The sequence below is a fragment of the Bifidobacterium choloepi genome, from assembly GCF_010667615.1.
Classification (GTDB): Bacteria; Actinomycetota; Actinomycetes; order Actinomycetales; family Bifidobacteriaceae; genus Bifidobacterium; species Bifidobacterium choloepi.
The window spans coordinates 1-57,671 of the sequence record NZ_VYSG01000003.1; the positions used below are offsets into that span (position 1 = coordinate 1).

General features: G+C 64.6%; 47 protein-coding genes, 1 tRNA gene and 1 pseudogene (1 of these 49 running past the window's edge). 39 read left to right on the plus strand and 10 right to left on the minus strand.

Annotated elements, in window-relative coordinates:
- The first annotated feature begins 238 nt into the window (after nucleotides 1-238).
- Nucleotides 239-490, plus strand: coding sequence for a hypothetical protein (locus tag F6S87_RS06585; protein ID WP_163228054.1), 252 nt, complete (start codon nucleotides 239-241; stop codon nucleotides 488-490).
- A gap of 80 nt (nucleotides 491-570) precedes the next feature.
- Here F6S87_RS06585 and F6S87_RS06590 read toward each other — a convergent pair whose 3' ends face one another.
- Nucleotides 571-1,116, minus strand: coding sequence for a hypothetical protein (locus F6S87_RS06590; protein WP_163227873.1), 546 nt, complete (start codon nucleotides 1,114-1,116; stop codon nucleotides 571-573).
- 493 nt (nucleotides 1,117-1,609) lie between these two features.
- Between F6S87_RS06590 and F6S87_RS06595 the strand changes: the two genes are divergently transcribed.
- From F6S87_RS06595 to F6S87_RS06685, 19 genes are all read left to right on the plus strand, one after another.
- Nucleotides 1,610-2,893, plus strand: a complete 1,284-nt coding sequence (locus tag F6S87_RS06595) for a LacI family DNA-binding transcriptional regulator (RefSeq protein WP_163227874.1) — start codon at nucleotides 1,610-1,612, stop codon at nucleotides 2,891-2,893.
- Between the two features lie 395 nt (nucleotides 2,894-3,288).
- Nucleotides 3,289-4,245: a nucleoside hydrolase gene (locus tag F6S87_RS06600; protein WP_163227875.1), complete on the plus strand. Its 957-nt coding sequence runs from the start codon at nucleotides 3,289-3,291 to the stop codon at nucleotides 4,243-4,245.
- A 354-nt stretch (nucleotides 4,246-4,599) separates the two neighbouring features.
- On the plus strand, nucleotides 4,600-5,583 hold the full coding sequence (locus F6S87_RS06605) for a ribokinase (protein ID WP_163227876.1): 984 nt from the start codon (nucleotides 4,600-4,602) through the stop codon (nucleotides 5,581-5,583).
- Between the two features lie 260 nt (nucleotides 5,584-5,843).
- Entirely contained in the window at nucleotides 5,844-6,857 is a 1,014-nt protein-coding gene (locus F6S87_RS06610; RefSeq protein ID WP_163227877.1) for a ribose-phosphate diphosphokinase, read from the plus strand.
- 213 nt (nucleotides 6,858-7,070) lie between these two features.
- A complete protein-coding gene (gene rpsF / locus F6S87_RS06615; protein ID WP_163227878.1) occupies nucleotides 7,071-7,358 on the plus strand; it encodes a 30S ribosomal protein S6 in 288 nt (95 codons plus the stop codon).
- A 92-nt stretch (nucleotides 7,359-7,450) separates the two neighbouring features.
- Nucleotides 7,451-8,110: a single-stranded DNA-binding protein gene (locus F6S87_RS06620; protein WP_163227879.1), complete on the plus strand. Its 660-nt coding sequence runs from the start codon at nucleotides 7,451-7,453 to the stop codon at nucleotides 8,108-8,110.
- Nucleotides 8,111-8,228: 118 nt separating this feature from the next.
- Nucleotides 8,229-8,477, plus strand: coding sequence for a 30S ribosomal protein S18 (rpsR, locus tag F6S87_RS06625; RefSeq protein WP_163227880.1), 249 nt, complete (start codon nucleotides 8,229-8,231; stop codon nucleotides 8,475-8,477).
- Between the two features lie 26 nt (nucleotides 8,478-8,503).
- The gene (gene rplI, locus F6S87_RS06630) at nucleotides 8,504-8,950 is read left to right on the plus strand and encodes a 50S ribosomal protein L9 (RefSeq protein WP_163227881.1); all 447 of its coding nucleotides are present in this window, start codon (nucleotides 8,504-8,506) and stop codon (nucleotides 8,948-8,950) included.
- Between the two features lie 1,165 nt (nucleotides 8,951-10,115).
- Nucleotides 10,116-10,189 (plus strand) — tRNA-Lys (locus tag F6S87_RS06635).
- A gap of 329 nt (nucleotides 10,190-10,518) precedes the next feature.
- Nucleotides 10,519-10,887: a hypothetical protein gene (locus F6S87_RS06640; protein ID WP_163227882.1), complete on the plus strand. Its 369-nt coding sequence runs from the start codon at nucleotides 10,519-10,521 to the stop codon at nucleotides 10,885-10,887.
- Nucleotides 10,888-11,932: 1,045 nt separating this feature from the next.
- A complete protein-coding gene (locus F6S87_RS06645) occupies nucleotides 11,933-12,415 on the plus strand; it encodes a DUF2087 domain-containing protein (RefSeq protein WP_163227883.1) in 483 nt (160 codons plus the stop codon).
- Nucleotides 12,416-12,486: 71 nt separating this feature from the next.
- Nucleotides 12,487-12,711, plus strand: coding sequence for a hypothetical protein (locus F6S87_RS06650; protein WP_163227884.1), 225 nt, complete (start codon nucleotides 12,487-12,489; stop codon nucleotides 12,709-12,711).
- A gap of 853 nt (nucleotides 12,712-13,564) precedes the next feature.
- Entirely contained in the window at nucleotides 13,565-14,515 is a 951-nt protein-coding gene (locus tag F6S87_RS06655; RefSeq protein ID WP_331270774.1) for an ABC transporter ATP-binding protein, read from the plus strand.
- A complete protein-coding gene (locus F6S87_RS06660) occupies nucleotides 14,512-15,348 on the plus strand; it encodes an ABC transporter permease (protein ID WP_163227886.1) in 837 nt (278 codons plus the stop codon). Before F6S87_RS06655 ends, F6S87_RS06660 begins: the two co-directional genes overlap by 4 nt.
- On the plus strand, nucleotides 15,345-16,178 hold the full coding sequence (locus F6S87_RS06665) for an ABC-2 family transporter permease (RefSeq protein ID WP_163227887.1): 834 nt from the start codon (nucleotides 15,345-15,347) through the stop codon (nucleotides 16,176-16,178). The genes F6S87_RS06660 and F6S87_RS06665 overlap by 4 nt, the downstream gene beginning before the upstream one ends.
- Nucleotides 16,179-16,558: 380 nt before the next feature.
- Nucleotides 16,559-17,866, plus strand: a complete 1,308-nt coding sequence (locus F6S87_RS06670; protein ID WP_163227888.1) for a sensor histidine kinase — start codon at nucleotides 16,559-16,561, stop codon at nucleotides 17,864-17,866.
- Complete coding sequence (locus F6S87_RS06675; protein WP_163227889.1) at nucleotides 17,841-18,524, plus strand: response regulator transcription factor; 684 nt, start codon at nucleotides 17,841-17,843, stop codon at nucleotides 18,522-18,524. Before F6S87_RS06670 ends, F6S87_RS06675 begins: the two co-directional genes overlap by 26 nt.
- Before the next feature lie 308 nt (nucleotides 18,525-18,832).
- Entirely contained in the window at nucleotides 18,833-19,321 is a 489-nt protein-coding gene (locus F6S87_RS06680) for a hypothetical protein (RefSeq protein WP_163227890.1), read from the plus strand.
- A gap of 319 nt (nucleotides 19,322-19,640) precedes the next feature.
- A complete protein-coding gene (locus F6S87_RS06685; RefSeq protein ID WP_163227891.1) occupies nucleotides 19,641-20,093 on the plus strand; it encodes a hypothetical protein in 453 nt (150 codons plus the stop codon).
- A gap of 97 nt (nucleotides 20,094-20,190) precedes the next feature.
- On the opposite strand, the gene F6S87_RS06690 is transcribed toward F6S87_RS06685, so the two are convergent.
- Genes F6S87_RS06690 through F6S87_RS06710 form a run of 5 tightly spaced genes read right to left on the minus strand, consistent with a single transcriptional unit; the run spans nucleotide 20,191 to nucleotide 26,924 of the window.
- A complete protein-coding gene (locus tag F6S87_RS06690) occupies nucleotides 20,191-20,853 on the minus strand; it encodes a YesL family protein (RefSeq protein ID WP_163227892.1) in 663 nt (220 codons plus the stop codon).
- A 43-nt stretch (nucleotides 20,854-20,896) separates the two neighbouring features.
- Nucleotides 20,897-23,425, minus strand: coding sequence for a glycoside hydrolase family 31 protein (locus F6S87_RS06695; RefSeq protein ID WP_331270775.1), 2,529 nt, complete (start codon nucleotides 23,423-23,425; stop codon nucleotides 20,897-20,899).
- Nucleotides 23,409-24,356, minus strand: a complete 948-nt coding sequence (locus tag F6S87_RS06700) for a carbohydrate ABC transporter permease (protein ID WP_163227893.1) — start codon at nucleotides 24,354-24,356, stop codon at nucleotides 23,409-23,411. The genes F6S87_RS06695 and F6S87_RS06700 overlap by 17 nt, the downstream gene beginning before the upstream one ends.
- A gap of 11 nt (nucleotides 24,357-24,367) precedes the next feature.
- Nucleotides 24,368-25,303 carry an ABC transporter permease gene (locus F6S87_RS06705; protein ID WP_163227894.1) on the minus strand — a complete coding sequence of 312 codons (936 nt, stop codon included), beginning with the start codon at nucleotides 25,301-25,303 and terminating at the stop codon, nucleotides 24,368-24,370.
- On the minus strand, nucleotides 25,290-26,924 hold the full coding sequence (locus tag F6S87_RS06710; protein ID WP_163227895.1) for a type 2 periplasmic-binding domain-containing protein: 1,635 nt from the start codon (nucleotides 26,922-26,924) through the stop codon (nucleotides 25,290-25,292). Before F6S87_RS06710 ends, F6S87_RS06705 begins: the two co-directional genes overlap by 14 nt.
- Before the next feature lie 207 nt (nucleotides 26,925-27,131).
- Here F6S87_RS06710 and F6S87_RS06715 point away from each other — a divergent pair, with 207 nt between their 5' ends.
- The 8 genes from F6S87_RS06715 to F6S87_RS06750 all read left to right on the plus strand — a co-directional run bounded on the left by F6S87_RS06715 (nucleotide 27,132) and on the right by F6S87_RS06750 (nucleotide 38,191).
- Nucleotides 27,132-28,145 carry a LacI family DNA-binding transcriptional regulator gene (locus F6S87_RS06715; protein WP_163227896.1) on the plus strand — a complete coding sequence of 338 codons (1,014 nt, stop codon included), beginning with the start codon at nucleotides 27,132-27,134 and terminating at the stop codon, nucleotides 28,143-28,145.
- A gap of 307 nt (nucleotides 28,146-28,452) precedes the next feature.
- Entirely contained in the window at nucleotides 28,453-29,187 is a 735-nt protein-coding gene (locus F6S87_RS06720) for an MIP/aquaporin family protein (protein ID WP_163227897.1), read from the plus strand.
- A gap of 88 nt (nucleotides 29,188-29,275) precedes the next feature.
- Entirely contained in the window at nucleotides 29,276-30,178 is a 903-nt protein-coding gene (locus F6S87_RS06725) for a DUF3152 domain-containing protein (RefSeq protein WP_231129431.1), read from the plus strand.
- A gap of 66 nt (nucleotides 30,179-30,244) precedes the next feature.
- Nucleotides 30,245-31,378, plus strand: coding sequence for a glutamyl-Q tRNA(Asp) synthetase (locus F6S87_RS06730; protein WP_163227898.1), 1,134 nt, complete (start codon nucleotides 30,245-30,247; stop codon nucleotides 31,376-31,378).
- Nucleotides 31,379-31,388: 10 nt separating this feature from the next.
- Nucleotides 31,389-32,237 (plus strand): YggS family pyridoxal phosphate-dependent enzyme, encoded by an 849-nt coding sequence (locus F6S87_RS06735; protein ID WP_163227899.1) that lies wholly within the window; start codon nucleotides 31,389-31,391, stop codon nucleotides 32,235-32,237.
- Nucleotides 32,238-32,379: 142 nt separating this feature from the next.
- Complete coding sequence (locus tag F6S87_RS06740) at nucleotides 32,380-33,204, plus strand: fumarylacetoacetate hydrolase family protein (RefSeq protein ID WP_163227900.1); 825 nt, start codon at nucleotides 32,380-32,382, stop codon at nucleotides 33,202-33,204.
- A 508-nt stretch (nucleotides 33,205-33,712) separates the two neighbouring features.
- Nucleotides 33,713-36,490: an ATP-dependent chaperone ClpB gene (gene clpB / locus F6S87_RS06745; protein WP_163227901.1), complete on the plus strand. Its 2,778-nt coding sequence runs from the start codon at nucleotides 33,713-33,715 to the stop codon at nucleotides 36,488-36,490.
- A 297-nt stretch (nucleotides 36,491-36,787) separates the two neighbouring features.
- Nucleotides 36,788-38,191 carry a P-type ATPase gene (locus F6S87_RS06750; RefSeq protein WP_163227902.1) on the plus strand — a complete coding sequence of 468 codons (1,404 nt, stop codon included), beginning with the start codon at nucleotides 36,788-36,790 and terminating at the stop codon, nucleotides 38,189-38,191.
- A gap of 65 nt (nucleotides 38,192-38,256) precedes the next feature.
- On the opposite strand, the gene F6S87_RS06755 is transcribed toward F6S87_RS06750, so the two are convergent.
- Nucleotides 38,257-39,663: a DNA recombination protein RmuC gene (locus tag F6S87_RS06755; RefSeq protein ID WP_163227903.1), complete on the minus strand. Its 1,407-nt coding sequence runs from the start codon at nucleotides 39,661-39,663 to the stop codon at nucleotides 38,257-38,259.
- A 214-nt stretch (nucleotides 39,664-39,877) separates the two neighbouring features.
- On the opposite strand from F6S87_RS06755, the gene F6S87_RS06760 reads away from it, so the two are divergent.
- The 11 genes and pseudogenes from F6S87_RS06760 (at nucleotide 39,878) to F6S87_RS06805 (ending at nucleotide 52,578) form a co-directional block, all read left to right on the plus strand.
- Entirely contained in the window at nucleotides 39,878-40,510 is a 633-nt protein-coding gene (locus F6S87_RS06760) for an orotate phosphoribosyltransferase (protein ID WP_231129446.1), read from the plus strand.
- Nucleotides 40,511-40,649: 139 nt separating this feature from the next.
- A pseudogene (locus F6S87_RS08970) lies at nucleotides 40,650-41,118 on the plus strand (TrmH family RNA methyltransferase); the annotation flags it as partial.
- Nucleotides 41,119-41,201: 83 nt separating this feature from the next.
- On the plus strand, nucleotides 41,202-41,483 hold the full coding sequence (locus F6S87_RS08975) for a TrmH family RNA methyltransferase (RefSeq protein ID WP_407925119.1): 282 nt from the start codon (nucleotides 41,202-41,204) through the stop codon (nucleotides 41,481-41,483).
- A 240-nt stretch (nucleotides 41,484-41,723) separates the two neighbouring features.
- Nucleotides 41,724-42,020, plus strand: coding sequence for an Asp-tRNA(Asn)/Glu-tRNA(Gln) amidotransferase subunit GatC (gene gatC / locus F6S87_RS06770; protein WP_163227906.1), 297 nt, complete (start codon nucleotides 41,724-41,726; stop codon nucleotides 42,018-42,020).
- 5 nt (nucleotides 42,021-42,025) lie between these two features.
- Complete coding sequence (gene gatA / locus F6S87_RS06775; protein ID WP_163227907.1) at nucleotides 42,026-43,570, plus strand: Asp-tRNA(Asn)/Glu-tRNA(Gln) amidotransferase subunit GatA; 1,545 nt, start codon at nucleotides 42,026-42,028, stop codon at nucleotides 43,568-43,570.
- 30 nt (nucleotides 43,571-43,600) lie between these two features.
- On the plus strand, nucleotides 43,601-45,100 hold the full coding sequence (gene gatB / locus F6S87_RS06780) for an Asp-tRNA(Asn)/Glu-tRNA(Gln) amidotransferase subunit GatB (RefSeq protein WP_163227908.1): 1,500 nt from the start codon (nucleotides 43,601-43,603) through the stop codon (nucleotides 45,098-45,100).
- Between the two features lie 364 nt (nucleotides 45,101-45,464).
- Nucleotides 45,465-46,796 (plus strand): GNAT family N-acetyltransferase, encoded by a 1,332-nt coding sequence (locus F6S87_RS06785; RefSeq protein WP_163227909.1) that lies wholly within the window; start codon nucleotides 45,465-45,467, stop codon nucleotides 46,794-46,796.
- A gap of 167 nt (nucleotides 46,797-46,963) precedes the next feature.
- Nucleotides 46,964-47,317, plus strand: a complete 354-nt coding sequence (locus tag F6S87_RS06790) for a DUF2469 domain-containing protein (RefSeq protein ID WP_163227910.1) — start codon at nucleotides 46,964-46,966, stop codon at nucleotides 47,315-47,317.
- Between the two features lie 214 nt (nucleotides 47,318-47,531).
- Nucleotides 47,532-49,121: an NAD(P)/FAD-dependent oxidoreductase gene (locus F6S87_RS06795; RefSeq protein WP_163227911.1), complete on the plus strand. Its 1,590-nt coding sequence runs from the start codon at nucleotides 47,532-47,534 to the stop codon at nucleotides 49,119-49,121.
- A gap of 156 nt (nucleotides 49,122-49,277) precedes the next feature.
- Nucleotides 49,278-51,782, plus strand: a complete 2,505-nt coding sequence (gene rho / locus F6S87_RS06800; protein ID WP_407925115.1) for a transcription termination factor Rho — start codon at nucleotides 49,278-49,280, stop codon at nucleotides 51,780-51,782.
- Nucleotides 51,783-52,191: 409 nt separating this feature from the next.
- On the plus strand, nucleotides 52,192-52,578 hold the full coding sequence (locus tag F6S87_RS06805) for a chorismate mutase (protein WP_196779155.1): 387 nt from the start codon (nucleotides 52,192-52,194) through the stop codon (nucleotides 52,576-52,578).
- Between the two features lie 236 nt (nucleotides 52,579-52,814).
- On the opposite strand, the gene valS is transcribed toward F6S87_RS06805, so the two are convergent.
- The 3 genes from valS to nth all read right to left on the minus strand — a co-directional run.
- Nucleotides 52,815-55,589 (minus strand): valine--tRNA ligase, encoded by a 2,775-nt coding sequence (gene valS, locus F6S87_RS06810; RefSeq protein WP_163227914.1) that lies wholly within the window; start codon nucleotides 55,587-55,589, stop codon nucleotides 52,815-52,817.
- Nucleotides 55,590-55,735: 146 nt separating this feature from the next.
- Nucleotides 55,736-57,214: an ABC transporter substrate-binding protein gene (locus F6S87_RS06815; RefSeq protein WP_163227915.1), complete on the minus strand. Its 1,479-nt coding sequence runs from the start codon at nucleotides 57,212-57,214 to the stop codon at nucleotides 55,736-55,738.
- Nucleotides 57,215-57,386: 172 nt separating this feature from the next.
- A protein-coding gene (nth, locus tag F6S87_RS06820; RefSeq protein ID WP_163228057.1) for an endonuclease III crosses the window boundary here: on the minus strand, nucleotides 57,387-57,671 show its 3' portion. It continues 408 nt past the right edge of the window; the window shows 285 of its 693 coding nt (coding positions 409-693); its start codon lies off the right edge, out of view; its stop codon occupies nucleotides 57,387-57,389.

A 57,671-nucleotide genomic window follows, 5' to 3' on the forward strand; every position in this document is an offset into this window, starting at 1 on the left:
TAAGGCCTGGCACGGCGATGGTACTGCACCCGACAGGGTGTGGGAGAGTAGCACGCCGCCGCAATCACACGTTGAAGAGTCGACCCCGGTCGAGCCTGACGGCTCCCGGGGTCTTCTCGTATCTTCTGTCTTTGGCCGGTTTCCCGGTTGCCGGGTCGCGAACCCGGGCCACCAGCCCGGCAGCTCCCTTTCAAGGAGCTTCTTCTGGATGTTGAGCGGCGGAATTAGGATGGCGGCTATGCATTACTTCACGCCCAGACGCTGCGAATCGTCGAACAAGATCATGTACCACGACAAGGTGCAGGCGTTGCGGGCGGCGGAGGATTCGAGGATCGAGCGCGGGACCGAGCTGTGGGTGTATCGTTGCGAATTCTGCGGCTGCTGGCACCTGACGCACCGCGACCCGCAGCTCCATCTGCAGACGCAGTCGTTCCGCGGCGGCCGCAAGCCGACGAGCCGCAAGAAGGGATACAAGCCGCGTCAGCGGTGACAACAACCCTCCAGGGGTCTCCTGTAGTTACGCTTTGATGCTCGCGACGGCGCGAGCGAGGGCCCCTTTCGGGGCTGGTGTCACTGGTTCATGTTCTCGAGCTCGGTATGGCTGCTGACGACGGCCTTCTGGGCGATCTCGACGGCGCGAGTCAGGTTCTCGACGTTCTCGTTGTAGATTTCGAGGCGGCTGGCGTTGTCGAGCAGATCGTTCGTCGTGGCCGTGGCCTGGCAGGCGGGGATGTCCGGCAGCGCATTGGCGCGCGTGAGCATGTCCTCGAGGTCGTTGAGCGTGTTCGGATCGGCGACGTCGTCGGACGTGTAGGCCGACTCGGTCGCCGCGTCGTCGATGGCCTTCGTCAGCGCCGTCATCGAATCGTCGACGGCGGCGGCCTGCGTCTGGCACGTCGACAGCGCCGTCTCGTGCAGGTTGCTGCGGTAGTTCAGGCTCCTGACGACGGCCGTCGACGCGCAGACGGCGACGATCGCCGCGACGACGGCGGCGACGACATGGCCGGTGTGCCGGACGTCGCGCGGCGCCTGGCCGGCGTCATTGTCCTTCGACGATTCGTCCGGTTCGGTCTGATCGACGGTGTCGGCGTGGTCGGTTGGATCGTTCGTGTTCATCTGGTCGAAAGGTCACCCTTCTCGTGGCGACGGGCGCCACGGTCGCAGTCCCCCTGAATGCTCTGCTAGACAGATTACCGAAATCTGCCGTCCATCGCGGGCAGCGGACGGAGTTTCCCGTCCGAGCCGACTATGCTACTCTCCGCCGTCCCCGTGTCCCGGGATGAACGTCGCCGAACCCCCGTCGCCGGGGAACTTAAGCAAATCGTTTTAGCATTTGAAACTCCAACGGTGTTCCGCGATCGGAACAGGAGTACTCTGGAATCATTGGCGGCCATCGCGGGCCAGTGCGGACGCGGGCGTCGCCGAAGGGCTTGGAAGGGTTGTCCACAACGCTTGTGGATGAATCGTGGCCGGCTGTCAGCGAACCATGCGGTCGATGGCCGACGATGACTACCGTACAGGACACGAACACCACTCACTCGACAGGCGGAACCACACGGCGCGCATCGACTCGTCGACGACAAGAGTCCCACCGGAAAGGAGCTCCACGATGGGTCATCGAATCACGCTGAGGGACGTGGCGACGGCCGCCAACGTCTCGGTGACGACGGCCTCGCTGATTCTCAATGGCAGGCCGGCCCGTGTCTCCCCGGACACCCGCCAGCGCATTCTCGACGTCGCCGAGCAGCTCAACTACGTGCCGAACCAGAACGCCCGCAGCCTCGTGACGAAGAAGTCGATGCTGATCGCGCTGATCGTGCCGGACATCGAGAACCTGTTCTTCGCGTCGCTGTCGAAGCAGATCGAGGATTGCTGTGCCCGCGATGGCTACTCGCTGATCGTCGCGAATTCGGACGATTCGCGCGCCAGCGAGCACGACCTGATGACGAGGCTGTCCTCGCTCGGCGTCGACGGCATGCTGCTCATCGCGGCGCGCGAATCGTACGACGACGTCGACGGCCTGCGCGAGGACGTCGACCGGATGAACTGCCCGGTCATGCTCGTCGACCGGCTGTTCGCCGAGCAGTGGTGCGACGGCGCCGGCCTCGACAACTACACCGGTGGCCGCCTGGCGGCCGACTGCCTGCTCGACGCCGGCCACACGCTGATCGGCTGCATCACCGGCGGCGACCAGCAGGGCAACGCGGCCGACCGCGTGCGCGGCTTCCTCGACGCGCTGCGCGAGCGCGACGTGCCGTTCGATCCGGCGCTCAAGGTGAGCGGCATGTACAAGTTCCGCAGCGGCTACGACGCCGCCGACCGGCTCATCGACGCCGGCGTGACCGGCGTGTTCTGCTGCAACGACCTGATCGCGGCCGGATTCATCCAGCGCGCGATGGAACGCGGCCTGCAGGTGCCGCGCGACATCTCCGTCGTCGGCTACGACAACATCCTCGAGCGCTACGGGCTGTACCGGGACGTCACGACGGTCGACCAGCGCATCGAGGAGCTGGCCGAACGGTGCTGGGAACACCTGCACGACCGGATCGAGGAGCAGCGGCGAAACTCCGGAAAGCGCAAGACAACGTCGTCGTCTTCGTCTTCGGCGGCGGTGACGTCGTCGGCGGCGGCGACTGTGCACGATTCGTCCCGCGGCGCGAGTGCGGGTGCGCACGCGGATGCCGACGGCCAGACGGCGATGGCATCCGGTGCCCAGACGACGGGGCCATCGGATGACCATGGCGACGGTGCCGGAACGGCCGCGGACAATGCCGCCGGCAAGTCGGTGGCGGCGCTGCGCACGGCGCAGGCCGACAAGCCGTGGCTGACCGACGCCGAGACAATCCTGCTCGAGCCGCACCTGATCGTGCGCTCGACGGTCGCCGAACGGTAGCGCTGGCGCCCGCGGAAATGGCGGGCCGACTCGTGAACCGCGAACTGCCGTCGCGTGGCGCCGGCGCCCGCTGGAATAACGCGGAATAATGGAATAACGACACAACGGAATAGCGGTCGGCGGCCACGCAACGGGGAGCGCCGATGGCCGCCGCTTTCGTCCGGTTCGCTCCGGTCCCGGCAACGCCGCCGGGAGCCGCGCCGGACGCGACACACCATGATTGACTTTTTTCTGTGAGCAATTTAATATGGCAATGTCTGATAAAACGTTTTATCAAACTTGCCTCGGTTGCAAACGGGGCAAGCGAGTCAACGGAGACATCTCAGTCACGACGGCAGGCCGTTCGATACGGGCCTGGACGACGGGGCGATTGAAAAATCATAAGGAAGGCAGCCATGAAGAAGCTCATTCTTGATCTGGATACCGGCGTCGACGACACCCTGGCCATCTGCTACGCGCTGGGCAGCCCGGAAGTCGAACTGATCGGCATCACCGGCACCTACGGCAACGTCCTGACGAAGCAGGGCGTGCGCAACGCGCTGGCCATCACCGACATGCTCGGTCACCCGGAGGTCAAGGTCTACGAAGGCCTGGCCCACTCCAGCACCACCGACGACTTCTCCGTCCTGCCGATTTCCGCGTTCATCCACGGCGACAACGGCATCGGCGATGTCGAGATCGAGGATTCCGAGCGCGTGGCCGAGGACGTCCCGGCCGTCGACTTCATCATCGACTCCGTCAAGAAGTATGGCAAGGACCTCATCTACGTGCCGACCGGCCCGCAGACCAACCTGGCCGCCGCGATCAAGAAGGCCCCGGAAATCGTCGACGAGATCGGCGGCGTGGTCCTGATGGGCGGTGCGCTGACCGTCCCGGGCAACGTCTCCGCCTGCGCCGAGGCGAACATCTCGCAGGATCCGGAAGCCGCGGACTTCGTGTTCCGCTCCGGCATCCCGGCGACGATGGTCGGCCTGGACGTCACGCTGCAGACGCTGCTGACGTACAAGGACACCGCCGTCTGGCGCGAGAAGGGTACGTACGCGGCCGGCAAGATCGCCGACATCACCGACTACTACATCAAGGCCTACGAGACGACCGCCCCGACGCTGCACGGCTGCGGCCTGCACGACCCGCTGGCCGTTGCCGTTGCCGTTGATCCGACGCTGGTCACCTGCCTCGACATCAACATGAAGGTCGACACCGAGGCGCCGACCCGCGGCCGCACGATCGGCGACACCGACCGCCTCAACGACCCGGTCAAGACGATGAAGGTCGCCGTCGGCGTCGACGTCCCGCGCTTCCTTGACGAGTTCATGACGCGCATCGGCAACCTCGTTGCCGCCGCGAAGTGAATCGTTCCGGAATCGTCGCATAATTCAATATTTTTCTCCTGAAATTCCATGGCCGCCGGCGCCGTCGCGTGCTGCAACCACCGGCCCGGCGGCGGTCATGACCCACATAACCGAATACGTAACTTTCCTTCCTCATCTCCGTCGCGGCAGCGCATGCCGCGGCCCGCGGCCCGATCGGCTGCGGACGGCGGTCCGGCCTGGCCGGGTGTCGCGACGGGATTCTTCCTTCCGGCAGCTTGATCACCGGTCGGGAGAATCGCAATAATTTATTCTTTTTCGAACGATTCGATCCGTGAGAAAAGCTCCCGCGGCACTCGTCAGCCCGCCCGACGGACGGTAACGAAAGGAACCATCATGACCAACAAGACTCCGCTTGCGGCTCTTGACACGATTTACGGCACCGTCTCCGTCGTCGGCTCGATGAACGCCGACTACACCGTGACCACCGAGCGCCTGCCGAAGCCCGGCGAGACCGTCAACGGCGGTCCGCTGCAGGTGCTGCCCGGCGGCAAGTCCGGCAACCAGGCCGCCGCCGCGGCGCGCATCGGCGCCAAGGTGATGATGTTCGGCGCCGTCGGCTCCGATGGCAACGCCGACTTCCTGCTCGACCAGCTCAACGACGCCGGCGTCAACACGTCGCACGTGCGCAAGGTCCTCGGCCCCTCCGGCACGACGGTCATCACCGTCGACGCCGCCGGCGAGAACGCCATCGTCTACTCGCCGGGCTCCAATGCCCACGTGACCGTCGACTACGTCGAGTCCGAGAAGAAGGCGCTGACGAGCTCGAAGGTGCTCGGCCTGTGCCTCGAGAGCCCGATCGAGACCGTCACGGCCGCGGCGAAGATGTGCCACGAGGCCGGCGTCAAGGTCCTGCTCAACAACTCGCCGTTCCGCGCCACGCTCCCCGCCGAACTCGTCGAGAACTCCGACATCCTGCTCGTCAACGAGCACGAGATGGCGCAGCTGCTCGGCATCGACGAGCCGGAGAACGACGACTGGGCTTCCTTCGACTGGAACTTCGTGCTCCAGAAGATGCAGGAGTTCGGCTACGACCAGGCGATCGTCACGCTTGGCGGCGACGGCTCCGTCGTCCTCGACGCGACCGATGCCGACCGTCCGATCCACCGCGTCTGCCCGGTCCGCGTGCACGCCGTCGACACGACCGGCTGCGGCGACTCGTTCATGGGCACCGTGCTGGCCTGCCTCGCCTCCGACATGAAGCTCGGCGAGGCCGCCGAACTCGCCTCCTACGTCTCCGCCTACGCCGCCACCTCCTACGGCGCGCAAGCCTCCTACGGCAACGCCGCGCAGATTCGCGAGGCCTTCGAGGACAAGTGATCGATGCCGGTCGCGATGGCGACCGGACCCAATAACTAGACGTCTCCCGGACCTGCGGCCGCTGATGATCGATAGGCGGCCGGTTCACCTGGATCGGGATCCTGAGTAAGTGATCAGAGCTGGAACGGGATTGCGCCTGCGTGCGCGGTCCCGTTTCAGTGCATTGTAGGGCCGATACGCCGAACCGGGCCTTCCGGCTATACGGGGTGATTGGTAGTATGGTGCTGTTCCGCGTATCTTCCACAGTTGGGAAATGATTTATGTCTGCAATCCTCGAAGGCACTCCTGATAAACGACTCGCCCTGGTGACCGGCAGGGCCTATCCGGAGCAGGCCGAAGAGACGGCGAAATTCCTCGGCACCAATGTCCTCGAAACGACGGCCTACGACTTTGCCAACGGCGAGATGTACGTGAGGTTCACCGAGCCGGTGCGCGGTGCCGACATCTTCATCATGCAGGCGCACACGCAGCCGATCAACAAGTGGATCATGGAGCAGCTCATCATGATCGACGCCGCCAAGCGCGCGTCGGCCCGCTCGATCACCGTCGTCGCCCCGTTCCTCGGCTACTCGCGCCAGGACAAGAAGCACCAGGGCCGCGAACCGATCACGGCGCGCCTGATCTTCAACCTGTTCCGCACGGCCGGCGCCGACCGCGTCATCACCGTCGACCTGCACGCCGCGCAGGAGCAGGGCTTCTTCAACGGCCCGGTCGACCACCTGACGGCCATGCCGGTGCTGCTCGACTACATGCGCGGCCGCCTGCCGCTCGAGAACACGACGATCGTGTCCCCGGACGCCGGCCGCATCAAGGTTTCCGAACAGTGGGCGGCCAAGCTTGGCGGCCTGCCGCTCGCGTTCATCCACAAGACCCGCGACACCACCCGTCCGAACCACGCCGAGGCCCACGGCATCATCGGCGACGTCAGCGGCCGCGACTGCGTCGTCATCGACGACATGATCGACACCGCCGGCACGATCTGCGAGGCCGTCCGCACGCTGTACTCGAAGGGCGCGCAGACCGTCACGCTCGTCGCCACGCACGGCCTGCTGTCCGGCCCGGCCGTCGAGCGCCTCAAGGACTGCGGCGCCAAGGAAATCGTGCTGATGGACACCGTCCCGATCCCGGAGGAGAAGCGCCTGCCGAACATGACGGTGCTCTCGGCCGCGCCACTGCTGGCCGCAGGCATCCGCTCCGTCTTCGAGTCGCGCTCTGTCACGACGCTGCTCAACGGGCTGCCCGAAGACCTGCGCACCCGCAACATCTACGCGTGAATCGTTCCGGCCTCCGGCTGAAGTTTTGATGTCGCAAACCCGGGCTAGCAGCCCGGGTTTGCGACATCAAACTATATGTGCCGGACGTCGTCCGGTGCTGGTACGCTTGAGAATTTGTGTGGGCTCTCGGCGCGGGAATCGTGCCAAGTCCACGTTGCAAACACACTCCTGTCGCGGAAGGACCGCGACCTGCTAGTCCAAAGGAGGTGGGTGATGTCTGCACACAAGTATGAACTGATGTTCATCGCCAATCCTGAAATGGATGAGAACGGTCTGAAGAAGCTGACCGACCAGTACATGGAAATCGTCACCAAGGAAGGCGGTTCCGTCGAGAACATCGATATCTGGGGCCGTCGCAAGCTGGCCTACGAGATCGACGGCAAGACCGAGGGCAACTACGTCGTCGTGACGTACACCGCCGAGCCGGCCGATTCCGACGAGCTCGATCGTCTGCTCAACCTGAACGAGAACATCGTTCGCACCAAGATTCTTCGCAAGTAATCGTTTCGATTATTTCGCACGATTCTTCCGACTCTACCCATCCGAATCATTATCATTTCCGAAACCGGTAACGAACTTACGTAAGGAGCGTCATGGCAGGCGATACCGTCATTACCGTCGTGGGAAACCTCACTGCTGATCCGGAACTGCGCACGACTGGAAGCGGCTCGACTCTGGCGAGCTTCACGATTGCCTCCACGCCGCGCAGCTTCAACCGCAACACCAACCAGTGGGAGGACGGCCAGGCGCTGTTCCTCCGCTGCACCGCCTGGCGAGACCTGGCCGAGCACTGCGCCAAGTCGCTGTCGAAGGGCATGCGCGTCATCGCGCAGGGCCGTCTGCAGCAGCGCAGCTACCAGGCCCAGGACGGATCCAACCGTTCCGTCATCGAGATGCAGATCGACGAGATCGGCCCCTCGCTGCGATACGCGACGGCCGACGTGCACCGTCAGTCCTCGAGCGGCGGATTCCAGGGCCGCAACAGCGGCGGATTTCAGGGCGGCAACGCTGGCAACGGTGGCTACAGCGGCGGCGGATACGCCGGCAACTCCGGTAACGGAGGCTACTCCGGCGGATCGTCGTACAGCGGCGGATCGAACTACTCCGGTGGCAACCAGGGCGGTTTCTCCAACAACGGTGGCCAGTCGGCCCCGGCCGCGGATCCGTGGAGCTCGCAGGACACCGGCTCGACCGGATCGTTCGGCACGTTCGGCGCCACCGAGTTCGGCGGCGGCGACGAGCCCGAGTTCTGACCGGACGCCGTCGTTCCGTTCCGAACCGCTTCGGATTGTTTTCGCTTCCGGCCGGAGCCGGAAGAATCGTTCACATTGAATAATTCAGACAGTTTGTAATCCAAAGGAGACACATAAGATGTCACGCAAGAGGCCGCAGCCGCCGGTCAAGCCGTTCAAGAAGAAGCCGAATCCACTGAAGGCCGCCAAGGTCACCGAGATCGATTACAAGGACGTCGCGCTGCTGCGCAAGTTCATCTCCGACCGTGGCAAGATCCGTTCCCGCCGCATCACCGGCGTCACCGTCCAGGAACAGCGCGAGATCTCGAAGGCCATCAAGAACGCCCGCGAGATGGCGCTGCTGCCGTACGCCACGACCGGCCGCTGATCCGGACTGCATAGGAGGAAAGTAACATGGCTGATTCCAAGGTTATTCTCACCAAGTCCGTCGCCAACCTCGGCAACGCCGGCGACGTCGTGACCGTCAAGACCGGTTACGCGCGCAACTACCTGATCCCGCAGGGCCTCGCGTTCGCGTGGTCCAAGGGCGCCGCCGCCCAGGCCGAAGCGATGAAGAAGGCCCGCCTGGCCAAGTCCGTCGCCACCCGTGCCGACGCCGTCGCCGCCAAGGACAAGCTCGAGGGCTACGTCGTCGAGATCCCGGCGAAGGTTTCCGAGTCCGGCAAGCTGTTCGGCGGCATCTCCGCCGACGCGATCGCCGCCGCGCTCGCCAACGTCGTCGCCGTCGACCCGAAGGCCATCGACGTCGAGGTCATCAAGACCACCGGCGAGTTCCCGGCCGTCGTCGCGCTGCACCCGGAAATCAAGGCGAACTTCACCGTCAAGGTCGTCGCCGAGTGATTTCTCCCGGCGCTGCGGCGGTTGTTTGCCGGTGTTCCGGTAACGCGACCGCCGCAGCGCCGGTTCCCAGACTCGCATAACTCGCATTGTCTGAGCTTAAGCATGTTCAGGGCGTCTCCCCGCGAGGGAGGCGCCCTGTTTTGTTTGCGCTTGTTTTTGCGGCTGCGGTGGGGTGGCCGGGTGGTCGGTGGCTTGGGCGGCTTGGCGGCATGGCGGCTGAGCGGCTTGGTGGCCCGGGCTGGGTGCCCTGGTGGCTGGGTGGCTGGGTGGCTTGGTGGCTTGGTGGCTGGACGGCTGGATGGCGTCGTCAGCGTGACTTTGTGGGGTGTTTGGCCGGAATGCCCCGGAAGACCATGCTGGAGGGCTGGTTTGCGTGACTTTGCCGGGGGTCGGGCTGGAATGCCCGGGGAGGTCACGCTGAGAGGCGGTTTTGCGTGACTTTGCCGGGGGTCGGGCCGGAATGCCCGGGAAGGGCACGCTGAAGGGTCGGTTTGCGTGTCTGCGGCGGGAATCGTGGCCGATTGCCCGACAAAGTCACGCCGCGGCGAAACTGTCGGCATGCTGTTCTTTCCAGAGCCGGCTGGAAGCTGGAAGAAGAGTCGCGGAAGCGACCTGCGGTCGTGAGGCGGCTGCCAGTTCGGTGGAAGAAATGGCAGGAAAGTCACGCTGGCAGCCTGTTGTCATGAGTCGGCTACCGATTCTGCGACCGGAATGGCAGGTGGCTCACGCAAGCGGAGGATAAGCGTGAGGTTGCCGCCAATCCTACGGCCGGAATGGCGGCTGCCTCATGCAAGGACAGCCTGGGCGCGAGGATACTGTCAATGTGTCGGGAGAATTGGCAGGCGAGTCATGCTTGCCGGCTGGCAGGCATGGAGCGGCGTCTTGTCGTGATGTCACTGCTGAGTTCGTGGCTCGCGCCGATGACACGAAGAGTGGAAATGTGAAGAAATTGTGAAGAATGGGAAAAATAGAGTGGGGCAGGGAGGTTTTTGAGGAGAAATTTGGCACGATTCGGCCTGGTTTGGACTGGGGTGGCAAAAGCGGCAAGAATCGTTGCAATTTCAACGATTCTGAACGATTTTCACAAATGCGACACGCCGATGATTTGTGAATGACTGGAATCCGAGTATATTAATCATTCGTTGCTTCAAGCAACAACCAACAAGCCCCTTTAGCTCAGTTGGTTAGAGCAGCTGACTCTTAATCAGCGTGTCCAGGGTTCGAATCCCTGAGGGGGCACTTCAGAAAGAAGACCTCGGCAATCGCCGAGGTCTTCTTTGTTTTCTGGCGCAATGGGTCGGGCCATGTCCGCGAGCCAAAGTGTCTGTGCGAAGAGTAGGCACCCGGAACGTGACGGCGTTGAAGACGGACGCAGACCAAAGCGCCTGCGCGAAGAGCGGGGTACACGCTCTTGAGACGAGACGCTGGTGTGGATCGGAAAATAGAACAGAGAGTGCAAATACAGCAACGAAGCCGTGTGTTGTCCCTTAAAAAAGCCGTTTCTGTGGGGTACGTTAAAGCCAAGTGGAAAGAAGTCGGACTTCACTGACTGATCAAAGAAGATCAACATGAACAAGAAAATTATGCTTGAATTTTTCGCGTTTTTCGCTGCGAATGTGCTGTTGCTAGTGGGGATTTATACGGTTCCCGCCACTAGTGTCTGGTGGCTTATCCTATGGCTCATTTTGGGCATTGGCAGTGGGATCTTCTACTGGGTTGACCGTCATGCGCTGCGTTCCAGGATTGCCGCAATCATCAGCCTGACGCTGTACCTGCTTGGCTGGCTGGGATTGGCCGCGTCGATGCGGCACTGGGTTGTCATACCGGACTCGGTTAATGAGTGGCTATCCAGCGTGCTGATTGTTGCTGGTATGATCATGGCGTTTACGGCACAGGACGGCGATGTTGCAGAAAAATCCGGTAATTCGAATCCCTGAGGGGTACGTCGGGAAGAAGACTTCGGCGATCGCCGGGGTCTTCGTTGTTTCTGGCCTGTCAACTTACATGATTACATGGCTTGTTGGCGACCGCGATCTTTCGGTCATGTGGAAGTTTCGGTCATGTGGAAGTAATGATTCATGCCGGTAATGGAATGCCCGGTTCTCTCGCCCGCTCGCGTCGAGATCCGTATGCTGAGTCGTACCATGACTCCGACAATCATAGGGGTGGACGGGGATGACACGGCAACATGAAAGGGTCAGGAACATCGCTCGTCTTGTGTGCTCCTGTCTCTTCCTTTTCCTGCTGTTTTTCCTGATGGAGGCGTCCTGTTTCTGGGTCCCGGACTGGGATGTCCTCAGCATAGTGGTTGAACGGTATGTCGTGGGCATACCCGCGTTGTACTCGGCTCCGGTCATAGCCTTCTTCATGGGCGTCTGGTACGCCTGGAACACCCGTTGGCGCATGGCCTTTTTCCCGCGACTCGCGGCGGTAACCGGCGCCTGCGCGCTGAATCTGGCGCTGTACGCAAGAAGCCTGATCAAGTTTCACGGATGGTTCCATAGCATCGCCATTATTGGCGTTATCCCGCCTTTTGCGTTTCTGGCCGGAGGCGTGCTCATGCGAATCGGCTCGTATGTGTCCACACGGCTTAGGGCACGGACTCGGCGAGGGCCGGAGTCTGGTGCACGGGATTCACATGCTTCGGCTGAGCGTTAGGGAACAGTCGTCGAAATATCTGGCGAAGCATGCCGTGAAAATCGCTGTCCGTGTACTCGGGGAAGCGGGATTCTCGTGCATGTAGACAGATGTTGCGACTCTGGGTCGTGATTCGAAGTCGCCGACGATGCCAGGCGAGTACGCATGCCGAATGTGTGTGACCAAGATGTCCGTGACCATGACGCGAGTTGTTCCATGCAGAAGCAATAGCCGAGCCGACAGGGTCCTTTGCCTATTTTTTGTTTGCGCGAGTAAATCTATGCTGAACACTGTCGTAATTTGAAATCCAGAGCAGAAGCGGCGAATGGCGCTGGAAGAGGGCACATGTCATTCTCTCAGCCTTATCAGGCGATGATCAAGCAATACAGGCTCGTTCTCACGGCCCTGCGAACACCGAAACTCCGTGAACAGTTTATTGGTTTATTGAGTGGATCGACGGAACATGCGGAAGGCCCGTGGAAAGAACTGCCATGGCTTTCGGACGGAGCGGTGGACGATGCGGCCATTACCGCGAATCTCGAACTGCTCAAGACGCTGCTCGGGCCCTACGCCGTCATTGCCGCGGATACGGTAAAAGAGATGCCGGCCAATTCGGACGAACGGGAACAGCTGTTGAGGGACATCTGTCGGCGTGTATTTACCGCCATGCCGCAGTCCCGCGATTGGCTGACGGAGGAGGAACTGAATTCCAGACTCGCCATGCTGGTGGATGACGTGGCAACCGTACGAAGATACAGCGTGGACCTTGGACTACTGCGGCGCTCGGATGATGCAAGCCGGTATCAGTTAGGTAGTTCATTATCCTGACGGACGATGACCCTAGTCTGGCATCGTCGGGAAGTTCCATAAAAGGAAAATCTCAACAAGGAGGTCGAATCATGCCCTGTAGAAAAAAGACCGGAAGAACCATCGTCGCCGTTCCCGCCGCATTCGCCGTGCTCAAGGGCCTGATTCCTAGCGCTGGATTAGTGAGCATTGACTGGAACAACGTCGCATTGTGGATCCGTCAGAAGACCTGGGGAAAGTTGTCGAAATGCTTCGCAAGGCATGCCGCGAAAGTTGTGGCGAAGGATCTTGCCAAGCTGACGCCGTGGGGATACTAGACCCATGGGACGCGGGTATGTTCTGCACGCTATTGAGGTCATCGCATTCCTTGTCTGTGGTGCTGGATCGATATGCAGGTTCCATGAACTATGGGCGTGGTACGTGGGACTGTGCGCGGCAGGAGTGGCCATGTACGTGCTCGCGTCTCGCCTACTGGCCCGTCGTGCCGTGACCTCGTATGCGCGTACCGCCTATGCGGGTGATTTGTGCGCGATCGTGGTCATGTCGCTTTTGGCACTGGTACCGGGACGTCTGTCCACGATCATCGGTCTGGTGCTGTTCCTCATGGCTGGAGCCATCGCATGTCGGATCATACGGAATCCGGGTGGCGAGCCAAGGAAGGGGAGGTGGACGCTGGGCAGCATGTAGCTCCGCTTCCAGCGACGCTGCACGGCCGCTGCCTTGGACGAGATATGGTTCGGTCCGCAGCCATGACATGAAAAGGAGGAGGACCGCGAAGGGCATGCTTCAATATCTGGCGATCATCGCCGCCGCGAGCGTGGTCGGCACTCTGAGTTCGTGTTCGTCAATCCGGGGGCTGATCCGGTGTCGTGATACGCGTTGAGGGCCGTGTTCCTGGTCTTCGCGGCGATCGATATCTGGTTTGAGGTGGGACCCCATCCCGCCGCGCCTATCGGCATGAACTCGACGGAGATTTGCGAGGCAGGACACGCATAAGGCCATGGCAGCATGTCCTCTCGGGAGGACACATGGGCCATTATTCATTGTCACGGTTCTTTTCAGCGTCTTTCATGGGTATTAGGGAGCATTGCGAAACCTGCAGGCCCAGAGAAAGGCGAGACGATGAACTCACGATACGCAGTCCAACCGGCAGCTCCTGGTAGTTCGGCCGTGCTGACGCATGACCTGGTAAAACGCTATGGGGATTTCACCGCAGTGAACGGGTTAGACCTCAACGTGCCGGCGCATGGCGTGTACGGCCTGCTGGGGCCGAACGGAGCGGGCAAGTCCACGACAATGAAGCTATTGCTGGGCCTGACCTCGGCCACGAGCGGTGACATGTGGATGCTTGGCGAGAAGATCGACGGACACCACCACCCGCAGGCCGGACGGGTCGGCTCGATGATCGAGGGACCAAGCTTCTATCCCGGCCTATCGGGCCTAGACAACTGTCGCATGGTGGCGGACTACCTGAACCTGCCGCGCAGTTACGCTCCGGCGATCCTCAAGCAGGTCGGACTGGCCGGGCACGAGCATAAAAAGGCGAAGGACTACTCGCTGGGCATGAAGCAGCGGCTCGGCATCGCCATGGCCCTGATTTCGCAGCCCGAGCTCCTGCTACTGGATGAGCCGACGAACGGACTGGACGCGGAAGCCGTGGTCGAGGTGCGCGAGATGATCATGAATCTGAGCAGTCAACAGGGCATCACGGTCATTCTCAGCAGCCACATTCTTTCCGAGATAGAGAAAATGGCGCCCGTCGTGGGCATCATCACCCAAGGGCGCCTGCTCTATCAGGGCGGCCTCGACGCGCTGCGCGAGGAGGAACACATCGACTTCAGGGTCTCGGATCCGAAACTCGCGGCGACGATCCTTGCCTCGAACAATATCGACTATCGGTGGGCGGCCGATCTGGATGGTGGCGTGCTGCGTACGGCGGAACTGTCCGACGGCTGCGTGAGTGCCCTGATCACCCAGTTGGTCGACCGGGGAGTTGGCGTATACCGGGTGGCCTCGGAACGCAAGACCCTGGAACAGGCGTTCCTCGAGCTCATCGAAAGTCCACAGGACCACGAGTCGCGAACCATGCCAGTCGCGAAGCGGGACGGAGGTCCACGATGAGCGGCACGACTGGGTACGCGGATCCGGACCGTCTGTCCCGTCCAGATACGAGGGGCGGCAATCCGTGCACCCTGGTTCGTCTGGAATTGTTGAAGGTGCGGGGGTCGTCATTCTGGTGGATGGTGCTGGGAATGATTCTTCTGGTGTCGGCGTGGGCCGGCATGGCGTTCATGAAACGAGCCAGCAGCCCGGTGCCGGCGTTGCGATCCGTTGTGCTGGCCGACAGCGAGGTTTACCAAATCGTCAGTCTTCTTGCGCCGATTCTGGCCGCCCTGCTAACTAGCCGCATCGCCGTGTTGGAGACCTCGGAACGCATGAACCTGAAATGGTTGTCGCTCGGCCAATCCGATGGAGCGCGGTTCGCCGGCAAGCTGGTTGTCTCGGGCGTTGCCGTCGGCATGTGTTTCCTCGTTCCCCTGTTATGGGTGCCGCTGGCGGCCAAGTCCATCGGTTTCACGGTGAACGGTTCGTTCACGGCGCTGCTGTGGGTGCCGGCGTTGATTGGTTTCCTGTCCGCGTGGGCCACGAGCGCGGTCCAGTTGATGTTCTCGATGGTGATCGACAAGCAGGCCATCGGCCTGGGAATCGGCGTGATCGCCGGCATAGTGGCCTCCGGCTTGTCCGCGATGGACAAGCCCGCCCTAGGCTGGCTGTTCCCGGCCGGGCTGAGTTCGGCTGACAGTCCGTTCATCAGGTCCGTGGATGCGGACGGCAATGCGAAGATGTTGCTTGTCGCGCACCCGTGGCTGCTTGTTGTCGCCGCACTGGTCGCGTTCCTTGTCTGGACGCTGGTCAGTGCGGTAGTGATCAAGATGAAGGAATCAAGACGATGACGCACGCACATGCAACCAATTCAACAATCGATCTGGCAACGATCTCCGCGGCGGATCCCATCCATGCTTCTGCACGGCGGCGCAGGCCATCCGTGGCCGCGGCGTTCCGCTGGGAAGCACGCAAGGCCGGCAATCTATGGTATTGGATCGTGACTGTCCTATTCGATGCGATTGGCATGTTCAACGGGTGGAGCCAGTACATCGATTATCAGGATGAGTTCGCCAGGCAAGGCGTGACCTGGGCGGCAATCTGGGGGCAGGCCATGCTCTTGCCGTCCATGGTGTTCATGCCGGTGCTGGTGTCCGCGTTCGCTGCGCAAATCGAATCCAACGAGCATCGTGGGCGCAACTGGCAGCGCTTGAACGCTACTGGCACCGTCGGGGTGGCGATTGCCGGAAAGATGCTGCATGGGCTTGTTGCCTCGTTCCTGACGGTTCTCGTGTTCGAGGTCGAGTTCGTTCTTGTCGGACGATTTGCCGCCGGATTCGATTTCGCCGGTCTCGGCCCGTTTCTTGTACGAGGTATTCCGCTGACTCTATCGGTGTGGGCAATCATGACCCTTACGCAGGCAGTAAGTGCCAAGACGGAATCGTTCGCCGGCACAATGAGCGTGATGATGGTCCTGATCATCGGCGGATGTGTGCTAAGCCTGGTTGCCCCGGCCGTGGCCCAGCTGTATCCGTGCGCATTGATCACCAGTGCCTCGGGCGCACGCGACCTCGTCAATATTGCCAGCCCCGGTTCGATGATCGTGTCCACGATCGCCGCTGCCGCATGGATCGTCATCAGCACCTTGATTTTTCGTCGGCTGGCCAGACGGGCTATCTGAACAAGAGGATGTTTCCGTATCCGGAGATGTCAGGGAAACGAGAGAAGAGAGAGAATAGGATGCCTTTTCTGCTGGGCTTGACGAAGCCTTTCCTGTGCTCGTCTCGCTGATCATGGAAACCAGCCAGCTGACCGGCCTCTGGGGCCTCTATCCGTGCCGCACAGTCTGTCTCCTATTGGCCACCATCCAATGCTACTCGGCACCTCTCTCCATGGTCGTCATTCTCGCTACGACAGCATGCTGGGTAGGCACACGAAAACTTCCCCGGGAATTTGTCTAGCGCATACACTCCACGCAACGGAGGGATGTGTACGATACATCTCGGCGTGAACAGGAATGAAATGAAATACGGCGAAGGGCCGAGGGGAGGGAAGCGCCTCATGACCACGAGAACCGCAGATGATACCGGGAATCCCGCTACCGTCCTGTTCGTCCGGCTGGCCGCGTTCTGGCGGTCGTCTCCGGTCGCCCACATGGCCGTGCCGGTGCTGTGTCTGTGCTACGACGTGATGATGCTCACCCGGATCGTATTCACCCATGGGGGCGGTGATCCGGCCATCACGGGACTGTTGCAATATTCATGGGGGTTGCCTCTGCTCGTCATCCTGTGCGTCTTGTCCGTCGTGGCGCTGCTGTTCCGCGTCAGAATGCCGGTTACCGTGCTGTGTGTCATATGTTTGATATACCTGTACGCCTGTCTGGTCCATGCAGAGCCATACCTGACGTTGCCCCTTTTGTTCGCCGTCTACGCGGCCACATCCCTGGCGGCGACCACGGAACGTGCTGTCACGGGCATACTCGCAGCGGGAATAACGATTGTCTGTGGATCCTGGATCGTCACATTCCCCCGAATGCGAGTCGACGCACTCCTTCCTCAGGCGTTGCTTGCATCGACTGTCGTCATCTTGGCTCTCTGGTCGCGCAACATGAGCCAGCGCCGAAAAGCCGAAACCCTGGCAGAGACACAAAGACAACGCAACCTGGAGCTGGAACGGGAACGTGACGAGGAACGCCATCGTGCCGATATCGCCGCCGAACTGCACGACAGTGTCGGACATAACCTCACCGCCATCATCGCGCTGACCGAGGGACTGGAGGGAATGGCGGAAGAACCGGTAAAAAGTGCCATAGGAAGCATCAATACCCTGGCCCGACAGAGCCTGAACGATACGCGCGAGGCGGTGCGGGAGCTTTCGTCCCTGATGGCTACACGATCAACAAGCCCGGAGACGGCGGGTCCGCATCGCTGGAATGACATCGACCCGGTACTTCGGCATGCGCGTGACGTCGGAATCACCGCCATGCTGACCGAAACGGGAAGACGCCCGGACGATTCGGTCCAGGCCGATTTGTGTTTCCGGGTATGCCGCGAGGCGGTCACCAACGCCATGCGACATGGAAAGGGCCTGACACGAATTGTGGTGTCGTGGGATCATCTGGGCAACGGGGAAATCCGGATCGTGGTGCGCGATGATGGCGAGGCGGCTCCGGGCGAGGACAACCATGACGGAGGAACCGGTCTCGGACTCGCTGAATTGGAGAAGGAGCTCGCGCTCGTTGGCGGATGGCTTCGATACGGTCCGTCATCGGGACAAGGGTGGACGGTCAAGGCCATGATTCCACGACAAGGGAATCCGAATGCGACCGAACAGGAGGGAAACAATGATCGACGTGATGATTGTGGATGACCAGCAGCCAATAAGAATGGGATTCTCCCTCATGATCGCGAAGGACCACACGCTATGCATGACATCGCAGGCGGAAAATGGCCAGGACGCCCTCGATGTTCTCGCGGCACTGCAATCGCACGGGCAGCGGCTTCCCGATGTCATTCTCATGGATGTCCGCATGCCCGTCATGGACGGACTCGACGCCACGTCGAAGATCAAGCGACTATATCCCCAAATACACGTTCTTGTCCTCACCACCTACGATGAGGACAGCTATGCGTTTGGAGGATTGAGCGCGGGGGCTTCCGGTTTCCTGCTCAAGGATGTCAGGACCGGGGATCTTTGCCGGGCCATTCACTCGGTATACGCCGGAGATGCCATACTCACGCCTCGGATCACGAAGGAAGTGATTCGCCGCGGGGTTCCCAATGTCAGTGTCAATGCCGAGGCGTTGGCCATCAGAAGCAAATTCGATTCCCTGGGACCCCGGGAATTCGAGGTCTCGGCACTGGTCAGCGAGGGGCTGACCAACGCCGAGATCGCAGAGCGTCTTGGCATGCAGTTGGAGGCGGTCAAGAAAGCAGTCAGTCGTTCCCTCGCAAAACTCGGCGTCAGGGAACGAGTCAATATCGCGGTGCTCTGGTACAAGGCCGGGATGTCGAATCTGCAGAAGTGACAGGCAGTCGCAAGATAAAAACTCCCGCAATTGCGGGATGGAAAGCGGCATGCTGTTTTCGGCTAACCAGCGTGTCCAGGGTTCGAATCCCTGAAAGGAGCTTCAGGAAGGAGACCACGACAATCGTCGAGGCCTCCTTTGTCTTTCCGACTTGCCGACTTGAACGGCTTGTTGGCGGCCGCGATTTTTCGGTCATGTGGAAGTAATGATTCATGCCGGCAATGGAATGCCCGATTCTCTCGCCCGTTCGCATCGGGACCCGTATGCTGAGTCGTACCATGACTCCGACGGCCACGGGGAGGTGAGGGATGACGCAGAAGCATGAACGGATCGGGCGCATCGTTCGTCTTGTGTGTTCCTGTCTCTTCCTTTTCGTGCTGTTTTTCCTGATGGAGGCGTCCTGTTTCTGGATTCCACCTTGGGATTGGGATGTCCTCTCCGTGGTGGTCGAACGGTATGCCGTGGGCATACCCGCGTTGCATTCGGCTCCGGTCATAGCCTTCTTCATGGGCCTCTGGTATGCCTGGAACGCGCACTGGCGCATGGCCTTTTTCCCGCGGCTCGCGGCGGTGGCAGGTGGATGTGCGCTGAATCTGGTGTTGTATGCAAGAGACGTGATCGAGCTCTACGGATGGTTCGACAGCATTACCATGCTCGCGGTTGCCCCGCCTTTTGCGTTTCTGGTCGGAGGCGTGCTCATGCGAATCGGCTCGTATGTGTCCACACGGCTTAGGGCGCGAACTCGGCGAGGACCGGAGTCTGGCACACGGGATTCACATGCTTCGGGCGCCCGTTAGGAAACGGCCGTCAAATATTCAGATATTCGGCAAAGCAAGCCTTGAAAATCGCTGTCCGTGTACTCGGGGAAGCGGGATTTCCGTGCGTGTGGACAGGTGTCGCGACTCCGGGTCATGACGCGGACCGCCGACGATGCCAGGCGAGTACGCATGCCAGACGTGCGTGGCCAAGGTGTCCGTGGCCATGACGGGAGCCATTCCATACAATGAAATCGGCATCCGAGATGCAAATGCAGTGGAGTGCCTGTCGTGCTTTCGATGGCGAGAGCCCGCATTCTCCGCGAGGATGCTTCCGGTGCGTCTATCGTGAGGAGAAATCATGGGAAACGCAACACAACGAGTGTCTGGCATACTGCAATATCTGATTCTGCTTGTCGCCGCAGTCGCGGTGGGCGTGGGATGCGCCCTCGTCGACGCGAAGTCCAGTCCGGTGCTGTGGTATGCGCTGTGGGTCGCGTGTGTCGTCTGCATTCTGATAGATGTGGTCCTGGAATGGACCACGAAGCCGCGTTGGTCGTCCATCGTGTCCATCCTGGTTCTCTACGTGCCTTCATGGGTGAGTATTTGGTTGTGTTCGTGGGGGTATCTCCCGGACGAGGCGTTGGCCTGGATTGTGCTCGCGGGCATCGCGGCCACTGGCGCGATTCAGGCGATTGCCTACTTCGCCCTGAAAAGCCACAAGCGGCTTCACGAGAGGCCCATGCGGAACGGCACTGCGCATGGTTTGCCGGAAGATGTCCAGCGTGACGGCCGGACTGTCTCATGGAAGTGAGTGATGCTCTCATTTCCAGGAGATGAATAGCGGGACAACAGAAATCTTCGTGCGCTTTGCCTGTTTTGCCTGTGCGGGCAGATCCATGCTGATGCGGTCAGGAGTCGCCGTCGGGGGCCGGGTTGCTTCCGTGCGGGTTCAGGCCGGGCAGACGGGCCCAGCAGTAGGCAATCGCGATGACGGCGAAGATCGGCAGTGCCAGGCCGAAGGCGGCGCCCAGGCCTGGCCACTTCCAGTACAGCCATGCGACCGTGACCGCCGTCGCCAGGATCATCAGCGAGCACAGCGGCCGGCCGACCGCCAGCATTGCGGCCCGGCGCAGCACCCATGCGGTGGCCTCTGCGAAATGGACATGGCAGATCCAGACCAGTCCCTGGAACACCAGGTAGAAGACATTGACCATCAACAGCACGCCGGAGACGGCCACGCCAGCCACGCCGAAATCGTTGCGCTGGACAATCCAGTACTCCCACAGCAGCAAGGCCCACAGCGCCGTCAGCGGCCATCCGAGCAGGTTGGCGGACACTAGTTCGGATCGCCATGCCTTCCGGAACGTCGTCCACGACTGCCGCACCGTCCAGCCGCGATCGTCCGGCGAGCGCAGCCACCGCCGGAACGTGCCGTAGGCGGCCGCCACCGAGGGGAACAGGCCCGCGACGACGAGTCCGGCCAGCGTATAGGCGATCATGGCGACATGCACGACGGCGATCATCATGATCGTGCGCGCCAGCGCCTCGTATCCCCGTGCGAATCGTCCCATTGTTGTCTTCTCCGTTTGTCTGCTCCGTGCCGATGCGCAGCCGCTACGAGCGCGCGGCGATCTCCTCGAGGGCGGACAGCACCGATTCCGCGATGCGCTCGCGTCCGTACCTCAGGCTGCGCAGGCCGCCGAGCGCCCTGACCGGTCCGTCGCGCTCGATCATGGCCCATGCCTCGTCCTTCAGGGCGTACGGCATCCATGCGTCGGCGAGGACGGCCGAGCAATCGGCCGCCTTCGGATCGTCGGCGCGGCGCAGTCCCTCGGGAAAAGTCACGACAACGTCCCGGTTGGTCGGCACGTCGTCGACGGTGACGGTCAGGCTCAGCGTCCGCTCGTCGTAATCGAGGCTGAACTGCGCGTCGCCGACCGTCGCCGGCATGTTCCGCACGCCGCGAAAGACGATTGTCCAGCTGCGCGACGCCGGCAGGATGCCGCGGGCCTGCCGCCGCGGCACGCCGGCGACGGTGAACCGCCGGCCATCCTCGTAGGACAGTCGGGTGACGCACGAGCGCATGTCGCGCGGATCGTTCCTGAATACGCCGTCGTCTTCGTACAGGTCGAACTTGCCGTCGGCTCCCGGAAAGACAACCAGCTCGAGCCGCTCGGGATTGTCGGCGGAGCCGTCGGCGGGACCCAGTGGCACGATTCCACCGGCCCTCGCGAACGCCGGCGTCCTGCCGATGGCGCGCCATGTCGACAGTCGCAGGCCGCCGGACCCGGCGACGTAGGGGCGGCCGTCGAAGAAGTCGAACCAGAGGCCCGACGGAAGCCAGATGTCGCTGCGGGCGCGACGGGCGACCGTGTCCATCGGGCGCACGACCGGGGCGACGACGAGCTCGCTGCCGAACGCGAACATCGACGGTACCTGATAGGCCTCGGGCCGGTCGGGGTCGAGCCAGTACATCGGCGTGATGAGCGGCGTGCCGTCGACGGCGGCGCGGCGGTTCATCGCGTAGAGGTACGGCACGAGCCGGTGCCGCAGCCGCAGCGCCTCCGTCATCGCCGAACGGTATGGTTCGGCGAATTTCCACGGCTCCTTGCCGTTGAATCGCGAGGCACCCGAATGCAGCCGGTTGACGGGGCTGAACGTGCCGAGCTGGAACCAGCGGGTCTCGAGTTCCTCGTCGCGCACGCCGAGCATGTGACCTCCGATATCGTGGCTCCACCAGCCGTAGCCGGCATTGGCCGCCGTCGCCGTGAAGAACGGCTGGAACGCCAGCGAGCGCCAGCTCGTCACCGTGTCGCCGGAAAACCCGATCGGGTAGCGCTGCGAGCCGGGACCGGCGTAGCGGGAGAATGTCAGCGGCCACCGGCCGTCGCGTCCGGAGTCCAGGTAGTGCAGGTGATTGAGCATCCACAGCGGATCCATGCCCGGCCGCCGGCTGAACGATTCCTGCTGCCAGTCCACCCACCAGAAGTCGACGCCTTCGCGCTCGAGATCGTGGTGCATGTCGAAATAGGCGTCCTCGAACGCCGGGTCGGTGATGTCGAAGTCGATCGGTTCGCGGGTGTGTGGATCGCGTCCCATGCGGAACGACGCCTTGACATAGGGCCGCTCGAACGCCCGGATGCCGTCGCGAGGATGGACGTTGAGGGCCGTGTGCAGGCCGCGCAGGTGCAGCCGGCGCAGGAACCGTTCCGGATCGGGAAACAGCGAAGTGTTCCACGTGTAACCGGTCCATCCGGAACCGTATTGCGGTTCCGGATCGGTCACGTGCCAGTCCATGTCGACGACGGCCGTCGTGAACGGAATGCCCTCGTCGGCGAATCGGTCCATCAGGGCCAGGTATTCACGCTCGTCGTAGGCGTGGAAGCGGCTCCACCAGTTGCCGAACGCGAACCGCGGCAGCATCGGGACGCCGCCGGCCAGGTGCAGGAAATCACGGACGGCCTGCGGATAGCGGTGACCGTACGCGAAGACGTACAGGTCGGCCGAATCCGGACGCCGCATGCCGAGCTGCAGGTGCGAGACGCCGTCCTCGAGCAGCCATGTCGACGAATCGTCGAGGATGGCCCATCCGGCGCGGCCGACGACGCCGTCGTCCAGCCTGACCGGCCCGTCGGCGTTGTCCAGCGTGCGGGCGGTGCCGTGCAGGTTCGAACGGGAGGGCTCGCCGTAGTGCCAGGTCCCCTCGAAGCCGTCCATGCCGATGACGGTCAGCTGCAGGCCGCCGGGACTGAAGCGCTCGCCGTCGTACTGCAGGCGAAGGTGTTCCGTCGTCAGCACGATGCCGTTGCCGCGCCTGGTCACGTCGAACCTGACCGGACCGAAGTCGCGGTCGATGGCCAGCTGGCTGCACCGGTCCTCGAACGTGCCGTCCGCCGACCACTCGAGCCGCACCAGCGAGTCGGTGAGGACCCCGATCCGCCAGTGCTCGCCGGTGACGGTGCACTGCGGGTTCATGGCCGGATTGGCGCCGTGCGGCAGGTGCAGCCGCGGATTGGATGGCTGGTCGTCGTAGTCGTTGTCCGGCGCGGGACGGCCAGCCGGACGCGCGGTCGCGTCCGCCGGCTGTGCTGCCGGATTGTCCGGGGACGGGTCGTTGCCGGGAAGGCTATCCCTTGAGCGCACCGATCATCACCCCCTTGTTGAAATACTTCTGCAGGAACGGATAGATCACGAGCAGCGGCAGCGTCGAGACGACGATGATGCCGAACTTGATCTGGTCGGCGAAGTTCTGGGACTGGGCGGCCGTCATGCCGGCGGATCCCTGTTCCGTCTGGTTGGCCAGCAGGATCATCTGCAGGATGTTCTGCAGCGGCTGCTGGTCCTGGTTGCGGATGTAGATCAGGCCGGTGAAGTAGTCGTTCCAGTGACCGACGAAGCAGTAGAGGCCGATGACGGCGATGATGGCGCTCGACAGCGGCAGCACTATCCGGAAGAAGAAGCCGAAATAGCTGACGCCGTCCACGCGGGCCGAATCGCGCAGTTCCTCGGGGATCGACTGCTCGAAGAACGAGCGGGCGATGATCATGTTGTAGACGCCGAACGCGCCCGGCAGGATGAACACCCACATGTTGTTGAGCAGGCCGAGCTGCTTCATCAGCAGGTAGCTCGGAATCAGGCCGCCGCTGAAGAACATCGTGAACGTGAAGAGGAACATGATGATCCTGCGGGGCTTGAATTCGGGCCGGGACATCGCGAAGGCCGCGGGAATCGTCACGACGAGGTTGACAAGCGTGCCGATCACCGTGTAGACGATCGTGTTGCGGTAGCCGGTCCAGATGCGGCCGTCGGTCAGGATCTTCGCGTACCCCGCGAGCGTGAAGCCCTTCGGGACCAGGTTGACCTGGCCGGTGGCGACGGCCGCCGGATCCGAGAACGACGCGATGACGATGAACCACAGCGGATAGACGATCGCCACGACGATCAGCAGGAGGATCAGCGCGATGACGAAATCGACGACGCGGTCCCTGGTGGTCTTCTGCTGGCCCCGGGCGCGGCGGAAACGGTGCGGACGGGGCCCGGCGTGGGAACGGGAGTGTTGTGCGGCGAATGCCATTGCGGCTCCTTCTAGAAGATGCTCGTGTCGCTGATCCGGCGCGCCACGGTGTTCGCGACGATCAGGAACACGAAGTTGACCACCGAATTGAACAGGCCGATGGCAGTCGAGTAGGAGAACTGGTTGTCGAGGATGCCGATCCGGTACGTATACGTCGAAATGACTTCCGACGCCGTGATGTTGAGCGTGTTCTGCATCAGCCAGACCTTCTCGAAGCCGACGCCGAGCACCGAACCCATGTTCAGGATGAGCAGCACGCCGGCCGTCGGCATGATGGCCGGAATGTCGACATACCTGATCAGCTGCAGGCGGCCGGCGCCGTCGATCTTCGCCGCCTCGTACAGCGCGACGTCGACCGACGAGAGGGCGGCCAGGTAGATGATGCAGTTCCAGCCCATGTGCTGCCAGACCTCGGAGATCCAGTAGATCGGCGTGAAGGCCGACGGGTTGCCCATCTCGCTTTCCCGGCCGAAGAACCGGCCAAGCAGGCCGGTGTTCGGCGCCAGGAAGATCTGCAGCATCGAGACCATGACGACGGTGGAGATGAAGTGCGGCATGTAGGTGATCGTCTGCACGAATCCCTTGATCCGCTTGCTGCCGATCTGGTTGATCAGCAGCGCCAGGATGATCGGGGCGATGAACCCCATGGTCAGCGTCCACAGGCTGATGCGGAACGTGTTGCGGATGATCTCGCCGAAGAGCGGATCGTTGAAGAATCGCCGGAAATACTTGAGACCGACCCACTTGCCGCCCGTCAGTCCCTTCGTGATGTCGAACTCGCGGAATGCGAGCTGCACGCCATACATTGGGACGTAGGCGAAGAGCAGGATGAAGGCGATCGCCGGCAGCGTGAGCACCCACAGCTGCCAATACAGCCGGAAGTGCTCCGCCAGCCGGCGATACCATGCGGTCCTCGGCCGCGGGGGAACGGGATTACTGTTCGTCACTGTTCAGATCCACTCCGGCCTCGGCCATCGTCTGCTTGAACGCGTCGTAGACGTCCTGCTCGATGGAGATGTTCTCGTCGAGATTGTTCTTGCCGAGATTCTCCACGTAGGCGTCCCACTCCTCGTCGACGCCGCCCTTCGTGACCCACTGCGCGAACTTGCTCATCGCGCCCTGCGTGATGCCGGTGTTGTTGGCGTTCATCGTGCTGGTCTGTTCCGGTGTCATCGGCATGTTGGCGTAGAGGATGTCGTTGTTGAAGTCGACGTTCGCGTAGTCCTCGTCGTAGACGGCGTCGACCGGCTGCACCTCGGTGTGGACGGCCGGCAGGTCGAGCGTGATGTTCTTGCCGAGCCAGCCCGGCGCGCCGTCGGCGAGCGACTGGAAGAACATCCATTCGGTGGCGTTCTCGTGATCGGACGGAGGATCGAGCACCTTGTATTCGGTGTCGGAGACCTTCTCGACGGCGCTGTCGAACGCGCCGTAGCTCGCCTGCACCGACATGTCGGAAGAATAGAAGGCGTCCGCGAGCTTGAGCGCCGCGTCCTTGTGCTTGACCTTGGCGGAGATGACGAGGCGGTCGGCCTGGTAGGCGAGGTCGTCGCCGTTATAGGCCCAGACGGTCGGCTCGGTCTGGTCGGCGGACTTCTTCAGCGCCGGGATCGTGATGTACTGGCCGGAGATCTTCGTGCCGAAGATATCCGACGGCGTCCACATCCACGTCATGCCGACAATGGCGGTCGTGCCCTCGCCCTTCGCGGTGCTGATGTACTTCGACCAGTCGTGCGTGAACGCCTCGGCGGAGATGACGCCGTCGCTCCACAGGTCGTGCAGGTAGGACACGAGATCCTTGTAGCGTTCGTCGGTCAGGTAGTTCATGACCTTGCCGTCCTTGACGTACATGCCCAGCGCGCCGTTGGGCACCGTGATGCCCTCGCTGGCCAGCAGCACGTTCGGCTGGAACAGGCCGAAGCCGCCGGTGCCGGGAGCATTGAAGTCCAGCGGGATCTCGTCGGCCTTGCCGTTGCCGTTCGGGTCCTGCGTCTTGAAGGCGTTGAGCACCGTGCGCAGCTCGTCCCATGTCGTCGGCACGGCCAGGCCGAGCTTGTCCAGCCACTGCTTGTTGATGAACATGTGGTTGCTGGTGCGCGCCGTGCCGTTCGTCGAGACGCGCGGCGTGCCGAGGATCTTGCCGTCGGTCGTCGTCGAGATGACCTGCGCGTAGGGCTCGGCCTCGAACATCTTCGAGACGTTCGGCATGTTGGCGAGTTCGGGCTTGAGGTCGAGGAACAGGCTGCCGTATTCGCCCATGTCTCCGGACCCGAAACCGCCGATCGTCACGTCGGCCACCTCGCCGGCGGCGAGCGACGCCTGCTTCTGCTGGTCCCACGACGAGGACGCGACGTCCTGCCATTCGATGGAGCATCCGCAGGCCGTCTCGAGGTCCTTGGTCCACTCCATGTCCTCCATTTTCTCGGCGCGGGCGTCCTTGACGACCTGCACGGTGACGATGGGCCGTCCATCGTCCGTCATGGCGTCGTCGCCGCCGCTGCCGCAGGCCGACAGCGCCATCGTCAGCACGACTGCCATCGACGTTGCCTGTACTAGGGTGCGTTTGTTCATGGTGCGAAGTTCCTCCTTCTCACTCCGACCGGCATCAACTTGCCAGAAGCCACGGCATCATTGCCATGGTGGTATTGAATGTAAAGATGATGAAAACCTATCGCAAAATTTTCAGCATGTTTCGTCGGGTTTGCCGCATAACGCATCGCATTTCGCCAAACGCACGTATGATGACCTACGAAACGAGTGCGACAAGGAGGCGGCCCGATGGGTACGACGTTGATTGACATTGCCGAGAAGGCCGGCGTCAGTCAGGCCACGGTGTCCCGCGTCATCAACGCGAAGCCGGGCGCCTCCGAACAGTCGAGAAAAAAGGTGCTCGCGGCCATCGAGGAACTGGGGCTTCCGCTGGACCGGCTGCAGCGCAACGGCACGAAGCTCGTGGCCATCGTGACGCCGGACCTGTCCAATCCGATCTTCGCCGAATACGTCACGGCGCTCGTCACGCTGTTCGCCCGGCGCGGGTTGCTCGCCATCGTCTGCGCCTATTCGCTCGCCGGCACGTCCGAGGAGGGCTTCGTGCGCATGCTGGCCACCCAGTCGCCGGTCGGCGCCGTGTTCCTGTCCGGCACCTACGACCTGCAGGACGGTTCGGACGACGTGTACCGTCCGCTGGTCGAGCGGCATGTGCCGCTCGTCTTCGTCAACGGCTCCGAGGCGCGGGAATCGGCGCTGGTCGTCGGCACCGACGACGCGGCGGCGATGACGATGGCCGTGCGGCATCTCGCCGACCTGGGCCACGAGCGCATCGGCCTGCTGATGGGGGACCGCGACCACCTTCCGTCGATCGTCAAGGAGCGGGCGGCCCGCGAGTTCCTCGCCGCGCGGGGCATCGACGTGCCGTCCGGGCTGACGGCGTGGACGACGTACGGCGTCGAATCCGGCCGCCAGGCCGCCCGGCGCATCCTCGAGAACGGCGCGACGGCCATCGCCTGCGCCAGCGACGAGCTCGCGCTCGGCGCCGTCAGGGCCGCGCTGGCGATGGGGCTCGACGTGCCGGGCGACGTCTCCGTCACCGGCTATGACGATTCGCCGCTGATGGGCGCCGTCACGCCGGCGCTCACGACGGTGCGCCAGCCGGTGCGGGCGATCTCCCGGGCCGTCGTCAACAGCCTGGCGGCGCGCATTGCGGGGCGCGGCGACGCCGACGACGACGGGCTGCTGCTGCTCGAGCCCGAGCTGGTGGTCCGCGAGACCACGGCTCCCTGCCGGCATGCGTAGCGCCGGAAATGCAACACCCGATTGAATACATTCTGAATATTTTGCGATATTTTTTCATTTGTTTACGATGCGTGGTGTCCTTCCTGACCGCCCGGCCGCCACTGGCGCGATGGGTGAGGGGTCGCCTGGCTCCGCGGCACGGTCGAATACCCGGACAGCCCCCGACCACCCCCCGAGGTAGACTACTTTCGCATATCCCTTTTTCCCACGCGAGACGACTCGAGGGGAGAATCGTGTCCATGCGCGGTCCGAGCGAGAGAGACGGACCGGCTTTTTCTCGAGAGAAGTAGATTAAGGACAATTCCAAGTGGAGTACTCACTCTTTGCCAAGCTGGTGGCTGAGTTCGTCGGCACGGCCATCCTGATGATTTTCGGCAACGGCTCCGTCGCCAATGTCGAGCTGAAGAACACGAAGGGTCACAACGCCGGCTGGATCAACATCGCGATGGGCTACGGCTTCGGCGTCATGTTCCCGGTGCTGATGTTCGGCGGTGTCTCCGGCGCGCAGATCAACCCGGCCATGACGATCGCGCAGGCCGTCAACGGCATGTTCTCCTGGAGCCTCGTCGTTCCGTACATCATTGCGCAGCTGCTCGGCGCCGCCGTCGGCCAGCTCGTCGTCTACATCACCTACTACCCGCACTACAAGGAGACGGAGAGCGCGGAAGCGATTCTCGCGTCGTTCTGCACCACCGACGCCTACGAGAGCCGCGTGAACTACTTCATCAACGAGTTCTTCGGCACGCTGATCCTCGTCCTCGGCGCGCTGTGCTGCCTCGAGCTGCAGTGGGGCTCGTCGAGCTACGCGGCCGCGTCGATCGTCGTCGGCTTCATCGTCTGGGGCCTCGTCACGTCGATGGGTGGCCCGACTGGCCCTGGCCTGAACCCGGCCCGCGACCTGATGCCGCGCGTCCTGCACTCGATCCTGCCGATCCCGCACAAGGGTTCGTCGCGCTGGAACGAGGCCTGGATCCCGGTCGTCGCCCCGATCTGCGGCGCGATCATCGGCGCCTGGATCTTCAAGTCGACGTTCGCCATCTGATCGGCCGGGCTGCCTCGCCGTTCGCCTGACGCTGGAAGGATCCCCGCGGGAAACTCCGCGGGGATCCTTCTTTCTATACTGGGCAGCTATGGGCAAGCAGAAGCAGGGCGGCAATCGGCGGCATGACGGGCGCGTGAGTTCGGACCGCGCGGGATGGCGGTTCGTCGCCATCGTCGTCGCGATCGCGATCGTCGCGGCGCTCGTCGCCGTCAGCATGAGGACGATGCCGGGCGACGCGACGGCCGCGGCCGGACGACAGGAAACGTCGTCGGTGCCGGCGAGCGGCCCGGCCTCGGCGACGGCCTCCGCGAAGGCTTCCGCCTCGGCGGACGAGTCGTCATCGGCTTCCGCTTCGTCGACATCCCCGGCGTCGGCGTCGTCGGCCGAATCGTCCGACAATGACTCCGCGAAAATCGCCGCGCTGGAAGCCAACCTCACCGGCGCCGAGAAGAACGAAATCCTGACGAAGGCCAAGCAGACGGCGCTCGAGTACGACAAGACGCCGACGACGCTCAAGTACTGCGTGGCCGGCAAGGGCGATGTCGGCTCGCTGACCGGCTTCGAGAACACGATTTTCCGCGTGCTCAACGACCCGCGCGGCTGGCCGCGCGCCGGCGTCGTGTTCGAGCAGGCCGACAGCGGCTGCGACTTCACGATCGTGCTGGCGGCGCCGAGCGAGATGAAGACGTTCGCCGACGGCTGCTCCGACCAGTACAGCTGCCGCGTCGGTGACGACGTCATCATCAACAAGGAACGCTGGGACGACGGCGTCGAGGCGTGGCTCGCCGCCGGCGGCACGCTGTCGCAGTACCGCACGATGGTCATCAATCACGAGGTCGGCCACCGGCTCGGCCACGTCGACAACGAGACGACGTGCGCCGGCGCGGGACAGGCGGCGCCGCTGATGCAGGAACAGTCGATGTCGCTGCGCGGCTGCTCGCCGAACGCGTGGCCGCTCGACGACGAACTGTGGACGGACCTCGCGTACTGAACACTTGAACGATTCTCGAACGATTCTTCCGGCGTCCGTCCGTGACGCCGACTGGAGGCTGACTGGATGACGGGACGATTCGCGCCGACGCCGTCGGGACGCATGCACCTGGGCAACGCGTACGCGATGCTCGGGGCGTGGCTCGTGGAGCGGGCGCGCGGCGGCCGCGCCGACGGTGACGGCGACGCCCGCGGCGGCCGGATGCTGCTGCGGATCGAGGACATCGACGAGCCGCGCGTGATGGCGGGCGCCGACCGGTGGATCATGGACGATCTCGACTGGCTCGGGCTCGACTGGTCCGCCGAGGAGGGCGTGAGCCCGCTGTGGCAGACCGGCCGGCAGGCGATCTACGAGGAGGCGTTCGACCTGCTGCGGCAGGCCGGACTCGTCTACCCGTGCTTCTGCTCGCGCGCCGACATTCGCGCCGCGTCGGCGCCGCAGGAAGGCGACGGCTTCGTCGTCTATCCCGGCACGTGCCGGCGGCTGATCGACGACGATCCTTCCGCCGTGCGCGAGCGCCTCGCCGCCGGCGACCGGCACTCGTGGCGGCTGCGGATGCCGGAGGGGCACGATCCGTCCGGCAATACGGCCAACGGTTCCACCGGCTCCATCGTGACGTTCGACGACATGATCTACGGGCCGCAGCGGTTCGACCTCGCGCGCGATGTCGGCGACACCGTCATCCGCCGGTCCGACGGCATCTTCTCGTACCAGCTGGTCGTCGTCGTCGACGACCTGCTGACCGGCGTCGACGACATCGTGCGCGGCCGCGACCTGCTGCGCTCGACGGCGCTGCAGATCCACCTGCGCGACCTGCTCGCCGGGCTGGGATTCGGCGGTGATGGCGCACGGGAAACGGCGGACGGCGCACCGTCGCCGCGGCATCCGGGGTATGCGCACCTGCCGCTGATCGACAACGCGGCCGGCGTGCGGCTCGCGAAGAGGACGCGCTCGCTTGATCTCGGCTACCTGCGCTCGCGGGGCGTCGCGGCCGAACAGGTCGTCGGCTACTGCGCGGCGCTGCTCGGCCTGCCGGTGCGGGGCGGTTTCGCCGACGACGTGACTACTCCGGAAGACCCGCGCTTCCGACCCGTGCCGCTGACGGCCGCCGAGGCGCTCGACCTGTTCTCGTGGGAATCGTTGCGCGGTAACCTGACGGACCGCAAGCTTCCTTCCGACAATCCGTTCCTGAACGAGTAAGGTGGGGAGCATGACAGCGTATATGGACCACAAGGACCTGACGAACGAGACGATCGAGCCGCGGCGGGCGGCGGAAATCCGCGATGGCGCGCGGCGCGTGCTCGACCGCATCGCGACGGCGGAGCTCGAGGCCGGCCGGCCGGAGGGGTCGGTCACGCTGCTGGCCGCGACGAAGACGCGCGACGTCGGCGAGATCATGGCGGCCATCGACGCCGGCGTGCGGATGGTCGGCGCCAACCGGCCGCAGGAACTCGTCGCGAAGATCGACGGCCTGCGGTACTGCTGCTCCCAGCGCGGGCTGACAGTCGGCGTCCACGACTTCGACGTCGAGGACGGCAACGATCCGTCCGCCATGGCCACCGTCGACTCGACGCACATTCCGGTCCACCTCATCGGCCAGCTGCAGGCCAACAAGATCGGCAAGATCCTGCCGTACGCCAACGTCGTCGAATCGGTCGACTCGCTCGACCTCGCGACGAAGATCGCCCGGCGCGCCGTCGTGCGCGGCAACGCCGTCGGCGTCATGCTCGAGGTCAACGAGTCCGGCGAGGAATCGAAGTCCGGCTGCCGGCCCGAGGAAGCCTGTGACCTGGCCGGCGCGATCGGTGAGCTCGACGGCGTCGAGCTGACCGGCCTGATGACGATCGGCGCCCACGTCGACGACGAAACCGAAATCCGCCGCTGCTTCGCCGACCTGCGCGGGCTGCGCGACCGCATCGCCGCCTCCGGCATGACCGGCACGGCCGGCTGCCGCGAACTGTCGATGGGCATGAGCGGCGACATGGAGCTCGCCATCCGGGAAGGCGCCACGATCGTCCGCGTCGGCACCGCGATCTTCGGGCCGCGCGCGTTCATCTGAGCCGCATCCTGATGTCGCGAACCCGGGCCGGCAGCCCGGGTTCGCGACATCAAGGGGAAAGAGCTCCTTGTCGGGGAGGTTCTCTTCCCGGGAGAGATGGAACACGGAAGAATCGTGCCGGTGCCGGCAGTAGAGTGGTCGTATGAGAATTGCACGATTCATCCATGACAATGAGATGCCGCAGTATGCGTTCGTCCAGCGCGACGAACAGGACGGCAAGGACTATCTCGTGGCGCTCGCCGGCTTCCCGTTCTCCGGACAGCCGATGACGCCGACCGGCGAGCGGTACGCCGTCGACGCCGACGGCATCCGGCTGCTCGCGCCGGTGCTGCCGTCGAAGATCTACGGCCTCGCGAAGAACTACGAGGCGCACGCCGAATACATGCACGACCAGGGCTGGAGCGACGAGGAACACGCCCCGGAGGCGCCGGTCGTCTTCATGAAGCCGAGCACGTCGGTCATCGGCCCGGACGATCCGATCGTCTTCCCGCCGATTTCGCACGACATGAACTTCGAGCCGGAAGTCGCCGTCGTCATCGGGCGCATCGCGAAGAACGTCGACGAGGAGCACGCGATGGACTACGTCATGGGCTTCACCTGCACGAACGACGTGACGCTGCGCGACCTGCAGAACACCGATCCGATGTGGACGCGCGCGAAGGGCTTCGACACCGCGTGCCCGCTCGGCCCGTGGATCGTCACGAAGGACGAGTTCGACTGGCGCGACGCGAAGATCTCGTTCGCGAAGAACGGCGAGAACGTCGAGGCCGCGTCCGGCACGACGGCGAACCTGATCCACGGCATTCCCGAACAGATCGCGTTCATCTCGCAGTTCTCGACGTTGCTGCCGGGCGACGTCATCCTGACCGGCACGCCGGATGCCACCGGCTCCCTCACCCCCGGCGACGAAGCCGTCGTCACGGTGGAGGGCATCGGCCAGCTGAGGAACATCGTCGTCAAGGGTTGAGTCCGCACAGGCGCCCTGGAAGGGAGCTGTCGAGCGTAGCGAGACTGAGGGTCGACCGCCGACGTCGCCGCAGGCGACGAGAGCGCGCTGGTACGTAACCTTACGTTCCAGCGCGCACTCCGCCTTCGGCGGTCGTGCGGTCGACCCTCAGGCCGCTTCGCGGCCAGCTCCCGGAGAAGCCGCAAACGCTCGCTTGCTCGCGTTTGCATATTTCTGCGGTGTACGCCAGGGAGCTTTTTCTTTGTCGGGGATTATGAAAGCGGGGTGGGCTATCCGCTGAATGCGGGGGTGGTGTTGAGGGTTCGGCGTCACAATGGCTTCTGACAGACAGACTTTGGCGTCGCCTTCTCGGGGATCAAAAGTTGAGTGAGAAAGACTCAGGTTTTGGAATAACGGGGGTTGCGCTGCGGTTGGCGTTATCAGAACACATTGAAGCGGACGCCATCGCGACGGGGGAATCGCGCAACATTCTCCAATCACGATCCCTCCGCGTGACATGGAGGATGATATGGAACAGAAGTACACCACGATGGCCCAGGAGGCGCTCGGCGACGCCATCCAGAGCGCGGCGGCGGCCGGCAACCCGCAGGTCGACACGCTGCACCTGCTCGACGCGCTGATGCGTCAGGAAAACAGCATCGTCAACCCGCTGATCGAGGCCGCCGGCGGCAGCCGCCAGATGATCGGCGCCGCCGTGCGCAAGGCCCTCGTCGACCTGCCGAGCGCGTCCGGATCGTCGACGGCGCAGCCGCAGGCCAGCCGCCAGCTGACCGCCGTGCTGTCGCAGGCAAGCGACGACATGAAGACGATGGGCGACGAATACATTTCCTGCGAGCTGCTGCTGCTCGCGATCGCGCAGGCGATGCCGAACCGCGCCGGCGAGATCCTCCAGCAGTACAACGTGACGCCCGAGGCCATCGACAAGGCCATTCCGCAGCTGCGCGGCGGCGCCAAGGTGACGAGCCCGGACGCCGAAGGCTCCTACAAGGCGCTCGAGAAGTACTCGACCGACCTGACGGCGCGCGCGAAGGAAGGCAAGCTGGACCCGGTCATCGGCCGCGACCAGGAAATCCGCCGCGTCATCCAGATCCTGTCCCGCCGCACCAAGAACAACCCGGTGCTCATCGGCGAGCCCGGCGTCGGCAAGACCGCCGTCGTCGAGGGACTGGCCCAGCGCATCGTCGCCGGCGACGTGCCGTCGACGCTGCAGAACAAGAAGCTCATCTCGCTCGACCTCGGCGCGATGGTCGCCGGCTCGAAGTACCGCGGCGAGTTCGAGGAACGCCTGAAGTCCGTCCTCGACGAGATCAAGAAGTCCGACGGCCAGATCATCACGTTCATCGACGAGATCCACACCGTCGTCGGCGCCGGCGCGGCCGAGGGCTCGATGGACGCCGGCAACATGCTCAAGCCGATGCTGGCCCGCGGCGAGCTGCGCCTGATCGGCGCCTCGACGCTCGACGAGTACCGCGAGAACATCGAGAAGGACCCGGCGCTCGAGCGCCGCTTCCAGCAGGTCTACGTCGGCGAGCCGTCCGTCGAGGACACGATCGCCATCCTGCGCGGCCTCAAGGAACGCTACGAGGCGCACCACAAGGTCACGATCGGCGACGACGCGCTCGTCGCGGCCGCCACGCTGTCGAACCGCTACATCACCGGCCGCCAGCTGCCGGACAAGGCCATCGACCTCGTCGACGAGGCCGCCGCGCACCTGCGCATGGAACTCGACTCGCAGCCGGAAGAGCTCGACGAGCTCGAGCGCAAGGTCACCCGCCTCGAGATGGAGGAAATGCAGCTGTCGAAGGAGACGGACGATCCGTCCTCGCAGGAGCGGCTCAAGAAGCTGCGCGAGGACCTCGCCAACACCAAGGAGAAGCTGGCCGGACTGAAGGCCCGCTGGGATGCCGAGAAGGCCGGCCACAACAAGGTCGGCGACCTGCGCGCCCAGCTCGACGAGAAGCGCGTCGAGGCCGACAAGGCCACCCGCGAGGGCGACCTCGCCAAGGCCAGCCGCATCCTGTACGGCGAGATCCCGGCCATCCAGAAGGAACTCGCGGCCGCCGAGAACGAGGCGGACGCCGAGGCCGAGCTCGCGCACAAGAACGACCCGATGGTCCCCGACCACGTCGACGCCGACTCCGTCGCCGAGATCGTCTCCGAATGGACCGGCGTCCCGGTCGGCCGCCTGATGCAGGGCGAGAACGAGAAGCTGCTGCACATGGAGGAGTTCCTCGGCGACCGCGTCATCGGCCAGGCCGAGGCCGTGCAGGCCGTCTCGGACGCCGTCCGCCGCTCCCGCGCCGGCATCTCGGACCCGAACCGGCCGACCGGATCGTTCCTGTTCCTCGGCCCGACCGGCGTCGGCAAGACCGAGCTGGCGAAGGCGCTCGCCGACTTCCTGTTCGACGACGAGAAGGCCATGGTCCGCATCGACATGAGCGAGTACATGGAGAAGTCGTCGGTGTCCCGCCTGATCGGCGCGGCGCCGGGCTACGTCGGCTACGAGGAGGGCGGCCAGCTCACCGAGGCCGTCCGTCGCCGTCCGTACTCCGTCGTGCTGTTCGACGAGGTCGAGAAGGCGAACCCCGAAGTCTTCGACATCCTGCTGCAGGTGCTCGACGACGGTCGCCTGACCGACGGCCAGGGCCGCACCGTCGACTTCAAGAACACGATCCTGATCATGACGTCGAACCTCGGCTCGCAGTTCCTGATCAACCCCGACATGTCCGAGGACGACAAGAAGAAGGCCGTCATGACGGCCGTCCACGGCAACTTCAAGCCGGAGTTCATCAACCGGCTCGACGAGCTCGTCATCTTCCACCCGCTGACGCGCCAGGAACTCGGCAAGATCGTCGACCTGCAGGTCAAGCAGGTCGCCGCCCGCCTGACCGACCGCCGCATCACGCTCGACGTGACCGAGGCCGCCCGCGACTGGCTCGCCGACACCGGCTACGATCCGGCCTACGGCGCCCGTCCGCTGCGCCGCCTCGTCCAGACCGAGGTCGGCGACCAGCTGGCCCGCATGCTGCTGGCCGGCCAGATCGCCAACGGCAAGACCGTCCTCGTCGACCACACCGGCGGCGAGCACCTCGAGCTCAAGGTCTACGACTACAACCCGGAGTACAAGGACACGAATCCGGACGATTCGCAGATCGAGGTCAACGTCATGGAGGACCCGATGACCGGCAAGCCCGAACAGGGCATCACGCCGACCGAGTTCAAGGACGAGAAGGACCGCTCCGACCGTCACACGCCGAAGGGCACCGAGCAGTCCACCGGCGAGTGAGCCGGCGCGGCGGACCCGCCGGCCAGCTGACCGGCTGACTGCCGGTCGGGCTGGCCGGCCGTCCTGACTGGCCAACCCGGCTGGCCAACTGGCCGGGTCGTGAATGTGGGTGTCACCAATCCGAGCTGCGAGCTCGGATTGGTGACACCCACATTTTTGCGTGCTGCCGTACCCGCGCGTGCCTCCGTCTCGGGGATGAAATTAATCAACACATCGGCGAATCTGTCGCGTTCACGGACGGACTGCCGTAAAGTTTGAAGGAGACAAGCAAGCAAGACGAGAGCGGGCGGAACGAACATGGGACTGAATCTTTTCCTGTCGGTGGTGTGCATGGTCGCCGCCATCCTGCTGACGATTCTCGTCATCAGGTTCTTCTTCGCCGCCGAGCCGGACGGCACGGCCATCTGGCGACCCAACCCGGTCGAGGTCTATCCCGAGCGCGAATCGTTCAGGCTGCTCGTCACCCGCGAAGTCGTCGCCGCCGCGCTGACGATCGTCATGATCGTGCCGATCGTCGTCAACTTCCTAACCGGGCAGATCCTGCCCGACTGGATGGTCAATCCGTGGCTGCAGGCCATCCTGATCACGCCGGTCATGTTCTTCAGCGGCTATCCGATCCATCTCGACGGCTGGGCGGCGCTGCGCCGGCGCACGCCGAACATGGATTCGCTCGCGTCGATCGGCACGATCGCCGCCTACGCGTACAGCCTCATCATCGCCGCCGTCGGCCAGGCGTTCCCGGACAACATGCGCGACACCTATCTCGAGTTCGTCGGCGTCATCGTCACGCTCGTGCTGCTGGCGAGGATCGTCGAGCAGTCGTGGGTGCCGGCGCACCGCTCGTTCCCGCTGCAGCGCAAGGTCGACCGGTTCACGAACGTGTTCGTGCCGGTCGTGCTGATCATCGGCATCTGGACGTTCTTCCTGTGGCTCGTCATCGTTCCCGACGGCACGGCATTCCCGAAGGCACTGAGCGCCGCGATCGCCGTGCTGATCATCGCCTGCCCGTGCCCGCTCGGCTGGGCCAGCCCGCTGTCGGTCTCGTTCGCGCTGAGGGCCGCGCACCGCGACGGCATGCACATCCAGTCGATGTCGGCGCTGCAGCGCGCGACGAACATCCGTTCCGTCATCTTCTCGACGGCCGTCGTCGGCCGCTCGAAGGAGGCGATGGCCGAGCTCAACAAGGCCGGCATCCGCACGACGGTGCTCGACGTCCATTCGCCGACGGCGATGGCGACGGCCGGCGCGTCGATGGCGCAACTCGCCGGCACGAAGAACCGGCAGGCGCTCGTCGCGTTCGTCTCCGACGGCACCGAGGCGCCGGAGATCCGCCGCGCCGTCGACGTCTCGATCGTCGTCACCGACGACGGGTCGCTCGTCGTCGGCAACGGGACGGCAAGCGCCGACGAATTGGCGCAACGATTCCCGGACGCCGACGTGGTCGCGATCGACGGCGGCCACTCCCGCGTGCTCGACCTGATGAAGCTGTCGCGCACGATGATGCTCAACATCCGCGAGAACCTCGTCTGGACGTTCGTCTTCAACATCATCGGCATCCCGCTCGCCGCCGGCGTCTTCTATCCGCTGTGGGGCTGGCTGCTCGCCCCTGTCTGGGCCGCCGTCGCGATGATCCTCTCGAGCCTCGCCGTGCTCCTCAACAGCCAGCGCCTGCGCCTCCTCAAGTTCGACCGGCGCCAGTAGCCCTGCAAGTGCTCTCGGTGCATGTCACAACTCCGAGCCGGAGCTCGGGGTTGCGACATGCCAAATTATTCTTCTTCGCCGGAGTCGGCGGGCTGGGCTTCGGGAGCGGTGATTTCGCGGATATCGGCGTCCTTGTCCTCGAGCATCGTCACTTCGCCGATGACCTTCGACGGCTCGAGTTTCTGCAGCTTGCGGGCCGAGGGGAGCACGCGGGACTCGAGCGAGGCCACGAACTTGTTATATTCGCCCACCGACTTCGCGATCGCCTTGCCGACAGCCGTCGCGCGATCGCCGAGGACGGCGAAGCGCTCGTACAGCTCGCGGGAAATGTCGAAGAGCTTCTTCGCGTCGTCGGTCAGGCTCTGCTGCTGCCATGCGTAGGCGACCGACTTGAGCACGGCCCACAGCGTGACCGGCGACGTCAGCGCCACCTTGCAGGCGAACGCGTCGTCCATCAGCGTCGGGTCGGCCTCGAGGGCGGCCTGCAGCAACGATTCGTTCGGGATGAACGCGATGACGAAGTCCGGCGCGTCCGGCAGGGCGTTCCAGTATTCCTTCGCCGACAGCGCCCTGACATGCTCGCGCAGCGCCTTCGCGTGGGCCTGCAGCAGCTCCTGCTTGCGCCTGAGCTCGGATTCGGACGCCGTGTCCGGAATCATGCAGGCGCGCTGGTAGTCGTTGTAGGGCACCTTCGCGTCGATCGGGATTGTCTTGCCGCCGGGCAGGTGGATGACCATGTCCGGGCGCAGGGTCTTGCCGTTGGCGTCCTCGACGACGACCTGCGTGTCGAAGTCAACATGCTCGAGCAGGCCCGCCGACTCGACGATGTTCTTGAGCTGCGCTTCGCCCCAGGCGCCGCGTGTCTTGTTGTTGCGCAGGGCCGCCGACAGCGAGTTCGTCTCGGCGTCCAGGCGCTGCTGCTGCTCGCTCAGGCCCTTGAGCTGCTCGCCGAGCGCGCCCATTTCCTGCTTGCGGCCCTCCTCGATCTGCGTGACCTTGCGCTGGAGCACGTCGAGGTTCTGCTGGACCGGCGCGAGCGCCTCGAGCACCTTGCTCTGCTCGGCCATGCGCTGCGCCTGCTCGTGCTCGCGACGCTGCGCCTCTTGCGCCATGCGCTGCTGCTCGGCCCGCAGCCGCTCGTTTTCGGCGCGCTGCGCCTTCTCGAGCTCGCCCTTGGCGAATCCGAGCTGCTCCTGCAATCCGGCGCACTGGCCTCTGAGCTGCGCGCATTGCGCGTTGAGGTCGTTGGCGCGCGCGGCTTCCTCGTCACGCTGCCGCCGCATGGCGTCCAGCTCCGCGACGTCGACGAACCTGTTGGCGCCGGCTGCGCCCGCGTTTCCGGGCATGCCGAGGCCGCCGCCGGCTCCCGACCCGGAACCGGACGCGAACCGGCCGAAGAGATAGCCGACGACGACGCCGAGCACGGCGACGACCAGCAGCACGACAATGCCCACAGCAGCGTTTTCGAACATATGTTCTATTGAAGTGGGCACGGGGCGAAATGTCAAGCGGCAGAGCGTGTTGGTTGCCCGTCGCGTGTTGAGCAGCCGGTTGGGTAGAGTGGGGTCCATGACTGAAGATCAGAACGCATTTCGCAGGACCGACACCGCAGCTCCGGCCGGCGCCTCCGCCGTCAAGACAGGCCAGCCCGATGGCCGGCCCGACAGCCGGGCCATCCAGGACGCCATGGCCGACGAGCGCGCCTTCGCGATGCTCGACCCGCGCGACCAGCTGCGCCTGCTGCTGCGCGAGCACATGCTGTCGCGCCCGTTCTCCGAGCTGTCGCCGGTCGTCTTCGACCATCGCGCCCAGCCGCTGATCGGCCACATCATGCTGGACACGATCGAGGAACAGGGTTACGGCCTCGACGACTTCGACGCCGTCGGCGCGCTGACGGCCGCCGCCGTCCCGCTCGTCTGCGCCGTCATGTCGGCCGCCGCTTCCCGCGGCGAGGACCTCGACGGCTTCGTCATGGACTTCGTCTATCCGTCCGTCAAGGGCCCGTCGATCGCCGGCAAGAAGGTCGTGCTGCTCGACGCGTGGCTGTCGGAGAAATCGTACGTGCAGACGTCGTCGCTCGTCACGCTGCGCAACGGCAACGAACTGAGCCTCGACTTCGGCGTCGTCGAGGCGCAGGGTGCCGAAGTCGTCGCCGTCGCGTCGCTGATCGGCGGCGTCGACCTGACCGACCCGACGATCAGGGTCGCCAATCCCGTCAGCGGCGAAACGCGCGAACTGCCGTTCATCGAGATCTTCCACGAGTCCGACCTGCGCGACGTCGACGGTACCGGCAGCGATAGCGGCGCCGACGTCGCCTGACGTTGCCGCTTCTGTATTAGCCACTTCTTGTATTACTTGAACGATCCGGACCGTCACGGGCGGCCCGGATCGTCATCATCGAACGAACGATCCGGACTGCCGCATGGAGTCCGGAATTCACCTTTTTCCGGGAGGAATCGTGCACGAACCCAATCCGATCGACGTCGCCGCGAAGGAGTCCGGCGAACCGGTGTTCCGCGAAGTCGGCGTGGGACCGTGGAGCGAGACACACCCCGGCGAGCCGCGCCCCGACGACCCCGCCTCGCCGAACTACGACGCGCGGTTCGACTCCGGGCTGCTCGATAACGGCGACCGCCGCAACGTCCTCGACCGCTACCGCTACTGGACCGTCGAGGCGATCCGCGGCGACCTCGACCGGCAGGGGCGCCACGGCTTCGAAGTCGCCGTCGAGAACTGGACGCACGACTTCAACATCGGCTCGATGGTGCGCACCGCCAACGCGTTCACCGCGCGCACCGTCCACATCGTCGGCCCGCACAAGTGGAACCGCAAGGGCGCGCTGATGACCGAGCTCTACCAGCACGTCGTCAACCATCCGTCGATCGACGAGCTCGTGCGCGACTGGCGCTCGCGGATCGGCGCCGAGGCCGAGGAGGCGCAGCAGCGGCTCGACAACGCGAAGGCCGAGCTGGCCGCCGGCCTCATCGACGACGACGAGGCGAGCCGGCGCATGACGGCCGCGCAGCGGATGCTCGAGAACGCCCGCGACGCGCGGATTATCGCCCTCGACATCGTCCCCGGCGCCGTGCCGATCGAGACGTACCGGTTCCCCGAGCGCTGCCTGATGCTCTTCGGCGCGGAGGGTCCGGGCCTGAGCGAGAAGGCGCTGGAACTCGCCGACGACGTCGTCTATATCTCGCAGTTCGGCTCCGTCCGCTCGATCAACGCCGGTGCGGCCGCCGCCGTTTCGATGCACTGCTGGATCGCCCAGCACGCCGCCGTGCGGGCGTGACCAACCGTCCGTCCGGACTTCCGCTTGACGCCCGGTCACGATTCTCGCGCCGGAATCGTGACCGGGCGTCGTTTCCGTCCCGATCTTGACGATCGGTCACGGTTCGCCGGCGGAAAACGTGACGAATCGTTCCTTTTCTTTTTCAGGATGACGATTCGTGACGGTCACCTCGAACGGGGGCGGAATGGGCAGCCGAAACAGCGGGTCGCGTCGTCACAAACCGCACGTATAGTTATGGCCATGCCAACTTTCACACGCGAAGAGATCACGCATCTGGGCGAGCTGTCCAGAATCGCGCTGACTGAAACTGAAATCGTCCGCATGCAGGGCGAACTCAACACGATCGCCGACTCGATCAACAAGGTCCAGCAGGTCGCCACCGCCGACGTCCAGCCGACTGCGAACCCGGTGCCGCTCGAGGCGTACCTGCGCCCCGACGAAGCCGAGAAGCCGCTGACGCAGGAAGAGGCGCTGTCTGGCGCGCCCGTCAAGGAGGACGGCATGTTCGTCGCCCCGCGCATTCTGGGGGAGGAGTGACCCGCATGACCAACGCTACCGAAATCGTGAAGCTGACCGCCGCCGAAATGGGCGAGAAGGTCAGGAACGGCGAACTGTCCAGCCGCGAGCTGGTCCAGGCCCACCTCGACGTCATCGAGGCCGCCGAGCCGACGATCAAGGCCTTCCTCAAGGTCTCCTCCGACGAGGCCCTCGAGCAGGCCGACGCCTTCGACAAGCTGTCCGCCGACGAGAAGGCCGCGATGCCGGAGCTCGCCGGCGTGCCGATCGCCGTCAAGGACATGATCGTCACCAAGGGCATCGAGACGACCGCCGCCTCGAAGATCCTCGAGGGCTGGGTGCCGCCGTACGACTCGACCGTCGTCGAGCGGCTGAAGGCCGCCGGCATGCCGATTCTCGGCAAGACGAACCTCGACGAGTTCGCGATGGGTTCCTCCACCGAGCACTCCGCGTTCCAGAACACCGCCAACCCGTGGAACACCGGCTGCGTGCCGGGCGGTTCCGGCGGCGGTTCCGCCGCGGCCGTCGCCGCGTTCGAGGCGCCGCTGGCCCTCGGCACCGACACCGGCGGCTCCATCCGCCAGCCGGGCGCGTTCACCGGCACCGTCGGCGTCAAGCCGACCTACGGCGGCGTTTCCCGCTACGGCGCCATCGCGATGGCCTCCTCGCTCGACCAGATCGGTCCGGCCACGCGTTCCGTCCTCGACTCCGCGCTGCTGTACGAAATCATCGGCGGCCACGACCTGCGCGACTCGACGTCGATCCCGGCCGGCCCGCGTCCGGCCGCCGCCGCGGCCCGCGAGGGCGCCAGGCGCGACCTCAAGGGCATGAAGGTCGGCCTGATCAGGGAAATCTCCGGCACCGGCGACGCGTTCGAGCCGGAAGTCACGGCGCACTTCAACGCCTGCGTCAAGATGCTCGAGGACATGGGCGCCGAGGTCATCGAGGTCTCCGTGCCGCGCATCGACTACTCGCTGGGCGCCTACTACATCGTCATGCCGTCCGAGGCCAGCTCGAACCTGGCCCGCTACGACGGCATGCGCTACGGACTGCGCGTGATGCCGCCGGCCGGCGTGCCGCAGACCGCCGCCAACATGATGAGCGCCACCCGCGAGGCCGGCTTCGGCGACGAGGTCAAGCGCCGCATCATCCTCGGTACCTACGCGCTGTCCGCCGGCTACTACGACGCCTGGTACGGCTCCGCCCAGAAGGTCCGCACGCTGATCATCGACGACTTCAACAAGGCGTTCGAGCAGGCCGACGTGCTCGTCTGCCCGACGGCCCCGACGACGGCGTTCGAGTTCGGCTCGAAGATCGACGACCCGATGGCCATGTATGTCAACGACATCGCCACGATTCCGGCGAACCTCGCGGGCCTGCCGGCCATGTCGATTCCGTCCGGCGTGGCCTCCAACGGCCTGCCGACCGGCTTCCAGTTCGTCGCCCCGCAGCAGAAGGACGAAGTCATGTACAAGGCCGCCGCCGCCCTCGAGGCCGCGCTGGAAGACAGCTGGAACGGCCCGGTCTGGCAGAAGATGAACACGCCGTGGCTCGATGGCCTGGGCGCCTGACGACAAGACTTCGGAGGAAAGAAACACATTATGGCTGAAAAGTTGATGAAGTATTCCGAGGCCGTCAAGAAGTACGACGTCGTCTTCGGTCTGGAAACGCACGTGGAGCTGTGCACGAACACGAAGCTGTTCTGCCCGGCCCACATCGAGTTCGGCGGCGAGCCGAACACGCAGCTGACGCCGGTGAGCCTGGGCCTGCCGGGCTCGCTGCCGGTGATCAACCAGACCGCCGTCGACTACGCGATCAAGCTCGGCCTGGCGCTGCACTGCGAGATCAACGAGTGGAGCCAGTTCGCCCGCAAGAACTACTTCTACCCGGACATGCCGCGCAACTACCAGATCTCCCAGTACGACAAGCCGACGAACGGCAACGGCTACCTCGACGTCGAGCTCGAGGACGGCACCGTCTTCCGCGTGCCGATCGAGCGCGCCCACATCGAGGACGACGCCGGCAAGAACACGCACGTCGGCGGCGCCGACGGCCGCATCGAGGGCGCCGACCACTCGCTGGTCGACTACAACCGCGCCGGCGTGCCGCTGATCGAGATCGTCACCAAGCCGATCGAGGGCGCGGGCGACCGCGCTCCGGAGATCGCCGGCGCCTACATGCGCGCCATCCGCGACATCGTGCGCGCCCTCGGCATCTCCGAGGCCCGCATGGAGCACGGCAACATGCGCGCCGACGTCAACGTCTCGCTGCGCCACTCGCCGTCCGACCCGCTCGGCACGCGCTCGGAGACGAAGAACGTCAACTCGTTCCGCGGCATCGAGAAGACGATGCAGTACGAGATCCGCCGTCAGGCGGCCATCCTCGACGACGGCGGCGAGATCCTGCAGGAAACCCGCCACTGGGACGAGGCGTCGCAGGCGACGGCCGGCGGCCGCGTGAAGTCGGACGCCGACGACTACCGCTACTTCCCGGATCCGGACCTCGTCATGCTGCACATCACGAAGGAGCACATCGCCGAGATCGACGCGCAGATGCCGGAGATGCCGCGCGAGCGCCGCAACCGCCTGCAGGGCGAGTGGGGCTTCAACGCGACCGAGATGCGCGACATCGTCAACGCCGACGCGCTCGACCTGATCGAGGCCACCGTCGAGGCCGGCGCCACGGCGTCCGGCGCGAAGAAGTGGTGGCTCGGCGAGCTGTCCCGCGAGGCCAACGCCAAGGGCGTCTCGCTCGAGGAGCTCAGCATCACGCCGGTGGAAGTCGCCGACGTCGAGAAGCTCATCGCCGACGGCAAGCTCAACGACAAGCTGGCCAAGCAGACCGTCGCGGGCGTCCTCGCCGGCGAGGGCACGCCGGCCGAGGTCGTCGAGAAGCACGGCTTCAAGGTCGTCTCCGACGACGGCGCCCTCGAGGCCGCGGTCGTCGAGGCGCTCGACGCCAACCCCGACATCGTCGAGAAGCTCAAGGGCGGCAACATGAAGCCGATGGGCGCCATCATCGGCGCCGTCATGCGCGCCACCAGGGGCCAGGCCGACGCCAAGGCCGTCACGAAGATCGTGATGGAGAAGATCAAGGGCTGAGCCCCGGCCGTTCCGGGCCGGCCGGGCTAGCCGGTCCGGATTGGTTCGCCTGTTCATGTCGCAAATCCGGGCTGCCGGCCCGGGTTTGCGACATGCTTTTTGTGGGAGGAATCGTGACCATCATTCGCAAGGAGGACCCGGGGAGCGGGGGAATCCACTACAATGCTTGACTGAGAGTCGCCGGCGGCGGATCATGCCCCCTACGCAACACGCCCAGCGAGGCGTCAGCATTGTTGCCTAGCGTGAGTGAACGTGAACAGCGTCGCAGCGGGTACGCACGGGTACACGTACAACACGTACACACGGTACTCACTTGCACACGCACGGGCGACGCGGACAGATGGAACGAAGGACACGAGCACCGATGGCGAAGAAGGATCCCAAACCCAACCCCGAGGCCGCCCAGGCCGTCGCCGACGACATCCGCGAGGACGTCTTCACGTTCGACGAGGACCACAACGCCGTGCCGCAGGATCGCAACCCGCGCACCGACGCCGCCAACGAGAACGATCGCGAGCTGCCGGACCGGATCGACATCCCGACCATCCGCGGCGAAATGGTGATGCTGCGGCCGGCGACGATCGACGACCTGCCGAAGATGGAGGAACTCAACGCCTACCACAACGCGTCCGGCGTGACCGGCAAGGACCGCAAGGCCGAGCGGGCGTCGGTCAGGGCGTGGGTGCAGCGCTCGATCGCATGGTCGGCCGGCCGCAGCTCGGCGCCGGACGGCATCAAGGATCCGGAGGCCCGCGGCACGATCGCCTGGTCGGTCCTGCGACTGCCGAAGGAAATGAACGAGAACTTCGCGACGCCGTTCGACGAGGACAGCGCCGTCTTCCTCGGCATGATCTTCCTCATCGACATCGACGGCTGGTCGCGTTCGGCGCGCATCCAGGTCATCCTCGGCGAGGACTACCGCGGCCGCGGCTACTCGCGCGACGCCATGCCGCGCGTCATGACATACGGTTTCGCGGACCAGCCGGAGGGACTCGGCCTGCATCGCATCTGGGTCGCCGTGCCGGAGAAGAGCACGCGTCCGCGCTCGGTCTACCAGTCGCTCGGGTTCGTCCCGTCGGGCACGTCGCGCGACGCGCTGTGGGACGCCGTCAACGGCAAGTACCAGGACCTGATCGTCATGGACACGCTCGAGGACGAGTACGACCCCATCCGCTCGCTCGACGCGTTCGGCATGCACATCGTCCCCGGCAACCCCGGTCTCGACAAGGCGATGACGATGCACGAGCATTCGATGGCGCTCAAGCAGCGCCGGCGCGAGGACCCGAGGGACGCGAAGAATTCGAGGAATTCGGACGATTCGCGCGACGGGAACGATTCGCGCGATTCGGACGGAACCCGCGCCACGGCCGCGACGGCCGGCACGTCGCCAAGCGGGAGCGCCGCGCGCCCGTTCGACCCGGCCGACTTCGACGGCGCCGTGTCGGCCGGCGACGCGGTCGCCGACGTCAGGCGCCCGCTCGGCGATCTCGAGCGGGAGGAGCTCGAGGCCGCAAGAATCGTCCAGCAGAGTGCCGAACTGCAGCATGCCGGCGGTGAGGCCGATACCGAGAACGACTGGCCGTACAACGCGGGCGGCCATGCCTCGTCGAAGCGCGCCTGGTGGCGCACGCTCGGCGCGCGCCGCTCGGAGGGCCGGTCGCGCTCGATCGGCGAGAAGGACCGGAAGAAGAACTGATCGTGCCGTCGCGTGGATCGTGCCGGGTGCCGTGCCCAATGCCGTTCGTCGGCCCGGTCGGGGAGAATCGTTCGATGGCCGGCGACGGCGGCCGGCGGCAACGACACGAGCGCGACGAACGAAGCGAACGCGACAAGCAGACGACAAGCGAGAGGTGAGACAAAGCCGTGAGTGCGGAAGATCTCGATAACTACGAAACCGACGCGGAACTGGCCCTGTACAAGGAGTACCGCGACGTCATCAAGCTGTTCACCTACGTGGTGGAGACGGAGCGGCGGTTCTACCTGGCCAACAAGGTCGACTTCAACGTGCGGTCGGCCGGCCAGGACGTCTATTTCGACGTGCGGCTGTCCGACGCGTGGGTCTGGGATGTCTACCGGTCGAGCCGCTTCGTCAAGAACGTGCGGATCGTCACGTTCAAGGACGTCAACGTCGAGGAAGTGCAGAAGACCGACATCGACAGGAGGGCCGTCCGCAACCAAAAGCCTTTACCCTTGGCGAACGGCGAGGGCGGTGGGTAGGCGTTGGTCTACGATGGCTACGACTATGCGTCGTCGGCCCCGGCGTCACGATTCACGCCGCCGGGCGAACAGTTCGTTCGCCGGCCGACACAACCATCAACAATCTGGCAGCCTGCCGCGCGGTTTCCCATACGACTGACTGAGAAGAAGCGAGAGGAACGGAAGCCCGCCATGCAGGAGCGACATGGCGATCCGAATTAAGGAGAATCCAACAGTGTCACAGAAGCAATCCGTAGTGATTATCGGTGGCGGCCCCGCCGGTCTGACTGCCGCGTGGGAGCTCGTGAAGGACGGCGGCGCCGACAAGTACGACGTGACCGTCCTCGAGGAAACCGGCGAATTCGGCGGCATTTCCCGCACCGTCAAATACAACGGCAACCGCATGGACATCGGCGGCCACCGCTTCTTCTCGAAGGACGAGCGGATCATGGACTGGTGGAAGAACACGCTGCCGCTGCAGGGTGCGCCGTCCTACGACGACAAGAAGCTCGGCCGCGAGCATGAGCTCGAGCCGGGCGGCCCGGATCCGGAGAAGGAAGACAAGGTCATGCTCAAGCGTCACCGCGTCTCCCGCATCTTCTGGAACCGCCACTTCCTCGACTACCCGATCTCGCTCAACGCCACCACGCTCAAGGCGATGGGCCCGAAGCTGACCGTCGTCGCCGGCTGCTCGTACCTGAAGTCCGTCGTGCACAAGCTGCCGGAGGACAATCTCGAGAACTTCTACATCAACCGCTTCGGCCGCAAGCTCTACTCGATGTTCTTCGAGGGCTACACCGAGAAGCTGTGGGGCCGTCATCCGTCGGAGATCTCGGCGGACTGGGGCGCCCAGCGCGTCAAGGGCCTGTCGATCATGGGCGTGCTCAAGAACGCGTTCCAGAAGATGCTGCCGAAGAAGCGCGACAACGCCGAGGTCGAGACGTCGCTGATCGAGGAATTCTGGTACCCGAAGTACGGTCCGGGCCAGCTGTGGGAAACGGTCGAGCAGAACTGCGAGGCCGCCGGCGTCAACGTCATCACCGGCGCGAAGGTCGTCGCCGTCAACCGCGAGGACGGCAGGATCTCGTCGCTCGACTACGTCACGCCGGAAGGTAAGAAGGTCACGATCGGCGGCGACGAGTTCATCTCGTCGATGCCGGTCAAGGACCTCGTCCAGGCGCTGCACGACGGCAACGAGGGCGCGCCGGAGGACATGAAGGCGATCTCGGACGGCCTGCCGTACCGCGACTTCGTCACCGTCGGCCTGCTCGTCGACAAGCTCAAGCTCAGGAACACGACCGACATCCCGACGCTCGGCAACCCGCCGATCGTGCCGGACTGCTGGATCTACGTGCAGGATCCGGGCTACAAGGTCGGCCGCATCCAGATCTTCAACAACTGGAGCCCGTACCTCGTCGAGGACGTCGACGACAAGGTGTGGATCGGCCTCGAGTACTTCTGCGAGGAGGGCGACTCGTTCTGGAACATGTCCGACGAGGAGGCCACGAAGTTCGCCATCCACGAGATGACGAAGATGGGCGTCATCGGCGGCCCGCAGGACGTCCTCGACTCGCACCGCGAGCGCGTCAAGAAGGCCTATCCGGCCTACTTCGACACCTACGCGCAGATGCCGGAGCTCGTCGAGTACCTCGACTCGTTCGGCAACCTGTACTGCGTCGGCCGCAACGGCCAGCACCGCTACAACAACATGGACCACTCGATGGCGACGGCGATCGAGGCCGTCGGCAACATCGAGTCCGGCAAGACCTCGAAGGCCAACGTCTGGTCGGTCAACACCGACAAGTCGTACCACGAGGAGAAGTAGTTAGGCTTTCCGTCGCCGATTATCAGGAACGATTCGCACGTCATGTGCGGATCGTTCCTTTATTTGAAGCTCCCTTCCAGGGAGCTTTGGTTTCCCGTTCTTGAGCCAACGGCGGAAGGCGGCGAGCCGGGAAATCGTTGGTCGGGCAGATGTTGTATGGTAATTCAAGTTCCAGCGGCACGGCGTTGCCGGGAACTTCAATTGGCGGGGCATGCGATCCCGCGACAATCTTTCACTGCAGCCGTTGCATTGCTGCATGCCAGGGAAAGGCAAACCATAGTGGCAACTAGCCCGAATCTGAAGGAAATGAAGATGGCCGAGCTCAAGGAGCTCGCCAAGCAGATGGGTCTGCGTGGCACGTCGAGCATGCGCAAGGGTGACTTGATCGACGCCATCGAGTCCGTCCGGAAGGGCGGCGCGCCGGCCGCGGACACCGCGCCGTCGCAGGCCGCCGGCAAGAACGATTCATCCGTTCCGGCGGGCGGCAAGACCGAAGCCGCCGCCGGCGATGTCAAGCCGCGCGTGCGCGACGCGGCGCCGGCCGCCACGGGCGCCGCGTCCGCCGCGAAGAAGGCCGCTGCGCAGGCCAACGACCACGCCGCCGCGGCGCTGCTCGCCGAGCAGCCGCACGCCGCGGGCGCCGCGCAGGACGTCTCCGCCGCTTCCCCGAACGAGGCCGCGCCGGCCGCTGCCGACCATGCCGCCCGCGGTGCGGAGCGCGCAGCCGATCATGCCGTCGACCATGCCGTGCATGCGGACCATGTCGCCGAACACGCCGACCGCCCCGACCGTGCCGGGCATGCCGATCATGAGGCCCAGCCGCGCACGACGACGCTCGGCGACGCCGACCTCGAGGGCCAGCCGATGCGCACGCGCCGTCGCCGCGTCGAGCGCGCCGCCGGCGCGCCGGCTCCGGTCGACCACATCCGCACGTCGATCACGGACGCCGACGAGGAGCCGCGCCTGGCCAACCGCCGCGTGCGTCGCCGTCACGCCGACGTCGATCCGGCCGTCGAGCAGATCGCCGAGCACGCCGCCGAGGACCTCCTCGAGGCGATCGACGCCGAGCATCACGGGGCGCGCGCGGATCGTGCCGAGCGTCACGCCGACCGTGGCGCGGACCGCAATGCCGACCGCAACGGCGAGCAGCGCGAGAATCGTCGCCGCCGCGGCTCGCGTGACGACCATGCCGACCAGCAGGGCGCCCAGGGACTCGACGACATCCTCGCCGCGCTGCCCGAGGGCCAGAACGGCGACGAGTCGCCGCGCCGCGGCCGCAACAACCGCAACGCCGACCGTGCCGAGCGCGCGGACCGCAATGCCGACCGTGGCGAGCGCAACGAGCGCGCGGATCGTTCCAGCGACCGCAATGCCGACCGCAACGAGCGCAATGGCCGCAACAACGACCGCAACGAGCGCCGCCGCGGCCGCAACCTGCGGCACGGCGACGAGCAGTCCGACCGCCGCGAGCGCAACAACGACCGCAACGAGCGCGACCGCCGCGACGAGGCCGAGGATCTCGTGCCGGTCGCCGGCATCGTCGATGTGCTCGACTCCTACGCGTTCATCCGCACGTCCGGTTACCTGCCGGGCCCGAACGACGTCTACGTCTCGATGGGACAGATCAAGAAGTACGGCCTGCGCAAGGGCGACGCCGTGCACGGCTCGATCAAGCCGCCGCACGAGGGCGACCGGCGCAACCAGCGGCAGAAGTTCGTGCCGCTGCAGTCGATCGACTCGATCAACGGCATGAGCGTCGAAGAGGCGCAGAACCGTCCGAACTTCAGCAAGCTGACGCCGCTGTACCCGAGCGAGCGGCTCAAGCAGGAGACGGCGCCGAACCGCGTGACCGGCCGCCTCATCGACCTGTGCGCGCCGATCGGCAAGGGCCAGCGCGGCCTCATCGTCTCGCCGCCGAAGGCCGGCAAGACGATCACGCTGCAGAACATCGCGAACGCGATCGCGACGAACAATCCGGAAGTCCACCTGATGGTCGTCCTCGTCGACGAGCGTCCGGAAGAGGTCACCGACATGGAGCGCACGGTCCAGGGCGAGGTCATCTCGTCGACGTTCGACCGTCCGGCCTCCGACCACACGACGGTCGCCGAGCTGGCGATCGAGCGCGCCAAGCGCCTCGTCGAGCTCGGCCAGGACGTCGTCGTGCTGCTCGACTCGATGACGCGCCTCGCCCGCGCCTACAACATCGCGGCGCCGGCCTCCGGCCGCATCCTGTCCGGCGGCGTCGACGCGCAGGCGCTGTACCCGCCGAAGAAGTTCTTCGGCGCGGCCCGCAACATCGAGAACGGTGGCTCGCTGACGATCATCGCGTCCGCGCTCGTCGAGACCGGCTCGAAGATGGACGAGGTCATCTTCGAGGAGTTCAAGGGCACCGGCAACATGGAACTGCGCCTGAGCCGCGAGCTCGCCGACAAGCGCATGTTCCCGGCCGTCGACATCAACGCCTCCGGCACGCGCCGTGAGGAGCTGATCACGCCGCCGCAGGAACTGCCGATCATCTACCGCCTGCGCAGGCTGCTCGGCGGCATGGAGCCGGAGCAGGCCTACTCGACGATCGTGCCGCGCCTCAAGAAGAGCCCGACGAACCGCGACTTCCTCGCCTCCCTGATCCAGGGCGTCGGCGGCAACAACGGCCTGAACTGAGCCATCCTGCCGGCGTGAGTTGGCTGTCCGGCGTGAGTCGGCTGCTGGCTGCCAGCATGAGTTGGCTGTCAGCGTGAGTTGGCTGCCAGATTCGTGACAATTGTGGCAGCCAACTCACGCTTATCGGTCATGAGCATGGGAGAGTTGCCAAAGTGGCCGCTCTCGTGGCAGTCAACTCACGCTGGAACGATTCTGGCGTGAGTTGACTGCCGTTTTTATTATCCGGTTGGCAGTTGCCTCACTCTCGGGCAAGCCGTGCATGGGGCAGCGGCCAACATGGGGCCTTGCGTGGCAGTTGCCTCATGCGGGATATGGGACTGTCTCGCCAGTGTCGGCTTGACGGTGACGGTGCCGGTCCAGCAGTTGCCCCATGCGGGATATGGGACTGTCTCCCACTAAGCTGGACACCATGACCAAACAACACACCTCCGACGAAACAGTCATCGACGCGGAGGGCGACTGGCAGGATCCGAAGGTCGCCGACGCCGTCGCGAAGATCGCGCAGTTGCGCCAGTCCATCGACAACATCGACATGGCCATCGTCGCCATGCTCGCCGAGCGCTTCAAGTGCACGGCGCAGGTCGGCGTTCTCAAGGCCAAGGCCGGCTTCGCGCCGGCGGACTACAAGCGCGAGGAATTCCAGCTCGAACGATTCCGCCGGATCGCCGCCGCCGCCGGCCTCGACCCGCAAATCGCCGAGATGTACCGCGACTTCGTCGTCACCGAGGCGAAAAAGCGCCACAAGCGCATCGCCGACGCTGGCGACGATCCGGGCGTATTGGACGTGTTTGCCTAATTATTGGCCCTCAAGTGAGGTCCCGAGGGGTTGGAAAGAGGCTCCCCGGGGAGCCTCTTTCGCACTTTCCGCGAGGTCATTCGGAAAGTGCGAAGTTTTTCTTCATTCCGGCTCATATTCCGGACCGGAGGCCCCGAAAACTTCGCACTTCTCAAATGACCTGTCGGAAAGTGCGAAGTCACATTATGGAAAAGGCTCCCTTGCGGGAGCCTTTCTCATGGAGCCATGCCCATTACTCAGTTCTTCGGCTGCTTCGGCTTCTTGGCCGGGGGCTCGCCGAGTTCGCTGTCGGCGACGACGATCGTCTCGAGTTCCTCCTCGGTGGCCGGCTCCTCGCCGCGGCTTTCGCGCAGCTCGTTGACGACCTCCCTGGCGCGCTCGAACGTGAAGTCGCCGATGACGCGGCCGGCCTCGGCGATGTCGCCGATGGCGGCCTTGATCGATTCGCGCACGTCGTCCGGGACGGCGAGCTTGACCGACAGGATCGGCGTCTTCATCGAGACCTTGGCCTTCGACTTGATGCCGCGCAGGGCCGCGAGCGCCTGGCCGGCGTTTGCCAGCAGGTCGGGGGAGACCCGGAACGCGGCGTTCGCGTACGGCAGCGCCTTCGGCCACTCGGCATGGTGGACGGAGCCCTCGCCGGCGTGCATCCAGCTCCAGACTTCCTCGGTGGCGTACGGCAGGAACGGCGCCAGCAGGCGCGCGAACGCGTCGAGGCCGAGGCCGAGGGCCGTGCGGGCGGACTTGACGGCCTGCTCGGACGGAATGTTGCCGGTCGAGTCGGCGGTGCCGTAGGCGCGGTTCTTGACGAGCTCGATGTAGTCGTCGCAGAACTGCCAGAAGTAGCTCTCGATGACCTCGAGCGCCTTCGAGTGCTCGTAGTTCTCGAGATAGTTCGTCGCCTCGCGGATGACGAGCGCCATCTTGGCCATCGCGGCGCGGTCGAGCGGCTCGGTGACGTCGGCCGGGTCCCAGTTTGCCGTGGCGGCTTCGCCGACATGGTGGTTCTCGTCCTCGCGGCCGATCGCCAGCGCGAACTTCGTCGCGTTGAGCAGCTTGATCGCCAGGCGGCGGCCGATCTTCATCTGGCCCTCGTCGTACGTGGCGTCGAGGCCCAGGCGCGCGCAGGCCGCCCAGTAGCGGACGGCGTCGGCGCCGTACTTCTCGATCGGCTCGGCCGGAACGACGACGTTGCCCTTCGACTTCGACATCTTCTTGTGGTCGGGGTCGAGGATCCAGCCGGACAGCGTGGCGTTGGCCCACGGCAGGCAGTGGTTCTCGAGGTCGGCGCGGTCGACGGAGCTGAACAGCCACGTGCGGATGATGTCCTGGCCCTGCGGGCGCAGGTCCATCGGGAACGTCGCGTTGAAGATGTCCTCGTTCTCCTGGCCCGGCTCGGCCCAGCGGGTGACGATCTGCGGCGTCAGCGACGACGTGGCCCAGGTGTCCATGATGTCCTGCTCGGCGGTAAAGCCGTTCGGCTGGTCGCGCTGGTCTTCCGTGTAGCCTTCCGGCACGTCGGACGTCGGGTCGATCGGCAGGATGTCCTCGGACGGGGTGATCGGGTGGTCGTAGTCCGGCTCGCCGTTGGCGTCCAGCGGGTACCACAGCGGGAACGGCACGCCGAAGAAGCGCTGGCGGGAGATCAGCCAGTCGCCGTTGAGGCCGTTGACCCAGTTGTCGTAGCGCACGCGCATGAAGTCGGGGTGGAAGTCCAGTTCCTGGCCGCGCTTGAGCAGCTCGTCGCGCAGCTCCATGTTGGTGCCGCCGTTCTGCAGGTACCACTGGCGCGACGTGACGATCTCGAGCGGCTTGTCGCCCTTCTCGTAGAAGTTCGTCATGCGCTTCGTCGGCACCGGCTCGCCGTCGAGGTCGCCGGACGCGCGCAGCTCGTCGACGAGCGCCTTGCGCGCCGAGAACGTCGTCTTGCCGGCCAGCTCGCCGAAGACGCGCCTGCCCTCCTCGTCGGTAATCCAGTCGGGAGTGTCCATGACGATTCGCCCGTTCTTCTGCAGGATCGAACGGGTCGGCAGCTTGAGATCGCGCCACCACTCGACGTCGGTGACGTCGCCGAACGTACAGCACATCGCGATGCCGGCGCCCTTGTCCATCTCGGCGGCCGGGTGGGCAAGGACCGGGACGGCCACGTTGAACAGCGGCGACGTGACGGTCTTGCCGAAGTACGGCTGGTAGCGCTCGTCGTCCGGGTGGGCGATCAGCGCCACGCAGGCGGCCAGCAGCTCCGGACGCGTCGTCTCGATGTACAGCGGCGTGCCGTCTTCCTGGTGGAACGCGATCTTGTGGTAGAAGCCCGGGTACTCGCGCGACTCGAGCTCGGCCTGCGCGACAGCCGTCTGGAACGTGACATCCCACAGGCCCGGCGCTTCCTTCTGGTAGGCCTCGCCGCGGGCGAGGTTGCGCAGGAAAGCCTTCTGCGCCACGCGCTGCGGGTGCTCGCCGATCGTGTGGTACGTCTGCGACCAGTCGATCGACAGGCCGAGCTTGCGCCACAGCGCCTCGAACTGCTTCTCGTCCTGGGCGGTCAGTTTTTCGCACAGCTCGATGAAGTTCTTGCGCGAGATCGGGACCTGGTCCTTCGCGCTCATCTTCTTGCCCTCGGTGCCCTCGAACGGCGGCACGAAGTCGGGATCGTACTTGAGCGACGTGTCGACGCGCACGCCGTAATAGTTCTGGACGCGGCGTTCGGTCGGCAGGCCGTTGTCGTCCCAGCCCATCGGGTAGAAGACGTCGTAGCCGTTCATGCGCTTGAATCGCGCGATGATGTCGGTGTGCGTGTACGAGAAGACGTGGCCGACGTGCAGCGAACCGGAGACGGTGGGCGGCGGGGTGTCGATCGAATAGACGTCGGAACGCTCCTTCGAACCACGGAACTTGTAGGTGCCGTCGTCCTCCCAGGTTTCGCCCCACTTGGCTTCGAGGCCATCGACGCCGACCTTGTCCGGCAGCGGCGTGAGATTGGCCGTAACGGTGATGTTCTGGCTTTCAGTCATGCGTTTCAGTTTAAGAATCTCGCGTGACATAGGCAGGGGTTGCGGCGCGGCCCGACGGCGGGGGAGAGAGGGACGGAAGAATCGTTCGAAATTCCGACGTTCCGGCGGCTTTCGCAAGCCGGAACGATTCGTCCGTCCGCACGCCGCTACCGCTTGAGCGTGCGCAGCGGCAGGTAGACCGACGTGAAGTTCGTCGGATAGTCCTGCAGACGCGACTTCGTGACGACGAAGTCCTTGCGGGTGTAGAGCCAGCCGCACGCCGCGTCTTGCGAGACCGTCTTCGCGAACTTCTGCAGGCCGGCGACATAGTCGTCGTCGTTCGTCGCGGCCATCGCGTCCCTGTATTCCTGCTGCGCCTCGCCGCTGACGTAGTGGAAGACATTGTCGCTGGACGCGAACTGCGCGTAGTCGTTCGTGCCGGTCATCGTGATCAGCGCCATGTCGTAGTCGCCGGAGTTCACGCGGCTGTCGACGGTCGCGGCGTCGAGCACCTCGAGATTGACCGAGAAGCCGCCCGACTCGAGATTCGACTGGATCGTCTCGCCGAGGTCCTGGTAGCGGATCGGCACGATCAGGTCGATCGTCGTCAGGTAGTCGGCGCGGAAGTACGCGAGCAGCGACTTCGCCTTCGCGATGTCGAACGGGAACAGCGAGTCGAGATCCTCGTAGCCGGGAACGAGCTGGCCGATCGGGCCGGAGAGCTCGGCGAGCGCGTCCGGCTGCGACTTCGCGATGCCGGCGGCGTCCAGCGAGTAGCGGGCGGCCTGCCGCACCTGCTGGTCGGACAGCGGCGACGACGACGCCGAATTGAACGCGACGAGCACCTTCTGGCTGCTCGTGCCCTCGCTCACGTCGAACGTCGGGTTGCCGGCGGCGTCGTCGATCGACGCGGCACGCGTCGGCAGCGCCATGTTGATGACGTTGTTGGCGAGGTCGTTGACGAGCGCCGTCTCGTTGTCGTAGTACTGCAGCGTGATCTGCGACGCCGGCGGTTCCGTGCCCCAGTAGTGGTCGTTGCGTTCGAGGACGATCTTGCCGGTCGTGAACGATCCGACCGTGAACGGCCCGCTGCCCGCGGTCTGCTTCGCATAGTCCACGTTGGGCTGGTCGGCGTCGTAGACGATGCCGGCGCGGCCCGACAGCACGCGCAGCAGCGCCGGATTCGGGGCCGAGAGCGCGATGACGAGCGTCGAATCGTCCGGCGACGTCACCGACTTGAGGTTCGTCAGCGCGTCGTAGCCGACGTACTTGTTCTGCACGATCTGCTGGAGCGACCAGACGGCGTCGGCGGCCGTCAGCGCGTCGCCGTTCGCGAACGTCATGTTGCGGCGCAGGTGGAACGTGTAGGTGAGGGCGTCGTCGGAGACGTCCCAGCTCGACGCGAGACCGGCGACGAGATTGTTGTCGTTGTCGCGGCCGACGAGTGTCTCGTAGACGTTGTCGAGCAGCGCGCGGGCGATCGCCGGGTCGTCGTCGGTGCGGATGTCGAGGGAGTCCGGCTCGTCGGTCAGGCCGATGACGAACGTGGAATCCGAGTCGACCGACGACGCCGACGGCAGCGTGTTCGTGCGGTTGAGCATGTAGCAAATCGACACGACGACGGCGACGACCACGATGGCCGCCACGGCGATCCAGATTCCCTTCAGTCCCCCACGGGCGTTCCTCTTCATAATTGCGAGTCTAACGAAAGCCGACTACCTCGAAGGGGTTGGAATCCCCTGAAAATTCGCGCTCGGACGAAAGCGGTTGTTAATGCGACACAAATCACGATTTGTCGGGTGAATCGTTCCTATTTGTTTATTTCTTCTTCGCCGCCTTTTTCTTCGCGGCCTTCGCGGCGGCGAGTTCGGCTTCCTTGGCGAGGAAGCCGGGGGCGGCCGGGCAGGTGCCGGCGAGCGGGCAGTGCGCGCAGTCGGGGCGGCGGGCCTTGCAGACCATGCGGCCGTGCAGGATCAGCCGGTGGGACAGGTCGGTCCATTCCTCCGGCGGGAAGCAGGCGGTGATTTCCTTCTCGATCCTCACCGGGTCGGGGTGCGCGTCGGCCCAGTCGTCGCGCCAGCGCAGGCGGCCGGTGACGCGGAT

Excerpts from the sequence above, each read along its gene's own strand:
- F6S87_RS06585 (WP_163228054.1), top strand. The coding sequence starts at position 239 with ATGCATTACTTCACGCCCAGACGCTGCGAATCGTCGAACAAGATCATG.
- F6S87_RS06590 (WP_163227873.1), bottom strand. The coding sequence starts at position 1,116 with ATGAACACGAACGATCCAACCGACCACGCCGACACCGTCGATCAGACC.
- F6S87_RS06595 (WP_163227874.1), top strand. The coding sequence starts at position 1,610 with ATGGGTCATCGAATCACGCTGAGGGACGTGGCGACGGCCGCCAACGTC.
- F6S87_RS06600 (WP_163227875.1), top strand. The coding sequence starts at position 3,289 with ATGAAGAAGCTCATTCTTGATCTGGATACCGGCGTCGACGACACCCTG.
- F6S87_RS06605 (WP_163227876.1), top strand. The coding sequence starts at position 4,600 with ATGACCAACAAGACTCCGCTTGCGGCTCTTGACACGATTTACGGCACC.
- F6S87_RS06610 (WP_163227877.1), top strand. The coding sequence starts at position 5,844 with ATGTCTGCAATCCTCGAAGGCACTCCTGATAAACGACTCGCCCTGGTG.
- rpsF (WP_163227878.1), top strand. The coding sequence starts at position 7,071 with ATGTCTGCACACAAGTATGAACTGATGTTCATCGCCAATCCTGAAATG.
- F6S87_RS06620 (WP_163227879.1), top strand. The coding sequence starts at position 7,451 with ATGGCAGGCGATACCGTCATTACCGTCGTGGGAAACCTCACTGCTGAT.
- rpsR (WP_163227880.1), top strand. The coding sequence starts at position 8,229 with ATGTCACGCAAGAGGCCGCAGCCGCCGGTCAAGCCGTTCAAGAAGAAG.
- rplI (WP_163227881.1), top strand. The coding sequence starts at position 8,504 with ATGGCTGATTCCAAGGTTATTCTCACCAAGTCCGTCGCCAACCTCGGC.
- F6S87_RS06640 (WP_163227882.1), top strand. The coding sequence starts at position 10,519 with ATGAACAAGAAAATTATGCTTGAATTTTTCGCGTTTTTCGCTGCGAAT.
- F6S87_RS06645 (WP_163227883.1), top strand. The coding sequence starts at position 11,933 with ATGTCATTCTCTCAGCCTTATCAGGCGATGATCAAGCAATACAGGCTC.
- F6S87_RS06650 (WP_163227884.1), top strand. The coding sequence starts at position 12,487 with ATGCCCTGTAGAAAAAAGACCGGAAGAACCATCGTCGCCGTTCCCGCC.
- F6S87_RS06660 (WP_163227886.1), top strand. The coding sequence starts at position 14,512 with ATGAGCGGCACGACTGGGTACGCGGATCCGGACCGTCTGTCCCGTCCA.
- F6S87_RS06665 (WP_163227887.1), top strand. The coding sequence starts at position 15,345 with ATGACGCACGCACATGCAACCAATTCAACAATCGATCTGGCAACGATC.
- F6S87_RS06670 (WP_163227888.1), top strand. The coding sequence starts at position 16,559 with ATGACCACGAGAACCGCAGATGATACCGGGAATCCCGCTACCGTCCTG.
- F6S87_RS06675 (WP_163227889.1), top strand. The coding sequence starts at position 17,841 with ATGATCGACGTGATGATTGTGGATGACCAGCAGCCAATAAGAATGGGA.
- F6S87_RS06680 (WP_163227890.1), top strand. The coding sequence starts at position 18,833 with ATGACGCAGAAGCATGAACGGATCGGGCGCATCGTTCGTCTTGTGTGT.
- F6S87_RS06685 (WP_163227891.1), top strand. The coding sequence starts at position 19,641 with ATGGGAAACGCAACACAACGAGTGTCTGGCATACTGCAATATCTGATT.
- F6S87_RS06690 (WP_163227892.1), bottom strand. The coding sequence starts at position 20,853 with ATGGGACGATTCGCACGGGGATACGAGGCGCTGGCGCGCACGATCATG.
- F6S87_RS06700 (WP_163227893.1), bottom strand. The coding sequence starts at position 24,356 with ATGGCATTCGCCGCACAACACTCCCGTTCCCACGCCGGGCCCCGTCCG.
- F6S87_RS06710 (WP_163227895.1), bottom strand. The coding sequence starts at position 26,924 with ATGAACAAACGCACCCTAGTACAGGCAACGTCGATGGCAGTCGTGCTG.
- F6S87_RS06715 (WP_163227896.1), top strand. The coding sequence starts at position 27,132 with ATGGGTACGACGTTGATTGACATTGCCGAGAAGGCCGGCGTCAGTCAG.
- F6S87_RS06725 (WP_231129431.1), top strand. The coding sequence starts at position 29,276 with ATGGGCAAGCAGAAGCAGGGCGGCAATCGGCGGCATGACGGGCGCGTG.
- F6S87_RS06730 (WP_163227898.1), top strand. The coding sequence starts at position 30,245 with ATGACGGGACGATTCGCGCCGACGCCGTCGGGACGCATGCACCTGGGC.
- F6S87_RS06735 (WP_163227899.1), top strand. The coding sequence starts at position 31,389 with ATGACAGCGTATATGGACCACAAGGACCTGACGAACGAGACGATCGAG.
- F6S87_RS06740 (WP_163227900.1), top strand. The coding sequence starts at position 32,380 with ATGAGAATTGCACGATTCATCCATGACAATGAGATGCCGCAGTATGCG.
- clpB (WP_163227901.1), top strand. The coding sequence starts at position 33,713 with ATGGAACAGAAGTACACCACGATGGCCCAGGAGGCGCTCGGCGACGCC.
- F6S87_RS06750 (WP_163227902.1), top strand. The coding sequence starts at position 36,788 with ATGGGACTGAATCTTTTCCTGTCGGTGGTGTGCATGGTCGCCGCCATC.
- F6S87_RS06755 (WP_163227903.1), bottom strand. The coding sequence starts at position 39,663 with ATGTTCGAAAACGCTGCTGTGGGCATTGTCGTGCTGCTGGTCGTCGCC.
- F6S87_RS06760 (WP_231129446.1), top strand. The coding sequence starts at position 39,878 with ATGGCCGACGAGCGCGCCTTCGCGATGCTCGACCCGCGCGACCAGCTG.
- F6S87_RS08975 (WP_407925119.1), top strand. The coding sequence starts at position 41,202 with ATGACGGCCGCGCAGCGGATGCTCGAGAACGCCCGCGACGCGCGGATT.
- gatC (WP_163227906.1), top strand. The coding sequence starts at position 41,724 with ATGCCAACTTTCACACGCGAAGAGATCACGCATCTGGGCGAGCTGTCC.
- gatA (WP_163227907.1), top strand. The coding sequence starts at position 42,026 with ATGACCAACGCTACCGAAATCGTGAAGCTGACCGCCGCCGAAATGGGC.
- gatB (WP_163227908.1), top strand. The coding sequence starts at position 43,601 with ATGGCTGAAAAGTTGATGAAGTATTCCGAGGCCGTCAAGAAGTACGAC.
- F6S87_RS06785 (WP_163227909.1), top strand. The coding sequence starts at position 45,465 with ATGGCGAAGAAGGATCCCAAACCCAACCCCGAGGCCGCCCAGGCCGTC.
- rho (WP_407925115.1), top strand. The coding sequence starts at position 49,278 with ATGGTAATTCAAGTTCCAGCGGCACGGCGTTGCCGGGAACTTCAATTG.
- F6S87_RS06805 (WP_196779155.1), top strand. The coding sequence starts at position 52,192 with ATGACCAAACAACACACCTCCGACGAAACAGTCATCGACGCGGAGGGC.
- valS (WP_163227914.1), bottom strand. The coding sequence starts at position 55,589 with ATGACTGAAAGCCAGAACATCACCGTTACGGCCAATCTCACGCCGCTG.